This is a genomic window from Comamonas sp. JUb58 (assembly GCF_004364775.1).
Taxonomy (GTDB): Bacteria; Pseudomonadota; Gammaproteobacteria; order Burkholderiales; family Burkholderiaceae_C; genus Comamonas.
In genome coordinates this window covers 1-54838 of sequence record NZ_SOAL01000017.1, presented here as the reverse complement: position 1 = coordinate 54838, position 54838 = coordinate 1, and the positions used below count along the sequence as shown (strand labels likewise).

Below are 54838 nucleotides of genomic sequence, written 5' to 3'. Positions count from 1 at the left end.
AGGCCATCCCGGACGGCGGCAAGGCACCCTGCGACGTGGTGAGCATCGCCCTGCAGTTGATCGCTGCCGCGCGCTGGGTCGGCCAGCATGCACACGCCCGCAATCAGCCCGAGGCCCGCGCGCTGGCCAAGGCCATCCTGAAGCTCACCAGCCCGATCATTGAAGAGTACGCCGTCAACCGGGGGGGCCCGCCGGGCGACTCCGTTCTGGTCACAGTGCCCGCAGAAGCGGGCATTTTCTTTTCTGAGGCCGAAATCCTTGAAGTCATGGCCGCTGGCCCCTCGGGCGCGGTGCACCACAAGCGGCGCTCAGCAGACGAGATTGCCCAGGACACAGCCGACCAGGTCCACGACACCAACGCCCAGGACGCCCAGCGCCTGCGAGCGTTTGCAGAGGCGGCGCACTTCAACGACGAAACATTCCAGCGAGCCATGGGCGCATTCGGCGGCCGTGGCCAGCACTACGAGTCGGCGCTCGACCACCTGCGCGCCGTCCTCGATTCAGCAATAGAAGCAACCCGTGAACGGGAAGAAACATGACCAGCCAACATCCCATCCTCGCCCAGGTACAACCTAACAATGACCTGTCTGCTGCTGGTGCAGCAGCACTCGATGAGTATCTGACCACCTGCAGGACGAATGCAATCGTGCCCGATGTGGGCGGCGCATGGGCCAGCGCATTCCGCGCCGGCGCGGACTACGCCGCCCTGGCGGTGGCCACACAAGCGGGCCCAGCCACCTGGGACCTGATCGAACAGCTGGTGCAGCTGGAGTGCAGCAGAGAGCGGCTGCACATGGAGTACATGGGCAAGGCCATGCCGGCCGATGTGTACCTGCGCTTCCAGAAGCTGCGCGACGAGCGTATCCCGGCACTGCAGGCCCAGCTGCGCGGTGTACTGGCCGCAGCGTCGACAGTTTGCGATTCGGTGCACACCGCTGATTCCCGCAAACTGGCTTCTACCACAGCACCCAAGGCCCAGACCGCTGACGCGCTGGATGCGGAAACGATCAAGAAGGCGGCGCGGTACGAATGGCTGCGCGACATCAGCGTACCGCCGCACAACTTCTATCTCAGCGTGCCGGAAGAGTTCGGCGGCGTGAAATATGCACCGGCCGAAGTGGATGCGGAAATCGACGCAGCCATTGCCGCCATGGCTACAGCCCAGGAGAAACGATGATCGAACACGCAGTTTCCTTGGCGGCAGACCTGGGCGCTGCAGTCAGCACGGAAAGCACCGTTCCACTGGTGAAGTCATTCAATCGCGCGTACAGCGTAGGTGCGCGCGATGCGCTATCCAACCTGTGCCTCTGGGGGTTCTTCCACACTGATTGCATCTTCGAGTCTGCAGCCGCATTGGTGAGCCTCCACCACACCAAAGTCGGCGCATACCGTGCGATGAACCGGCATCAGTGGCTGGAATGGGACGAGATTCAGCGTGGTCAACGTCCCCAACGCGCGCCAGGCCTTGGCCGCGAGCGCGGGCGCAAGGCCTATGTTTATGAGGCATCGCACATTGGGCCATTGGAAGTACAACCATGACAAACAAAACAGAAGCGGCGATAGCCACGCTTGAAAACCTCGGCTATACCCATACGGGCGGGATGCTCTGGAAACCACCACTGGGGCAAGCTCCCGACTTCAACATGCTCGATAGTTTGCGCGCCCGCGCCGACTCTCTTGAGGATCAACTCATCGCACAAGCGAATCGCGCGGTGATAGCCGAGCAGCAAGTAACCGCCCTCACCCAGCGCCTGGACATGGCCAATCGGCTGAACACCGATGCGCGCGAGCAGCTGGCCCAGCTATCAGGACGGCAGGCTGTGCCCGAGCGGATGCCGATGAGCAATGAGGCCGCCCGAAAGCTGGTTTGGTCTGCAAGTACCTGGAGCCGCTCCGAGGGGGTCAGTGAGGATGACGTGCTTGAAGTCATCGCAGCAGTTGAGCGTGAACAGGGAATAGGCGCCACCAATGACAACCTCTGACCATCATCGCATAAGCCCTGAAGGCCGCATGCTGGGCGCCCAGCTGGTGCGCCTTGTGGAGCCCGTCATCAAGGCGCTTGAGGCCCAGGGCGAACCCGACGAGCGCTGCAAATCCTGCGCATTCCGCGCCGGCACCGTGCCCAACGGTTGCATGCAGACCATGGCCGATGCAGTCAAGGCCACCTTGGAGCAGACGCCATTTCTCTGCCATGTGGATCGGCTGGCGGACGGATCGCACAAAGCTTGCTCCGGCTGGCTGGCCGCCATTTGGGCCACCGGCGATAAGCCACCCAGGCAATGCCCATGGGAATTCTCACCGCCTGACGAGGCATCCCAACCAGAGCATGTTCCCGAACGGGAATAAATCGCCGAGTCAGGACGGCAAATACCCAACATCTACCTGATCGGGAACAATGAAACCCAAGCTCTCACCTGCCCAGCGCACCATGCTGCACAACGCCGTCAGCGGCCGGCCCCTGTTGCTCGGGCTGACCCGCAACAGCTTTAGCCACCGCACGCACAGCACAGTGCAGGCCCTGCACCGTGCCGGAATGCTGCAAGGCACCGACCACCAACCAACAGCCGCAGGGCTGGCCTACTTCAAGACCAACTAGGCCAAACCCAACCAAGCAAACGCCCGCTCATAGCGGGCGTTGTTATTTCCAGACAAAGTTATCACCATGACCACACCCACCGTCAACATCGTCGGCGCCTCGGAAATCCTGATGGTTCACCCTCAGACAGTGCGCGACCTCATCAATGCCGGCAAGCTGCCGGCCGCCAAAGTCGGCTCGGCCTATGTGCTGCTGACCAAGCATGTGCTGGACTATGCCGAAAAGGCCATCATGGCGCAGACTGCGGACCGGATCCGCACGCCACGCAAACCCCGCTCACCAAAGCGCATCGGCAAGGTCGGTGCCCCGCAAGTTGGCGTAGCGCATTAACATGCGCTGCGATTTATGCCCGGTGATCTTCATAATCTGCGTATCGTTGAGTTTCGTGCGCTCAAATAATCGGCTTGTGGCTTCATGCCGCAAGTCGTGGAATCGCAGGCCAGGGCATTGGGCCTGTTCAAAAATATCGGTAAATTCACTCGACAGCTTGTCAGACACCGCGTTCAAGCTGCTCTCCCTCCCATCCCACCACGGGAAAATTTGCGCACCAGGTGCAAGCGTTCCAACCTCATCGAGGTACGCTTGCAGCTCCCCTCGCGCCACACTAGACAACGGCACTTGACGCTTGCTGCCGTTCTTCGTCTTCTCCAAAAAAACCGTCTTCCTTCCCAAGTCCACCTGCTCGACAGTCAAGGTGAACATTTCTCTCAGCCGCATCGCGGTTTCAACAGCCAGGACAAACAGGCAGCGATAGGCGACCTTTGGCTTCAACGCAAAGGGTCTTTGCGCGCGGTCAAGAAAGCCCTTTTCGATCTTGGCCATCACCAACTCATATTCACCGCGCTCAAGCCGGCGGTCGCGCTCAATGTCTTCGCGCTTCACCCCGGCGATGGCACTATCTGCGCTGGTGTACTGGGCATAGCCATCCGGGAGCGAGCGCAACGCGTGGTCCGGCATGGTCAAAAATCCTTTGCGCATGCCCCAATCGGTGCACCTGGCCAAAGCGCCTACCTTTGCTCGGATGGTCGCCGGTGCCAACTTCTCAATGCGCTTCATTTCCGTAATCCAGGCATCTACCCATGCAGCGTTGATGTCCGTCAACGGCATTTGACCGTGTTTTTCCAGGATGGTGCCGAAGCAGCCTCGGTCCTTTGGTGATGGGTGCGCGTCTCGCTCGTACTCGCGCACAAGCTCGGCGATGTTCAATACCCGGTCCGAAGTCTGGTGCTCGGCCGGCACGATCCCACGGGACAGCAGTGCATCGAGGCGGGCCGCATGGATGTCGCCCTCCTCCTCCGTGTTGAACGTCAGATAGATCGGCTTATCCAGCACTCCCTTTTTCTTGAATGTGTACTGCCAAGTCCCGTTCGGAAACTGCTTCTTTCCTGCCATACCTGTGTGCCAATCTGCTCAATCTAATGGCCGCGAGTCTACGCCTAGGCAAGTTGGTAAGCAATCAAAATCGGCTGGTATGGGCTGATCTGGGCTGACCCTTTGGAGGGTGTTTACGCAAAGAAAAAACCCCTTAGATCACTCTAAGGGGTTGATTTTCTTGGTTATTCTTTGGTGGGTGCTGACGGGGTCGAACCGCCGACCTACGCCTTGTAAGGGCGCCGCTCTACCAACTGAGCTAAGCACCCCACCTGATAACCGAAATTAGTTCAATGCATCTTTCAATGCTTTGCCTGGACGGAACTTAGGCACCTTGGCTGCCTTGATCTTGATCGCAGCGCCGGTACGTGGGTTACGGCCGGTACGCGCAGCGCGCTTACCAACAGCGAAGGTACCAAAACCTACCAGAGAGACTGTACCACCTTTTTTCAAGGTTTTCTTCACTGCGTCAATGGTGGACTCCAGCGCACGAGCCGCAGCAGCCTTGGAGATATCAGCATTGTTAGCAATGTGCTCAATGAGTTCAGTTTTATTCACAAGCAGCCTCTATTAATCAAGAGAGTTAAGGAAGTGTATGTTTCATCCCATTATGAGCAGTTTGTACGCCGTACAACTGTCACAGATTCAAAAACAACACCACTGGCACGAAATTTTCATCTCGACCCCAGCGCCTCTGGAATGAGATGAATTCTAGACGGAATTTCTGGGTACTCAGGCAAAAAATCACTTTTTTTCGCTGACCAGCGCCCGGTTTGCCTTGCAAAAGCCAAGCATCACGGGCCCTGTAGCCTGAATTCCTTGTGCAGGCGAGATGCAGTCTACGCCCAAACCTCTGGCGGTCGACTAAGAATCAACCCTAGCCCGGATCTCCGGCAAAGCCTTTTGCAGGTAGTAAACCATCGACCAGACGGTAAGCACCGCTGCGCCCCAGATCAGCCAGGTGCCCCAGACACCGGTATCGATGCCAGCCACCTTGCCGTCGTAGAGCAAAAAGGGGATGGCCACCATCTGCACGGTGGTCTTGAGCTTGCCCACCATGTGCACGGCCACACTCTTGCTGGCGCCAATGCGCGCCATCCATTCACGCAGGGCCGAGATGGCGATCTCGCGGCCAATGATGATAAGCGCGACAAACACATCGGCACGCTGCAGATAGACCAGGATCAGCAGTGAAGCGCAGACCAGGAACTTATCGGCCACCGGATCCAGAAAGGCGCCGAAGGACGAGGTCTGGTTGAGCTTGCGTGCCAAAAAGCCGTCGAGCCAATCGGTGAACGCGAACACCACAAACATGACGGTGGCCCACAGGTTCTTGGTGGCCATATCAAGAGGCGAGTAATACACGCCGATGATGAGCGGGATCGCGACAATGCGCGTCCAGGTCATGATGGTGGGGATCGTGAAGAACATGCGGCTATTGTGGCACGCTACGGTGCAAATTCAGTGAACGATATGGCGTTTAGCACCGATGGCAGGCCAGCCTGTGCAAGCTGTTGCCAAGCCGCACAGGCCGCCCATCAATGCAGGGCCTTGTAGATGTCCTCAGCCAGGGCTGCCGAGATGCCATCCACCGTCATCAGGTCATCGACACCGGCTTCCTCCACCCCACGCACGCCACCAAAGCGCTGCAGCAGGCGCGCGCGCTTCTTGGGGCCCACACCGGGGATGTCTTCCAGGCGGCTGCCGCCCACCCGCACCTTGGCACGCGCGGCGCGCATGCCGGTGATTGCAAAGCGGTGCGCCTCGTCGCGGATCTGCGCCACCAGCATCAGCGCGGCCGAGTCGCGGCCCAGATAGACCTTGTCGCGCCCGTCGCAGAACACCAGTTCTTCCAAGCCCACCTTGCGGCCCTCGCCTTTCTCGACACCGACGATGCGCGACAGGTCCAGACCCAGCTCGGTAAACACCTCGCGTGCCACGCCGACCTGGCCCTTGCCGCCATCGATCAGCACGATGTCGGGCAAGCGGGCAGCGCCCTTGCCCAGTTCGGCACCGCCGGCGTCGCGTTGGGCCTCGGCCACCTTGCTGTAGCGGCGCGTCAGCACCTGGCGCATGGCGGCATAGTCGTCGCCGCCGGTGATGCCCTCGATCTTGTAGCGCCGGTATTCGCTGCTTTGCATCTTGTGGTGGTGGAACACCACGCAAGAGGCCTGGGTGTTCTCACCCGATGTGTGCGAGATGTCAAAACACTCGATGGTCAGCTGGTCGATATCGTCCTGCGGCAAATCCAGTGCTTCGACCAAGGCACGCGTGCGGGCCTGCTGCGAGCCCTCTTCGGCCAGCAAGCGGGCCAGCTGCAGCTGGGCATTCTTTTGCGCCATCTCCAGCCAGACCCGGCGTTCCTCGCGCGGCTGCGACACCGCCGCAATGCGCGTGCCGGTCTGCTGGGACAAGGCCTCCAGCAGCGCGGGCTCCAGCGCCACGCTGACCACCAGCACCGGCGGCGGTGCCACCTGCAGATAGTGTTGGGCCACAAAGGCCTCCAGCACGCGCTGCTCCACGGTCTTGGCGGGCGGGGCCACACGCGTCTGGCCGCCCGCCTGGTCCTCGGCTTCTTCGGCCTCTTCCATGCTGGCGATGGCAGCACTGTCCTCGACATGCACCGGAAAATAGGCGCGGTCACCCAGATGCCGGCCGCCGCGCACCATGGCCAGGTTCACGCAGGCCTTGCCGCCCTGCACCTGCACCGCGAGCATGTCCACATCGCGGTCGTCGATGGTCTCGATGCTCTGCTGGTGCAGCATGCTGGCCAGCGCCTTGATCTGGTTGCGGATGTCGGCCGCCTGCTCAAACTCCAGCTTGTCCGAGTGCGCCATCATGCGCGCCTCCAGCGTCTTGAGCAGGGTGTCGGTCTCGCCGCGCAGCATGGCTTCGGCATGGGCCACATCGGCGGCATAGTCCTCGGGGCTGATGTGGTCCACGCAGGGGGCACTGCAGCGCTTGATTTGGTACAGCAGGCAAGGCCGGGTGCGGTTGCTGAAGATGCTGTCCTCGCAGGTGCGCAGGCGGAACACCTTTTGCAGCAGCAGGATGGTCTCTTTGACTGCCCAGGCATTCGGGTAGGGTCCGAAATAGCGCTGGCGCTTGTCGGTCGCACCCCGGTAGTAGGCAACGCGCGGATAGCACTGGCTGGGGGGCGTGCGCATGTCGCCATCGTGGATGGCCATGCCCGTGATCTTCAGGTAGGGATAGCTCTTGTCATCCCGAAAAAGAATGTTGTATTTCGGGTGCTGGGTCTTGATGAGGTTATTTTCCAGCAGCAGCGCTTCGGCCTCGGAGCGCACCACCGTGGTCTCCATGCGCACAATCTTGCCCACCATGTGACCGATGCGCGTGCCGCCATGGTCCTTCTGGAAATAGCTCGATACCCGGCGCTTGAGGTTGATGGCCTTGCCCACATACAACAGGGCATCGCTGGCGTCGAAATAGCGGTAGACCCCGGGCATGGCTGGCAAGCCAGCCACCTGGGCAAGAAGTTCGGGAGAGTGCACGTGGGTGGGCATGGCGCTATTGTCTTATGCCCTGGCCCGGCCCGCAGCGAACAGGCCCTTCAGCCGTGCGCGCTCACTGCACAATGCCGCGCTCACGCAGCGCCGCAATCTGCGCGGCGCTCAGGCCCAGGCCCTGCAGCACCGCATCGGTGTCATCGCCCAGATGGGGCGCGCTGCTGCGGATCGTGCCCGGCGTGACGGACAGCTTGGGCACGATGCCCGGCACCTCCACCGTGTGGCCATCGCGCGTGGTCTGCGGCAGGATCATCTGGCGCGCCCGGTAGTGCGGGTCTTCGCTGATGTCCTTGGCGGTGTACACCTTGCCAGCCGGCACCCGTGCGGCCGCCAAGGCGTCCATCACCTGCGCAATGGCGCGCGGCTGCGTCCAGGCGCTGATGGCTGCATCGATCTCTTCAATGCGTGCCACCCGGCCCGCATTGCTGGCCAGGTCAGGGGCCTGGCCCAGGTCCGTCCGGCCAATGGTGTCCATCAGCCGCTTGAAGATGCTGTCGCCATTGCCGGCCACCAGCACCCAGCCATCCTGGCAGGCATAGGCGTTCGACGGCGCAATGCCCGGCAGGGCGCTGCCCGCCGCCTCGCGCACCGTGCCGAAGGCGCTGTACTCGGGGATCAGGCTTTCCATCACATTGAAGACCGCCTCATGCAAGGCCACATCGATCACCTGGCCGCTGCCGCCATTCACCTTGCGGTGGTAGAGCGCCATCATCACGCCGATGACGCCATGCAACGCCGCCAAGGTGTCGCCAATCGACACACCCACGCGCACGGGCACCCGCCCGGGCTCGGCCGTCAGGTGGCGCAGGCCGCCCATGGCCTCGCCAATCACGCCAAAACCTGGCAGATCGCGGTAGGGGCCGGTTTGCCCGTAGCCGGAGATGCGCAGCATCACCAGGCCCGGGTTGATCGCATGCAGCTCCTCGGGCGACATGCCCCAGCCCTCCAGCGTGCCGGGGCGGAAGTTCTCCACCAGCACATCGGCCTCGGCAATCAGCTGGCGGGCAATGTCCTGCGCCTCTTTTTGGCGCAAATCCAGCGCCAGTGATTGCTTGTTGCGCGACTGCACCTGCCACCAGACGGAGGTGCCATCCTGCAGCAGGCGCCAGTTGCGCAGCGGGTCGCCCGCGCCCGTCGCCTCGATCTTCACGACCTCGGCGCCAAACTCACCCAGGGTCTTGCCGCAAAAGGGGCCGGCAATCAGCTGGCCCATCTCGACCACCTTGACGCCTTGCAAAGCCATGGGCCCGGGGGTTGCAGTGTGGGGGTGCATGTCTGTCTCCATCATTTATCGACTGAGGGCTATTGTGGCCCAGGCGGCAGCGCCTGGGATCCTCTGCATAACCCTCGTCAAGTGGAATGGGCGCGGATCGGGATGAGCCGCAAGGCGTCTTTTGCAGTCAATAGCGGGCTATTGACAAGGAAGACAACGCAGCGGATCGCCCAAGCCCGCGTTCAGACCACGACAGGGAGTTGTGCAGAGGATCCCACAACAGTGACGCCCGGGACTGCACTATCATCGCCCCGTCATGCCCAACGCTCCCACCCCGCCCTCCGCCACGCCCATTCCATTGCCACAGGTCTGGGACATCTTTTGCCAGGTGATCGACAACTTTGGCGACATCGGCGTGTGCTGGCGCCTGGCCGCCGACCTGGCCCAGCGCGGCTGCCAGGTGCGCCTGTGGGTGGACGATGGCAGCGCACTGGCCTGGATGGCGCCGCAGGGCGCAGCCGGCGTAACGGTGCGGCCCTGGCCCGATGCGGTGCCGGCCAGCGGCGTTGCCGATGTGGTGCTGGAGGCCTTTGGCTGCGAGATTCCGTCCGCCTTCCAGCAGGCGCTGGCGGCGCGTGCGCAGTCGACAACACAGCGGCCCAGCGTCTGGATCAACCTGGAATACCTGTCTGCCGAAGACTATGTGGAGCGCTGCCACCGCCTGCCTTCACGGCTGATGAGCGGCCCCGCCGCCGGCCTTACGCGCTGGTTCTTCTACCCCGGCTTCAGCGCCGGCACCGGCGGCCTGCTGCGCGAGGCTGACCTGGCCCAGCGCCAGGCAGGTTTTGACCGCAGCGCCTGGCGCGCCCGGCATGGCCTGCAAGATGCTGACCTGGTGTTTTCGCTGTTCTGCTATGAGCCGCCCGCTTTTTTGCAGGCTTTTGCCAGCGCTGGCACGGCCACGCAATGGCTGGTCACCCCCGGCCGCGCTACGGCGCTGGTGCAGCAGCAACTGCCGCAGCCCCTGCCCCGCCAGGTGCAGCTGCTGCAGCCCTGCAGCCAGCCAGAATTCGACGACATGCTCTGGTCCTGCGACCTCAACTTTGTGCGTGGCGAAGACTCGCTGGTGCGGGCGCTGTGGGCGGGCCAGCCCTTTGTCTGGCAGATCTACCCGCAGGACGACAACGCCCACCATGCCAAGCTGGAGGCCTTTCTGGACTGGCTGGACGCGCCGGGCAGCCTGCGCCAAGCCCATGCCGCCTGGAATGGCATCCCAGGCCCCGATGGCAGCCCCCCGGCCTGGCCTGCCACCACAGCCGCTGTGCTGGCGCAATGGGCGCAGTGCGTGCAGGCGGCGCGCAACAGTCTGCAGAGCCAGCCCAGCCTTGCCGAGCAGCTGATGGCATTTGTAGACGAAAAATGTTAGAATCGGAGTCTTTGCGCTTATCCGCGCACCCAGCGCCGCCAGGCAGCCGGGTTTGATGGATGCGCACAACGCCGCGGAACATGCTACGGCGCAGCACAGCCCGTCCAACGACACTTGCGCGCCGCCCGTAGAAGTTTGAGCGGCCCAACACAGGCACCTATTGCTATGAAAATCGCTCAAGAAATCCGCGCTGGTAACGTGATCATGTTCGGTAAGGACCCGATGATCGTTCTGAAGACCGAATACGCACGTGGCGGCCGTGGCGCTGCAACCGTGCGCATGAAGCTCAAGAGCCTGATCGGCAACTTCGGCACGGAAAACGTGTTCAAGGCCGACGACAAGATCGACAACGTGATCCTGGAAAAGAAGGACTGCACGTACTCCTACTTTGCAGACCCCATGTACGTCTGGATGGACCCTGAGTTCAACCAGTACGAAGTGGAAGCCGAAAACATGGCTGACGCCCTGAACTACCTCGAAGACGGCATGACCGCTGAAGTGGTATTCTATGACGGCAAGGCCATCTCGGTCGAACTGCCCACCACCATCGTGCGCGAAATCACCTGGACCGAGCCAGCCGTCAAGGGCGACACCTCCGGCAAGGTGCTCAAGCCTGCCAAGATCGCTACCGGTTTTGAAATCGCCGTGCCACTGTTTGTGAGCCAGGAAGACAAGATCGAAATCGACACCCGCACTGCTGAATACCGCAAGCGCGTGTAATGCCTGGGCCAACAGGCCCTCGCCAAAATAACCTCCATGCCCCGCGCTGGAGGTTTTTTTTCGCCCCTGCGTCGCTCCCTAGACGATCTGGAGCCAGCTGCAACAGGCCATCTGCAGCTCTACGCATCCAGATACATATTTTTACCCATTAAAAATAGCCAAATATTTTAGCCCCGGTAAAATGACTGGCTTAGCAAGAACAAAGAAAGAACAAGTGGCCATGACGACCGAGACATTGACCAGCCGGCTGACTATTTTCCAGGGCCACCAGCGCCTGCTCCAAGCCGACCGCCTGACGGTGCTGCGCTACCTGCAAAACCATGATGAACTGCACCCCGGCGGCAGCCTCACGCCTTTGTGGGTGTTTGATGACCTCTCCGGCCTGCGCCTGGATTTGAACTGGCGCTCGGAACTGGCACCGGCCCTGCAGCCTGCAGCCCTGCTGGATGATGCAGCCCCTGCAACCGCTGCCCCAGCTGCGGCAGCCGTTGAAGCAACTCCCCACAGCCGCACTGCACGTGCCGTAGGCCGCCCCAAGCTGGGCGTGGTCTCGCGTGAGGTGACCTTGCTGCCCCGCCACTGGGACTGGCTCAACCGCCAGCCCGGTGGCGCCTCTGCCGCCTTGCGCCGCCTGATCGACGACGCCCGCAATGCCCATGCGCAGCAGGATTCGCAGCGCGCCGCAACCGAGGCCACCTACCAGTTCATGCAGGCCATGGCCGGCGATCTGCCCGGTTTTGACGAAGCCTGCCGCGCGCTGTTTGCCCACAAGCAGTCGGCGTTCCTGCTGCAGACCCAGGCCTGGCCTGACGATGTACAAGCGTATCTGCACCAGCTCAGCCGCCCCATCTGGCCGGTTTGAGCACCTACCCGCACCCTCCGATTTCTCACCTTCCCATGTCCTCGTCCATCCCTTCACCCCAGGCCGTGCCGCCCGCCCCGCCTGTGCGCCCCTTGTGGCAAGTCTTCATGGTGTTTCTGGGCCCCATGCTGCTGTCCAACATCCTGCAGTCACTCTCGGGCACGCTCAACAGCATGTTCCTGGGCCAGATGATGGGGGTCAAGGCCCTCGCTGCCGTCGCGGCCTTCTTCCCGGTCATGTTTGTCTTTATCGCCTTTGTCATCGGCCTGGGGGCTGGCGCCTCGGTGTTGATTGGCCAGGCCTGGGGCGCGGGCCAACCCGACAAGGTGCGCGCCATCGCCGGCACCACCTTGCTGACCGGGCTGGCCATGGGCGCCGCCGTGGCGCTGTTTGGCGGACTGTTTACCCAACCCATCATGCGCATGCTGGGCACGCCGGCCGACATTCTGGAACAGGCCACCATCTACTCGCGCATCGTGCTGCTGGGCATGCCGGGGCTGTTCATCTTTTTGCTGTTTACCTCGCTGCTGCGCGGTGTGGGCGACACGCTCACGCCCATGTGGTCGCTGATCGTGTCCACCGGCATCGGCCTGGTCAGCACGCCGGCGCTGATCTCCGGCTGGGGCGGCCTGCCGCGCCTGGGCGTGGCCAGCGCCGGGGTATCGATGATTCTGGGCTTTAGCGTAGCCCTTGTCTGGCTGGCCATACAGCTGCGCCGCAAGCGCAGTGTGCTGGCACCCAACCGGGCGCTGCTGCGCGCCATGCGCCTGGACTGGACTTTGCTGCGCGCCGTGCTGCGCGTGGGCATCCCCACCGGTGTGCTGATGATTGCCACCTCGCTGGCCGGCCTCGTCGTGCTGTCGCTGATCAATGGCTTTGGCTCGGATGCCACCGCAGCCTACGGCGCCGTCAACCAGATCAATGCCTTTGCGCAGTTTCCGCTGATCTCGGTCGCCATCACCGCGTCCATCCTGGCCGCCCAATCGATTGGCGCCGGCCGCAGCGAGCGCCTGCCCGCCATTGCCCGCACCGCCATGCAGATCAACATGGCCATCGGTGGCGCCACGGCCTTGCTGGGCAGCATTTTTGCGCGGCCCCTGCTCTCCATCTTTATCACCGATCAGGAGGTGCTGCATGTGGCCGTGGAGCTGCTGCGCATTGTGCTGTGGAGCGGCCTGCTGTTTGGCGCCTTTGCCTCGCTTGCAGCGCTGATGCGTGCCAGTGGCGATGTGCTGATCCCCACCGTCATCACCATTGGCGTGATCGCCACCTTGGAGCTGCCGCTGGCCTGGCTGTTCAGCCGCCACTTTGGTCTGGTGGGCATCTGGATGGCCTTCCCCGTCTCCTACGGCATCACCCTGGCGCTGCAGACCTGGTACTACCAGGCTGTCTGGAAAAAGCGCCCCATCCGCAAGATGGTCTAGGCCCCGCTGGATAGCTTGCCGGGGCCATGAATACCCTTGCCGGCTTGGCGCCCCAGGTGACAAGCCCGCTAAAAGCTGAAATCATGGCCCGTTGCTCCCCATTTGCCCCTTTGCCCGCTTCACCGTTTTGCCCTTTATGCCCAATCCCCAGAACTACCGCGTGCCCGTCAAGGGCGCAGTCCATCTGAAAGACTACGACCCGGCCGCCACGCCATTCGCACACGGTACCGTCAAGGCCCAGGAAAAAGACCTGAAGATGCTCAACAAGCAGCTGGCCCAGCTGATGCGGCCGCTGCAGGGCGAGAACAAGCGCTCGGTGCTGCTGGTGCTGCAAGGCATGGACACCAGTGGCAAGGATGGCACCGTGCGCGGTGTCTTCAAGACCACGGGTCCGCAGGGCCTGCGCATGGCCACCTTCAAAAGCCCGAGCAAGGAAGAGCTCTCGCACGACTACCTCTGGCGCTGCCACGCAGTAGCGCCCGCCAAGGGCGAAATCGGCATCTGGAACCGCAGCCACTACGAAGATGTGCTGGTGCCCCTGGTCAACGGCTGGATCACGCGCCAGGTCGCCAAGCAGCGCTATGCGCAAATCAACGACTTTGAGCGCCTGCTGGCCGAGAACGGCACCACCGTCCTCAAATGCATGCTGCACATCAGCAAGGACGAGCAGCGCACGCGGCTGCAGGAGCGCATCGATGTGCCGGAAAAACGCTGGAAGTTCAGCCTCGATGACCTGACGGTGCGCAAGCAGTGGGACGCCTACCAGCAAGCCTATGAAGACCTGCTGGAAGCCACATCCACCGCCCATGCGCCCTGGTATGTGGTGCCGGCCGACAACAAGCTGCACCGCAACCTAATGGTCAATACCCTGCTCAACCACTGCCTGCTGGATATGCAACCGCAGTACCCGGTGGACTATCCGGAGCTCGTGGGTCTGCAGGTGGAATAAGCACAAGCACCCACAGCGCAACGACCAAGCAAAAGGGGCCTGCTGCAACAGCAAGGCCCCTTTGCTTTATTGGCGATCCAGTGTTTAAACCGGCACGCCCACCAGGTCATGGCCCTGGCTGCGCACAATGCGCACCTTGATCAGCTCGCCCACCTTGTAGGTCTTGCTGAGCTTCTCGGGCGGCAGCAGGTGCACGACACCGTCGATCTCGGGCGCATCGGCATAGGTACGGGCAATGCCGCCCTTCTTGCCCAGGCCGATGGCCTTGTCGACCAGCACCTGCATGGTCTGGCCCACACGGCGCTCCAGGCGCTTGGCGGAGACCTCTTCGGCCACTTCCATAAAGCGGGCACGGCGCGCCTCGCGCACTTCGGGTGGCAGCATGCCGGGCAGCTCATTGGCGGTAGCGCCTTCCACGGGGCTATAGGCAAAGCAGCCTGCGCGATCAATCTCGGCCTCGCGGATAAAGTCCAGCAGGTGCTCGAACTCTTCTTCGGTCTCGCCAGGGAAACCGGCAATAAAGGTCGAACGGATCACCAACTCGGGGCAGATCGCACGCCATTCGCGGATGCGCTCCAGATTGCGCTCGCCGCTGGCCGGTCGCTTCATGCGCTTGAGCACATCGGGGTGGCTGTGCTGCAAGGGCACATCCAGGTAAGGCAGCACCAGGCCTTGGGCCATCAGCGGCAAAATCGCATCCACCGTCGGGTAGGGGTAGACATAGTGCAGGCGCACCCAGGCGCCGTGCGGCTTGGCCAGCTCGCCCAGCGCTTCCACCAGCTCCAGCATGCGCGTCTTCACCGGCTTGCCGTCCCAGAAACCGGTGCGGTATTTCACATCCACGCCATAGGCGGAGGTGTCCTGGCTGATCACCAGCAGCTCCTTGACGCCGCCGGCAAACAGCGCCTTGGCTTCCTTGAGCACATCACCAATCGGGCGGCTGACCAGGTCACCGCGCATCGAGGGGATGATGCAGAAGGTGCAGCGGTGGTTGCAGCCTTCGGAAATCTTCAAATAGGCATAGTGCTTGGGCGTGAGCTTGATGCCCGCCTCGCCAAAGCTGCCAGGCACCAGGTCGATGAAGGGGTCATGCGGCTTGGGCAGGTTGGTGTGGACCGCGTCCATCACCTCTTGCGTGGCGTGGGGGCCCGTCACCGCCAGCACGCTGGGGTGCATCTGCTTGACCATATTGCCGCCGTCGGCACCCGTCTTGGCACCCAGGCAACCGGTCACGATCACCTTGCCGTTCTCGGCCAAGGCCTCGCCAATCGTGTCCAGGCTTTCGCGCACGGCATCGTCAATAAAGCCGCAGGTGTTGACGATCACCAGATCGGCACCTTCAAAAGTCTTGGAGGTCTGGTACCCCTCGGCGCTCAACTGCGTCAGGATCAGCTCGCTGTCGGTAAGGGCTTTGGGGCAGCCCAAACTGACGAACCCCACCTTGGGGGTTCGGTTGGCGTCGAGCGTCGCAGTGGCAGCGTGGGTATCGGTATTCATTTTTCTTGCAGGGGAACCTGGCAACTAATCTGGGCGGTATTTTAAAGCAGGCGCCCTGACAGGCTCCGCCCCTGGGGTATAGACCCGCAGGCGGGGGCCTGGAGGACCTGCATTCGGGTGGGAGATAGGCGGAAAAGCGTGGGGAAGGCTTCAGCGCCAGCGCAGAAAACAACACAAGCTGTCCACAGCGGGCCGGTTTGTGTTGCGGCGACTGCCAAGGCCGCCAACGCCCCCTTCGCCTCAGGGTTGCTCAATGCGCAGCGCATGGGCTTCCGTCTCGGTGGGCAGCTCCCAGCGGTTCAGCAGCGACAGCAGCGCCTTGTTGGACAGGGTCGAGTCCCGGCGGCTGTTACGCCGCAGCAACTCGGCACGGGGTTGCTCCAGGTAGACCAACTCCACTTCGGCACCATAGGCGAACAGCAGATCGAGCGTGCGCGTTCGCATCTGCAGACTCAGATGCGTGGCGCTCCAGACAAAAGGCGCCTTCTTGCGGAGCAGTTCCCGGGCCTTGTCATGGGCAAAGTGCGCAGCAGCGCCCTCGTTCTCGCCATGCTTCAGGTCCAGCGCTTCTCTTGCATCGTCAAAAGACACCACGGGCAAGCCGCGCCGGTGCTGCGCCAGCCAGCTGTCCTTTCCCGACGCGGGCAGGCCACACATCACGGTCACGCGCGATCCAGGTTCCTGAAAGAGCGCATAGTCCGGGTGGACGTCCGCGCCCCGGAAGTAGCTCAACCTGGTGTGGGCATCCGCAAAGTGCCGAGGACTCCCGTAGCAACGCTCTTCCCGCGCCAGTTCCCGAAAGAGCTCGATGTTGTCCAGCACCGCCTGCTGGTCCACACAGACACGTCCGCGCATATCCGCTTCGGCCAGAGCCGCCAAGTGGACCAGATTCACCTGCCAGGATCCCTCTCGCACAATGTGCTCCGGCGTCTTGCCAGAACGAGAGCCGGCCAACGCGAAAAATGGCACTTGGTGCACGGCAATCAGGCGGCAGACCGCTTCCCGCAGGTCCAGTGGCGCACCAGCATCCCAGAGCAACACACGGGCCTCCACCGCTCCTTTGCGGGAATGGCCAGGCTGGCCGATGGCCCCGGTCTGTGGGTCGATGACTGTGGTCCGGTATTTTGCGACATCGTGCAGCAAAGCCGCGAGGAACAAAACCGTGCGGTCAGGCGGGCTGGCCTGCAGGTAGTCCGGCAGCGCCAGCAGCTCGCGCACCACCATTTGGGTATGCGTCCAGACATCCCCTTCAGCATGGAAACGGGGGTCCTGCACCGTCGTCTTGGCCCGCTCCAGCACGGGGAAGGCCGCAAGACAGGCCTCAAAATCCGGGGCGGCGCCCGGCGCAGGCACCAGGCCCGCAATCGTTGACCAGTTCATACACAATCCATTCCGGAAAAGCTTCTTCCCCATGCTCGGCCAGCGCCATTCGACCTGGCAGCCCGCTTGTCTCTTGCCAAAGCTTTCAATGCATCCAGCGAGCGAATGGTTCGCAAGGACAGGTCCTCCCAGCGGACCGAAGGCTGCGGCGCATAGAGGTCCACGCCTGGCGCCAGGCCATTGGCAATCATGGGCCGCTGGCTGTGGTGTGAGCCGCTGTCCAGAATCGTCTGGAGAAAGTCGTGCCGGACGAACTTGTAGCGCGCCACCACCTGGCCATCCGCTTCTACCTTCAGGTACAGGCCTTCTGCCAGGTCCGAGTTATTCGTCTGTTGCCAGCACAGCTGGGGCGGTAGGCCCTCTCGTTGGACGACAAGGTCAAACGACTGGCGCCAGGCGCGGCTCTTGGCCAGGGAGGGCTGCACCAGCGCCCACAGCAAGGCAGGGTCCGTAGGCATCGGACCTTCATACAGCACCGGCACGGACAGCAGCGGTGAGCCCTGCAGCAAGGCATGGCGGCGCGGGGTCGATAGAAATTGACCCGTCTCCCGGTCCAACATGTCGAACTCATGGAAGTGGTGCGGCAACTGGTCGTAGAAAACCGAGTGCTTGGCATAGGTCCACTCCCCATAGACGACAAAGCGGTCCTCCAAGCGTTCGAGCAAGGCCGCTTCGTGGGCAGCGGCCCAGACTTTGAAGAGATTGAACTGGCGCTCGCTGCCACCGCCCACCAGGTAGTGGCCTCGGGATTGCAGCAGCTGCTCGCCGGCGCCGCTAAAGGAAATGCCGGCGTTGGCGCCATCGAGTTTTTCCTCAATGACGACGTGTTGGCCAGCCAGGGCTTTGAGGGGCACCTGGTCACTGGCATCGTCGCCCGCTTGCAGGCGCGATCCTTCCAGGTGCGGCGTGCGCGGGTATTTGAATATCGAAAGGGTGTGGGGATTCATGTTCGTTGCAGCGAGAAGCGTCTCGCTGTCCAGCAGGACAGGGAAAGCCAACGAACGTGAGGCGCAGGTCGACCGCTCTTGCCCAGAAAAGGAAAGAGGTCGTCGCGCAGGGGAAGCGGGGGATTCAGCGCTCCCGCGGCCTCATGGCAGGCGTAGGAAGCTCGGAGCCAGTACCGCAGCCAGCTGTGGCGCAGACTTGCGCCGCACGAGGCTGCAAATGCAGTCGTCGGCGATTAGCAGGTGACGAACAGGCGGGACATGAGGGGCTCCGAAAAAGGCAGGAAGATGAAAAGAGCTGGGTTTATAGCACGTGCAGTCGCCGCGTTCAAGACATGGCCGCATGCTGCGTTGCCGTCTGGCGTCAGCCCAGCCAGGGCGCGGCATGCAGACCAACAGGCCAAGAACGCGCAAGATGGCCTGGCCCCTGCAGCGGGCACCAAGCCATTCCCTGCATCAAGGCCGCTTGATCCCAAAAGCCGTCAGCATCTGCTCCGTCTGCTTTTGCATCTGTTCCTGCATTTGCTGGAAGAACTGCTGCGACTGGGCCTGGTAGTTGCCCGCATCGGGCATGCCTGGCACGCCGGGCATCGGCATGCCCAGGAAGTTGCGCCACATCTCGGGCGTGGCACCCTTCATCTGGTCGGCAAAGCGGCCTTGCATCTCCGTGAACAGCTGCACATTGCGCTCCAGGTAGGAGCCCATGAAGCCCTGCATCGCATGGCCGTAGAAGCGGATGATGTTGACCAGCATGGCCTCGGTGAACATCGGTGCGCCGCCCGCCTCCTCATCCAGAATGATCTGGAGCAGAATGCTGCGCGTCAGGTCCTCGCCGGTCTTGGCGTCCTTGACGACGATAGGCTCGTTTTGCATGACCAGGGCCTTGACCTCGGCCAGGGTGATGTAGGCAGAGGTCTGGGTGTCGTACAGACGGCGGTTGGGGTACTTCTTGACGACGCGCTCGGACGCGGTGGCAGTTCCTGGGGTGTTTTCCGGCACGCGGATCTCCTGTGTCTCTCGCCAACGGCGGGCGTTATGGGAATACCGTCCATCCTAGTCTCTGGGACGGCGGTTTTTACCTCTAAGGCAATTTTTAGATTGTAGTGACGGCGGAGGCCTGTTGCGCTGCAGCACTTACCCTAAGATGCGCCCGCCCGGCCCTTGAGCCAACTGCCAAAGGCCTGCAGCGCGGGCTGAGCGGGCATGGGTTCGGTCGCCTGCGGGGTCATCCAGTAATAGGCGCGGCTTCCTTTCAAAGGCTGCTCGCAGGCAACCACCAGCTCGCCCCGGGCCAGCTCATCCTCGATCAGCATCGGCGGGATCAGCGCCACGCCCATGCCGGCGGCAGCGGCCACGGCCAGCATCGAGAACAGCTCATAGCGCGGGCCATCGAGCGCATGGGGGGCCGGCACGCCAGCGGCGTCAAACCATTTGCGCCAGCCATCGGGCCGGGTGCTTTGCTGCAGCAGTGGCAGCTGGGCCAGCACCTGGGGCGATACGGTCAGGTAGGCGCGGCCGCGCCCGCGCTGGGTGGCGCCCTCCAGCAGGCGTGGGCTGCAGACCGGCACGATCAGCTCGTCCATCAACCAGGTGGCCTGCGTGCCCGGCCACTGGCGCGCCTGTTCGGCCGTGCCGGCATAGATGGCGGCATCGACCAGGCGCTCGGCAAAGGCAAAGGGCCGGGTCTGCACATCGATATGCACCACCACCCCCGGGTGCTGCTGCAAGAACTGCGGCAGGCGCGGCAGCAGCCAGCGGGTGGCAAAGGTGGGCACCGCCGCAATGCTGATGGCGCCGCCGGCGCCCTGGTGGGCCATGATGTCCAAGGTGCCACGCTCAATGCCCTGCAGCCACTGCGCCACCTGCTGGCTGTACTGGTGGCCTGCAGGCGTCAGCACCATGCCGTGGCGCGAGCGCTTGAACAGCTGCACGCCCAGTTGCTCTTCCAGCGCAATGATCTGGCGCGAGACGGCGCTTTGCGTCAGCGCCAGTTCCTGGGCGGCGCGGGTATAGCTTTCGTGGCGGGCGGCGGCCTCAAAACAGGCCAGCGCCTGGGTGGAAGGAATCATTCGACGCATATCTTGTCTCCGAGGTGACGCATCCAATCGCCTAGCTATTCTCTAGGACTGCACAGGACAAACGTCTTTATAAATGCGTAGTTCGCATATCTGGATGATAAACAATCGTTTGCCGCCCTGCGACCGCAGGCCTACCATGGCGGCTGTTTTGGCAGGCCCGCGCTTCTGCGCCCGGCCCCGCCTTCCGATACGCGAACACCGATCCAAGGAGCAGACATGGCGCAATTCACCTGGGAAGATCCCTTCCACCTCGACGAGCAACTGACCGAAGACGAGCGCATGATCCGCGACGCGGCCCGTGCCTACTGCCGCGACAAGCTGGCACCGCGCGTGCAGGAAATGTTCCGCAAGGAATCGGTGGACACCAGCATCTTCCGTGAGATGGGCGAGCTGGGCCTGCTGGGCCCCACCATCCCGACCGAATACGGTGGCGCTGGTCTCAACTATGTGAGCTACGGTCTGGTGGCGCGCGAGATCGAATACATCGACTCGGGCTACCGCTCGATGGCCTCGGTGCAGTCCTCGCTGGTGATGGTGCCGATCAACGAGTTCGGCACCGAAGCGCAAAAGCAAAAGTACCTGCCCAAGCTGGCATCGGGCGAGTTCATCGGCTGCTTTGGCCTGACCGAGCCTGACCACGGCTCCGACCCTGGCAGCATGGCCACCCGCGCCTACAAGGTGGACGGCGGCTACAAGCTCAAGGGCAGCAAGATGTGGATCACCAACAGCCCCATCGCCGATGTATTCGTGGTCTGGGCCAAGGAAGTCTCCGAAGGCGGTGCCGTCGGCCAGATCCGTGGCTTTGTGCTGGAAAAGGGCATGAAGGGCCTGTCGGCTCCTGCGATCCACGGCAAGGTGGGCCTGCGTGCCTCGATCACCGGCGAAATCGTCATGGACGATGTGTTTGTGCCCGAAGAAAACGCCTTCCCCGAAGTGCGTGGCTTGAAGGGCCCCTTCACCTGCCTGAACAGCGCCCGCTTTGGCATTGCCTGGGGTGCGATGGGTGCGGCCGAGTTCTGCTGGCACACCGCCCGCCAGTACACGATGGACCGCAAGCAGTTTGGCCGCCCGCTGGCCGCCAACCAGCTGATCCAGAAAAAGCTGGCCGACATGCAGACCGAAATCACCCTGGGCCTGCAAGCCGCACTGCGCGTGGGCCGCATGAAGGACGAGCACCAGAACGTGATCGAGATCACCTCGCTGATCAAGCGCAACAACTGCGGCAAGTCGCTGGACATTGCCCGCCTGGCCCGCGACATGATGGGCGGCAACGGCATCAGCGACGAGTTCGGTGTGGCCCGCCACCTGGTCAACCTGGAAGTGGTGAACACCTACGAAGGCACGCACGATGTGCACGCGCTGATCCTGGGCCGCGCCCAGACCGGCATCGCCGCGTTCGCCAACTAAGAACGGCCTGAGCCCCCTTGCATGCAGCCCCGCTGCATGCCCGCCCACAACCCACTTCACCGCAGGCGCTGCGTGGGTGGGTTGTGGTGTTTTGTGATCGCTTAACCACCCCCTTGCCGGATGCGAATGGCGCCGCCCTGAGGCCGCACGTACCATCGGCGAGTTTTGCAGAAATTTCTTGCTGCAATGCCTACTGCACATGCATGGGCAGCTATCAAATTTGGAGACACCATGACCGCAAGCATCGCGCCGCTGGACGGCATCAAAGTTCTGGATCTGTCGCGGGTGCTGGCCGGCCCCTGGTGCGCGCAGATGCTGGGCGACCTGGGCGCCGAGGTGATCAAGGTCGAGCGCCCCGAAGCCGGCGACGACACGCGCCACTGGGGCCCTCCCTACCTGCACACCGATGACGGCGCCAAAACCGAGCAAGCCAGCTACTACACCTGCTGCAACCGCAACAAGCGCAGCATCACAATCGACATGGCTTCGCCCCAGGGCCAGGCGCTGATCATCGAGCTGGCCAAGGATGCCGACATCCTGGTCGAGAACTTCAAGGTCGGCGGCCTCAAGGGCTATGGCCTGGACTATGAAAGCCTGCGCAAGATCAACCCACGCCTGATCTACTGCTCGGTCACCGGCTTTGGCCAGACCGGCCCCTATGCCCCACGCGCCGGCTACGACCTGATGGTGCAGGCGATGAGCGGCATGATGAGCATCACCGGCCACCCCGATGGCGAACCCGGTGGCGGCCCGCTCAAGGTGGGCGTTGCGGTCACCGATGTGTTCACCGGCATTTATTCCTGCTGCTCCATCCTGGCCGCGCTGCAGGCACGCCACCAGACCGGCGAAGGCCAGCACATCGACATGGCGCTGCTGGATGTGGGCATGGCCGTGCTGGCCAACCAGGCCGTGGGCTACCTGAATGCGGACGATATTCCGCAGCGCGCAGGCAATATCCACCCCAGCGTGGGCCCTTACCAGGACTTCCCCAGCAAGGACGGCAATGTGCTGCTGGCCATTGGCAACGATGGCCAGTTCGCCCGCTTTTGCGCTGCCACCGGCAACGAGGCCTGGGCACAGGACACGCGCTTTACCCGCAACTCGGGCCGCATCATCCACCGCAAGGATTTGCAGGAACTGATGTACCCGCTGATGAAGACCCGCACCACCGCCGAATGGATTGCGCTGCTCGAAGACAAGGCCGTCCCCTGCGGCCCCATCAACAACATCGCCCAGGCCTTTGAGGATGAGCAGGTGATTGCACGCGGCCTGCATGTGCAGATCCCGCGCGATGCCGGCGACCAGATCGGCACCATCAGCACCGTCGCCAGCCCCATGCGGCTGACTGCTACGCCGCCTGTGGTGCGCCGCCCACCACCCGCGATGGGCCAGCACACTGATGAGATCCTGGCCGAGCTGGGCCGCTCGCCCGCGCAGATTGCGCAGCTGCACAGCGAGGGCGTCGTCTGACGCTGGGCGCGTCACCGCCATGCACCAAGGGCCGCAACGCGGCCCTTTTTTCATCCATGGAGAGGCTCAGTCAAACAGACCCAGGCTGATGCCATCGCCCAGCGCTGCGCCCTCCCACTCCAGCATTTGCAATTTGGTGCGCGTGCCGCCATTGGCCGAGAAGCCGCCGCGCGCGCCATGCGCCGCCAAGATGCGGTGGCAGGGCACCACGGGTGCAAAGGGGTTGGCCCCCAGCGCCTGGCCTACCGCACGGGCCATCCCCTTGCCACCCAAGTCGTCGGCAAGCTCACCATAGCTGCGCGTCTGCCCCGGCTCAATGGCCAACGCCAGCTGGTAGACCGCACGCGAAAAATCCGGCACCCCATGCCAATCGAGCACCACATCATCGAGCAACGGCAAACCGCTGCGCGCGGACCAGCGGTTCAAGGTCAGCAAGCTGCGCAGGTCGCCCAGCACGGGGGCAGGTGCATCCGGCCAGCGCGCGCTGCCCTCCGGTTCACTGGTCTCCTGGCGCCCGGCCAGCAGCCACTGCACGCCGGCCACCGCCTGCAAAGCCTGGGCACTCAGATCACCGGGCGCCTGGGCCTGTGGCCACAAGCCCTCGCGGCGCTGGCGGGCATGCTCCAGCAGGCGCGACTGTGTCGCCTCCAGGCTGGGCTCGGGCAGCCGCAGCGCGACAACGGCTTGCGCACCCCAGGCAATGCCACAAACACCCAGGCGGGTGCGAAACAAGGCATGGCCCGTTTGCGCAGCATCCCAGGCATCGCGGGGCGGGGAGCGGGAAGAAAGCGGCTCAGTGTTCATGCCCCGCATCTTGCCCCCACCATGCCGACCCCGCAAGCCGCAGTGCCACTGTCAGCCTTTGCTGCCCAAGCCGCGCGGCTCTTCGGGCTGACAGGACAATCAAGCCCGTGTTCCCCGATAAGAAGATCCCCATGACCGACACCCTGCAAGCCCAGCACGCCGCCATCATGCGCGAGGTGCTGGCCAGCGCTCACCGCAACCGCCATCTGCAAAAAGGCCGCCCCTTTGCCGCAGCAATTGCCGATGATGCGGGCCATATTCTGGGCCGAGGTGTCAACACCATCAGCCAGACCCAGGACATGACGGGCCACGCCGAGATGGAAGCCATCCGCGACTGCTGCCACCAGCGCCAGCTGCCGCATCTGCAGGGGCTGACGGTTTATGCCTCCGGCCACCCCTGCCCGATGTGCCTGGCGGCGATTGTGGCGGGCCAGGCCAAGCAGGTGTTTTTTGCGTTTGACAATGCCGATGCGGCGCCCTACGGGCTGTCGAGCGAAGGCGTTTACCAGCGCCTGGGCCTGCAGTTGCAACCACCACCCCTGCCCATCAAGCGGCTGGATCTGGGCATCAGCGCAGCGCAGCTCTATGGCGATGCGCCCTGGCCCAGCGCGGACTAAAAATCACCTCCAACTGCCTTCGCGCTTTGCGTTGGCTTTACGTCTGCCCCTTATGATCGGGCAGCTTTTTTGGCGGCCACGCCGCCCTTCCCTCTGCCTGCATGACCCCGCCTTCTCCCCCGTCCCCTGCCCTTGATCGCCAAGCACTGCGCTGGATTGCTGTGCTGTTTGTGCTGGTCATGGCCAGCCGCCTGCTGGCCTCGCACGGGGTGTCCTGGGACCAGAACGAGCAACTGGTCTGGTCGCAGCAACTGGCACTGGGCTATGGGCCCCAGCCGCCGCTCTACACCTGGCTGCAATGGGCCCTGGTGGGGGTGCTGGGCCCCAGCACCTTGGCGGTGGTGCTGCTGAAAAACAGCCTGATCGCACTGAGCTTTTTCTTTATGCTGCTGGCCGCTCGCCAGGTGCTGCCCGCGCGCCAGACCTGGCTGGCCGCTGCCGGCATGACCTGGCTTCCCGGCATTGCCTGGCAGTTGCTGCGTGACCAGACGCATACGGTGATGCTGACCTGCGCCATCTGCGCAACCTGGTGGTTGCTGCTTCGCCAGTTGCGCCATCCGCGCCCGCTGGGTTTTGTCTACCTGGGCCTGGTGGTCGCCTGGGGCATGCTGTCCAAGTACAGCTACCTGCTGGTCGCCGTCACCATGCTGCTGGCCTGCCTGAGCATGGCCAGCACGCGCCGCGCGCTGCTGTCGCGCGGCTGGTGGATCACGCCGCTGATCAGCATTGCGCTGGTCGCCCCGCATGCTTGGTGGGTGCTGGAGCACTGGCAAGCGGCCAGCGGCGCGACGCTGGACAAACTGCACCCGGCGGAGACCAGCTCCTACCTCAGTGGCCTGGCCCACGGCTTGCGCGATCTGCTGGCCTTTTTGCTGGTGGCCGTGCTGCCCTGGCTGCTGATGGCGCGTTGGACCAGTGGGCGCTTTTGGCAGCAGCCCGCTGCAGCCAGCGGCGCCGAAAATAACAGCCCTACCCCTGACTGGCTGGTGCCGCTGCTGGGCCGCTATATGGCGCTGGTGGCGGGCTCGCTGGCGCTGATGGCGCTGGCCGGCGCGGCCAAGTTCGATGGCCGCTGGATCCAGCCGCTGCTGCTGGTTTTTCCGCTCTACATACTGGCCCGCTGGCCGGCGCTGGCCCAGTCGGACACAAGCCGCCGGCGCTATCTGCTGGCCTGCCTGGGCATGCTGGTGCTGGTGTGGTCGCTGGCCTTGCTGGCGCCGCTGCGCGATGCCAAGCGTGGCAAGGGTGACCGCCTCAACTGGCAGCTGGACCTGATCGCCAGCACTTTGCGCCAGGCCGGCTACCAAGGCCAGGGCATGGTGCTGGCCGAGCACCACACCACCGGCGGCGTGATGCGCATTCTGTTCCCCCAGGCCAAGATCGTGGTCTGCGATGCGGACGAGCCGGGTTTCCATATGGACTGCGCCTGGCAGGCCGCCGAAAGCGCGCGCCGCCAGCACCTGCCCTGGCTGCAAATCTCCACCGAGGACCCGGCCCCCGATGCCTGGTGGTGGGCCGCCTGGCCCGTCGATGCGATGCTGCAGGTGCAAGAAGTCGAGCTGCCCTACCGCTGGACCGACCCGGCGATCGAGCAGATGCAGATGAACTTTGTGGTGTCTCCGGCGGGCAGATAAACACCGCCCAGCGCTACTAAGATGCGGTCATTTCCCTCGCCGCCGAGACCATGACTGACACCGCCGCCATCGCCCAAGAACACTGGATCAGCCTGCCCCAACAGGGCCGGCTGTACGCCAAAACCTGGACCCCGCGCACCGCACACCAAGCGCCGCTGGTGCTGTTGCATGACTCGCTGGGGTCGGTAGCGCTGTGGAGGGATCTGCCGGCGCAGCTGGCCCAGGCCACGGGCCGGCAGGTGATCGCCTATGACCGCCTGGGCTTTGGCCAATCGGATGCGCGCACAGACCTGCTGTCCACGCAGTTTGTGGGCGAAGAAGCGGAGTTGTACTTCCCCGTCGTGCGCCAGCATCTGGGTCTGGGCCGCTTTGCCTTGCTCGGCCACAGCGTGGGCGGCGGCATGGGCATTGCGATTGCGGCCGGTGCCGGCCAGCACTGTACGGCGCTGGTGACCATCGCCGCCCAGGCCTTTGTCGAAGACCGCACACGGGCGGGCATTGTCGAGGCCCGCGCACTGTTCCAGGACGCTGCGCAGCTGGAGCGCCTGGCCAAATACCACGGCAGCAAGGCACGCTGGGTGGTGGATGCCTGGACGGAGACCTGGCTCAGCCCCGCGTTTAGCGATTGGACCGTGGACGCCTGGTTGCCCCGCCTGCAATGCCCCCTGCTCGCTATTCATGGCGAGCTGGATGAATACGGCAGCACCGCGCACCCAGAGTGCATTGCCGGCCAGGCCGGTGCCGGAGGCCAGACCGAGATCATCGCCGGTGCCCACCATGTGCCGCACCGCGAAATGGCCGAGCAAGTGCTCGGCCGGGTGCAGACGTTTCTGGCGCAGGCCGACTAAGCCTGGGACTTTCTTTAGTACGCCACCGTGAAGCGTGCCTTGCTGTGCAGATGCCGCTCCAGCGCATCGACCAGGGCCACGGCCAGATCTGCTGCCGAGATATCGCCAGGGCTGCCATCGGCTTGCCACAGCGGCTCATCCTTGCCAGTGCGGTATTGGCCGGTACGGCCCTGGCTTTGCGCAGCCGATCCGCCATGGAAGCCCACGGGTGGGCTGAGCAGGGTCCAGTCCAGGGCGCTCTCTTTTTGCAGCGCGGTGTACATGTCGCGGGCTGCACTGGCGCCGGGCTTGATGGCGGCAGGGAACTCGGGCGAATCCACCAGCTGCTGGCCGTTCACATACAGGCTGCCAGCGCCACCCACCACCAGGTAGCGGGCCACACCGGCTGCGCGGGTGCCGGCCTCGATGGCCTTCGAGCCTTTGAGGAAGTCCTCGTAAATATTCGGGTTGGTCCAGCCTGCGTTGTAGGCCGACAGCACGGCATCGCTGCCGGTGGCCGCCTTTTGCACCACAGCCGCATCCATCACATCACCTTGCAGCACTTGCAGATGCGGGCGGGGCGCCAGCTTGGCGGGGTCGCGCACCAGGGCCACTACGTCGTGGCCACGCTGCAGCAATTCATCAAGCAGTGCAGCGCCTACAAAACCGGTCGATCCAATCAGTGTGACTTTCATCCTATTTCCTTCGCATGGACAAAGGCGGGCAGCCTCTGCGCCACGCCATGACCACACTGTATGCCGGTCGAGCGGCATTGATAATCCCTTCATTCCAAGCATTTCTTTGAAGCTGTGCTTCATAATCAGCCGATGGAAGACCTCAAGCGCATGGCTATTTTTGCGACCGTGGTCGAGCAAGGCTCGATGACGGCGGCCGCGCGCCTGCTGGGCATGAGCGCCTCGGCCGTTAGCCAGCAGGTGCGACATCTGGAGGCCCAGGCGGGCCTGCCGCTGATGCACCGCACCACGCGCAGGCTCAGCCTGTCCGATGCCGGGCAGCGCTTTTATGCACAGTGCGCAGTGATGCTGCAGGCCGCGCGCCAGGCCCGCGCCGAGCTGGATGCCGAGCGCGACGAGCCCGTGGGCGAGCTGCGCATTGCCGCGGTGCTGGGCCTGGCCGCACCGCTGGGCCGGGCGCTGGCCCCCTTGCTGCATGCCCATCCGCAGTTGCGGCTGCAGTTGCTGCTCGATGACTCGCACAGCGACCTGGTAGCAGAGCGGGTGGACATTGCCATCCGCCTGGGCGAGCTGCCCGACTCCCACTGGGTGGCCCGCCCGCTGGGCACCCTGCCCTGGTGGATATGCGCCGCGCCCGCGCTGGCCCAAGGCAGGCCGGTGCCGCAACACCCACAGGCCTTGCAGGCCTGGCCCTGGATCGCACGCAATATCGGCAAAACCACCAGCGCCAGCATGCAGCTGCAGCACCGCCAGAGCGGCGAGGTGGTCATGCTGCACACAACGCCACGCATCATCAGCAACCAGCAGTACGCACTGCAGCAGCTGTGCAGCGAGGGACTGGGCTTGGCGCGGCTGTTTTCGCTCGAAGTGGCCGACCAGGTGCGCAGCGGCCAGCTGCTGCGCCTGCTGCCCGACTGGGACTGCGGCAGCCTGCGCATCTCCGCCCTCACCCCCGAACGCCAGGCGCTGCCCGCGCGGGTGCGGCTGGCGCTGGCCACCTTGCAAGCCCACTTCGCGCCGCTGGCACTGTCCTGAAGCGCCTTGCCCGGTCACCCTAAGTAGGCGCTTGCACCCCGTTGTTGCCCAAAAAGAACGTGAGGGGCAGCGGTGGTTTTGGCAAATACGCAAGAATCCACCCTTGGTGGTCGGTGTACTGCCTTGGTCCTGAGAACGTATTACGGCTCTCTTTGCAGAGAATTCGTGACACGTTTCTATCGCTGCGCGTGACCCGCGCGGCCTATTAAACCGCCGTGTATCCGGACGGCGGTGGCTTAACGAACGGAAGACTTATGACCCACTCTACCGCTCGCCGCTCGGCGCTGCGTGGCCTGTCGCTGGCCGCGCTGACCCTCGCCAGCCTGGCAACTTTCAACGCCCATGCAGACACCCCTGCCGTGCTGCGTGTATCGGCCATTCCCGATGAGGCACCGACGGAGCTGCAGCGCAAGTTCAAGCCGCTGGGCGAGTACCTGTCGCAGGCGACGGGCATGAAGGTGGTGTTCACGCCGGTGTCCGACTATGCGGCGGTGGTCGAATCCTTGGCCACCAAGAAGCTGGACCTGGCCTGGCTGGGTGGATTTACCTATGTGCAGGCAAAGATCCGCACCAATGGCACGGCCATCCCGATCGTGCAGCGCGCCGAAGACGCGGTCTTCACCAGCAAGTTCATCACGGCCGACCCCAGCATCCAGACCCTGGCTGACCTCAAGGGCAAGACCTTTGCGTTTGGCGCGCCTTCGTCCACTTCGGGCAGCCTGATGCCACGCTACTTTCTGCTGCAAGACGGCCTGAACCCGGAAAAGGATTTCAAGACCGTGGCCTACTCGGGCGCGCATGATGCCACCGTGGCCTTTGTGGCGGCCGGCAAGGCCGAAGCCGGTGTGCTCAATACATCGGTATGGGACAAGCTGGTCGAGACCAAGAAGGTGGACACCAGCAAGGTGCGCGTGTTTGCCACCACCCCCACCTATTTCGACTACAACTGGACCGTGCGCGGCGACCTGGACCCGGCCGTCATCAAGAAGCTGACGGATGCCTTCCTGGCCTTGGACCCGTCCAAGCCCGAGCACAAGGCCATCATGGATTTGCAGCGCGCCTCCAAGTTCATCCCGACCAAGCCCGAGAACTACGCCGGCACCGAAGCGGCCGCCAAGTCCGCCGGCCTGCTCAAGTAAGAGGCCACCGGGGCATGGGGGCTGTTGGAGCGCCCATGCTGCCTGCCTCTGCTGCACTTTTCCAGCATTTGATCCATGAGCTTTGTGCTTGACGATGTGGGCCTGACCCACGCCAATGGTTTTGTCGCACTCGCGGGCATTCGCCTGTCGGCGGCCCAGGGCGAGAGCATTGCGCTGATCGGGCCTTCCGGCGCTGGCAAGACCTCGCTGCTGACGGCCATTGGCACCTCCCATCTGCCCAGCAGCGGCCGCATGCAGGTGCTGGGCCAGGCCTTGCCGACGGCGCCCTCCGCACGCCAGCTCAAGGCGCTGCGCAGCCTCATCGGCACGGTGCACCAGAGCGCACCGATTGCGCTGAGCCAGCGCGTGGTCACCGCCGTGCTGGCGGGCCGCCTGGGCCAGTGGCCGCTGTGGAAGGCGCTGGCATCGCTGGCCTATCCGCAAGATATTGCTGGCGCCCGCGAGGCGCTGGCCCGTGTGCAGCTGGAGGACAAGCTCTTTGCGCGCTGCGACCAGCTCTCCGGCGGCCAGCTGCAACGTGTGGGCATTGCCCGGGTGCTCTACCAGCAGGCCCGGCTGATTCTGGCCGATGAGCCGGTCTCCGCGCTCGACCCGGCGCTGTCGCTGGCCACCGTGCAGCTGCTGGTGCAAGAGGCCGCCGTACGCCAGGCCACTCTGGTGGCCAGCCTGCATGCGGTGGACCTGGCCCTCAGCTGCTTTGCACGCATTGTCGGCATCCGCGATGGCCGCATTGCCTTTGACCTGCCCGCTGCACAGGTGAGCCAGGCGCAGCTCCAGGCCTTGTACGCCCATGCCGATGGCAGCGCTGCTGCCTTGCCTACCCTGGGCAGCATGGGCAGCATGGGCAGCGCCGCGCCGCAGCTGCTGCCCGCCCCGGCAGCTGAAGTGATCACATGCCGCTGATGCGAGCTTCTGCCACGGGCACTCAGCGCCGCGACCCTGCCGCCCGTGGCCGGCTCATTGCGCTGCTGCTGGCGCTGGTGGTGCTGTGGCCGATGCTGCAGACCTCGGGCTTCTCGCTGGCGCCGTTTTTTGACAGCAACAACCTCAAAGTCGTCGGCGGCTTTCTGGCCCAGTTTCTGCCGCCCGAGAGCAGCCAGGAGTTTCTGGGCTACCTGGGCCAGGCCAGCCTGGAGACCTTGGCCATTGCCACTGCCGGCATGGCGCTGGCGCTGCTTTTGGCGCTGCCGCTGTCCTACCTGGCCAGCGGCGCGGCGCGCGAGAAGGTCAGCCTCAACCCCATCACCCGCGGCGTGCTGACCATTTTGCGCGGCGTGCCCGAGCTGGTCTGGGCGCTGGTGTTTGTGCGGGTGTTTGGCCTGGGCCCCGCCGCCGGCGTGCTGGCCCTGGGCCTGACCTATGGCGGCATGCTGGCCAAGGTCTATGCCGAGATTCTGGAATCCACCGACCCGGCCCCCGCCCGCGCCTTGCGCGCCAGTGGCGCGGGCCGCTTGCAGGCCCTGCTCTACGGCAGCTTGCCGCAAGCTGCGCGTGAGCTGACCTCGTACACCGTCTACCGCTGGGAATGCGCAATCCGCGCCTCGGTGGTGATGGGCTTTGTCGGCGCGGGCGGCCTGGGCCAGCTGATGGACCAGGCGATGAAGATGCTCAACGGCGGCGAAGTCGCCAGCATCTTGCTGGCCTTTATGCTGCTGGTGGCGCTGGCCGATCTGCTGTCCTGGTGGCTGCGCCGCGCGCTGGATACACCGCCAGCAGCCCGTGCCTTGCCCTTTGGCTGGCGCAGCGCCGCCATGCTGCTGCTGGGCGGCATCGGCCTCTGGGCCAGCTTTGGCTTGCTCGGTATCGACTGGTCCGCACTGTTCAGCCGCGATGCGCTGCAATCCATGGGCAGCTTTGTGGCCGGCTTTTTCTCGCCCGACCTGAGCGCCGCCTGGCTACGCAAGGTGGCCCAGGGCGTATGGGAGACCTTGGCTATCTCCATCATCGGCAGCCTGCTGGCGGCGATGGCTGGGCTGCTGCTGGCCCTGCCGCGCTGGCGCACGCCCTGGAATGCACTGCTCAACCTGTTGCGCTCGGTGCCCGAGCTGGTCTGGGCAACCATCACTGTGCTGGCCGTGGGCCTGGGCCCGTTTGCTGGCGCGCTGGCGCTGGCCTTGCACACGGCCGGGGTGCTGGGCCGGCTCTATGCCGAGGCCTTGCAGAACACGCCCGCAGCCCCCGCCCGGGCGCTGCGCCTGGCCGGCAGCAGCCGCCTGCTGGCCTTTTGCTACGGCACCCTGCCTGCGGCCGCGCCGCAGTTGCTGGCCTACACCCTGTACCGCTGGGAGATGAACATCCGCATGGCGGCCATCCTCGGCTTTGTCGGCGCTGGCGGCCTGGGCCAGCTGCTGTATTTCGAACTCTCGCTGTTCCACTACGCGCAGGCCAGCACCGTCATCATCGCCATGCTGCTGCTGAGCATGGCGGTGGACTGGAGCAGTGCCGCGCTGCGCCGCGCAATGCGCTAACCACGATCCTCATGTCTCCCACCTCCCGCAAAACCTGGCAGCTGCTGATCCGCAGACTGCATCTCTACATCGGCCTGCTGGTCGCGCCCTTCATCGTGGTGGCCGCCGCGACCGGCCTGCTGTATGCGCTGACGCCCCAGCTGGAAAACCAGCTCTACCGCAGCGCGCTGCAAACAGAGCCGACGCCTGGCGCCCAGGCCCAGCCGCTGTCGGCCCAGGTGCAAGCGGCCTTGCAGGCCCTGCCCACTCCGGCTGCCGTGGTCGCTGTGCGCCCGGCACCCGATAGCCGCAGCAGTACCCGTGTGATGGTGGCCGATGCAGCGCTGGGCCCCTCGGAGTACCGCAGCCTCTTTGTGAACCCTTACAGCCTGGCGCTGCAGGGCGATTTGACGGTCTATGGCACCAGCGGCGTGCTGCCGCTGCGCAAGCAGCTTGATCTGCTGCACCGCCAGCTGCTGATGGGCGAATGGGGCCGTACCTACAGCGAACTGGCGGCATCCTGGCTGTGGGTGGCTGCGTTGGGCGGTGTAGCCCTGTGGTGGCTGTCGGGCCCACAGCGGGCCGGCGCCCCCGCAAACCATGCTCCGCTGCGCCGCTGGCACCATGGCTTGGGCCTGTGGTTGCTGGTGGGCTTGCTGTTTCTGTCGGCCACGGGCCTGACCTGGTCGCGCTGGGCCGGCGGCCATTTTGGCCAGGCGCTGCAGCACATGGGCTGGCAAACCCCGCGTTTGAACACCAGCCTGGGCACGGATGCCAGCAGCGCCCATGCCCACCACCAGCCCGCCGACCCGCATGCGGACCATGCAGAACACCAGGCCACGCCCATGGCCATGGCTGGTATGGCCGGTATGGCAGGTATGGGCCCCATGCCGCAGGACTTTGACAGCGTGCTGGCAATCGCCCGCCAGCATGGCCTGGCATCCGCCAAGCTGGAGATCCGGCCGCCAGCTGCCGCCGGCAAGGCCTGGACGGTGACGGAGATCAACCGCTCCTGGCCGACCGAGGTCGATGCACTGGCCATTGACTTGGCGCAGGGCCAGGTGCTGGACCACAACCGCTTCAGCGACTACCCGCTGGCCTCCAAGCTGACGCGCTGGGGCATTGACCTGCACATGGGCAGCTGGGGTGTGCTGAACCAGGCCTTGCTGGTGCTGCTGGGCGCCGGCATTGTGGCGATGGTGCTGACTGGCTGGCTGCAGTGGCGCAAGCGCCCAGGCCGCAGCCGCGAATGGCTGCATGGCCAGCTGACCTTGATGCACCAATGGCGCCAGTTGCCGCGTGTTTCAGCGTTGGTTCTGTTGCTTGTGGCAGTCGCCTTGGGCTGGCTGCTGCCGGTGCTGGGCTGCAGCCTGTTGGCACTGCTGGCACTGGATGCCTGGATCTATCTGCGCCGATAGACCAAAAAAATGCCCGGCACAGAGGCGGTGCCGGGCAGGTGAATAGCGCTGACTTACTGGCGCTGACTTGCCGCTCAGTGCGGCACAATGCGCGCCTCGGCGCCTGCAGGGGCAAAGCTGCTGCGCCACTTCCAGCCCGCATAGGCACACCAGAGCACACCCAGCACGGCAATGCTGCCGCCGACCGGGCCGAGGTAGTGCAGGCCGGCATGCATGCCCACCTGGCTGCCCAGCAAGGCGCCTGCGCCAATGCCGATATTGAAGATGCCCGAGAACAGCGACATGCCCACATCGGTGGCATCCGAAGCCAGGCGCAGCACCTTGGCCTGCAGCGGCAGCACCATGCACAGCATGACCACACCCCAGACGGCGCAGACCAGGTACAGCGCAGGCGGCCAGCGCGTGCTGGGCAGCAGCAACCACAGGCAGGCGGTCAGCACGGCCATCGCGCCCAGCAAAAAGCCGCGCGGCCAGCGCATGCCAAAGCTGCTGAACAGGATGCTGCCGACAACACCCATGCCGCCGTACAGCAGCAGCACCCAGGTGGTGACCTGGTTGTTCAGCCCGGCCTCGCGCTGGATCAGTGGCTCGATATAGCTGTAGACGGTGAACTGGGCCGTCACCATCAGGATCAGCAAGGCATAGGTGGCCGACAGCGCCGGGCGCTTGAACAGCACCGGAATGCTGCGCAGCGAACCGGCATTCTCGCTGGGCAGCAAGGGCAGCATGCGCCACAGCACCAGCATGACGGCCAGCGCCAGCACGCCGATGATGCCAAAGGTGGTGCGCCAGCCCAGCGCCTCACCCACCATGCGGCCCAAAGGCACGCCCAGTACCATCGCCAAGGTGGTGCCAGTGGCCAGCAAGCCGAGCGCCTGCGGGCGCTTGTCCTGCGGCGCAATGCGCACCGCCAAGGATGCGGTGATCGACCAGAAGACCGCATGCGCCAGCGCAATGCCCATGCGGCTGATCAGCAAGGTGGCGTAGTTCCAGGCCACGGCCGACAGGCCATGGCTCACGATGAACAGCGCAAACACGCCCATCAACAGCTTGCGGCGCTCGACGTTCTTGGTCATCAGCATGCAGGGCAGCGAGGTGAGCGCAACGATCCAGGCGTAGATGGTCAGCATCAGGCCGACCTGCTCGGTGCCCATGCCAAAGCTGCCACCAATGTCGCTGAGCAGGCCCACCGGCACAAACTCGGTGGTGTTGAAAACAAAGGCGCCCATGGCCAGGGCGATCACGCCGAGCCAGGCCTGGCGGCGGGTCAAAGATGCGGAATCGGTCATTGCAATAAAAAAAGCCGCAACTCCAAAGCGGAGAGCGGCTCGCCAGTGTGCCAAAAAACAGCTACCTGCCCATGATGGCCAGGGAAAACCCTTTAGTTCACGCTGTTGGCAGCTATCAGGCTGCCAGGGTCTGCGGTTGCAGCTGCTGCAATTGCTGCTCTTCCAGCTTGCGGTGCAGTTGCACGGTAGTGGCGCAGGCGCGGGCCAGCTCGGCGCCCTTCTTCACAAAATGCTGGTGGAAGAAGTCATGGTGCTCTTGCGAGTCATGGAAGTCGCGCGGCGTCAGCACGGCCGAGAACACGGGCACGCCGGTGTCCAGCTGCACGCGCATCAAGCCATCGATCACCGCGGTGGTCACAAACTCATGGCGGTAGATGCCGCCGTTGACCACCAGGCCGCAGGCCATCAGACCGGCGTATTGGCCGCTTTGGGCCAGGCGCTTGAGCAGCAGCGGGATCTCGAAGGCGCCGGGCACATCATAGAGGTCGATCTGGTCGGCGCGCCAGCCTTGTTGCGCCAGCTCGGCGATCGCGGCATCGCGCGCCTGGTGCACGATGTCCGAATGCCATTGCGCGCTGACAATCGCCAGGCGTGCGGCCTTGTTGATGGAGTAAGAAATGCTGGAATGCTGATTCATGGTTTTGCTGTCCTTCAATGACCTGAATCAGGGCGCGCGCAAGCCCATGGCAGCACCCCGCGCACAGGCGCAGGAGACAGCAAAAAGCTTTGCGCGATTCTCTTTCATCCGGACTGTGACCGTCGGCTCTGGCATCGCACCAGATCTGCTGACCTTGCGCGGCCGTAGGCCTTGCAAGCGCTCGCGGGCTCCTGGCTGCTAGAGGCCAGATACCGCCGGTGGGGAATTGCACCCCGCCCTGAGAATAACGCTGAGCCGCTGCCGGCAAGGCCCTGAAGAGGCCCCGCCTGCTGCAGCTCGCCGGCCGATTGTAGAGGGACTGGGATACAAACACCGTCACCCAGGTTTTTGATGCGCAGGAAACTTGTTATGGATCTAGTGCTACAGATTTCTCTGCCCGCATTCAGTACAGCGCCAGCGCTCTACACTGCGGTAGGTACGCGCCCCACCTATCCCCCATCCCCACCATGGCCCCGCTGAACCTCTTGCTCTCCCACATCCCCAGCCCACAAGGCGGCATCCTGCTGCTCTGCGACGAGCAGCAGCGCCTGCGCGCGCTGGACTGGCAGGGCTATGAAGCGCGCATGGCCTTGCTGATGCGCCGCCAGTACCCGCGCGATGCCGTGCAAATGCACAGCAGCACGGCTATGCCAGCGCCAGTGGCGAACGCTCTGGCCGCGTATTTTGATGGCGAGCTGCAGGCGCTCGATGGCCTGGAACTGGCGCTGGGCGGCACCGATTTTCAGCGCCAGGTCTGGACGGCCTTGCGTGCCATCCCAGCAGGCAGCACGCGCAGCTATGCGAGCCTGGCCGCGCAGATCGGCCGACCGGCAGCGGTGCGTGCGCTGGGCATGGCCAATGGTGCCAACCCCATCAGCATCGTGCTGCCCTGCCACCGAGTGATCGGCAGCGATGCATCGCTTACCGGCTATGCCGGGGGCCTGGCGCGCAAGCAGTGGCTGCTGGCGCATGAGGCCCAGCACAGCAAAAAGCCCGCCTAGGCGGGCTTGGGGCTGGCAGTCAGCACCGGTTCGGCAGCTTACTCGCCGATCGGGGTCTTCTTGCCTTCAATGTAGTGGCTCAGCGTGTACAGAGGCACCTTCAGCTCGCCGTTTTCCTGGAAGGCAATCTTCGCGGTCACGCCGTTGTACTCGGACTTGCGCAGCTCGGGCAGGTACTTCTTGGGATCGGTGGAATCGGCACGCTTCATCGCGTCGACGATCAGCATGGTCGCGTCATAGAAGTACGGGCTGTAGACCTGGAACACGCCAGGGTTCTTGGCGTCGTAGCGCTTCTTCCATTCGGTACCGCCAGGCATCTTGGCCAGCGATGCACCGCCGTCGGCGCAGACCACATTGCCCAAGGTCTTGGTGCCGGTGGCCAGCTTGGCCAGCTCGGCCGTGCAGATACCGTCGCCACCGAAGAACTTCACATTGGTCATGCCCAGTTGCACCATCTGGCGCAGCATGGGGCCGGCTTGCGCGTCCATACCGCCGTAGAAGATCGCATCGGGCTTCTTGGCCTTGATGGAGGTCAGGATGGCCATGAAGTCGGTGGCCTTGTCGTTGGTGAACTCGGAAGCGACGATATTCACGCCCTTGGCGCCAGCGTCCTTCTTGAACACATTGGCCAGGCCTTGGCCGTAGGCGGTGCGGTCGTCGATCACGGCCACGTTCTTCAGCTTCAGGGTGTCGGCCGCATAGCCTGCCAGCGCAGCGCCCAGTGCGTTGTCGTTGGCGATGATGCGGAAGACGCCTGGGTAGCCAGGGCGGGTCAGCTCAGGGTTGGTGGCCGCGCCAGTGATGAAGGGCACACCGCAGTCGTTGAAGATCTTGGCCGAGGGAATCGCCACGCCCGAGTTCAGGATACCGGCGACCGCCGCCACCTTGTCATCGCAGAGCTTTTGCGCAGCAGCGGTGCCTTGCTTGGGGTCTGCCGCATCGTCTTCGGCCACCACTTCGAACTTGATCTTCTTGCCACCGATGGTCACGCCCTGGGTGTTGAGGTCTTCCACCGCAAAACGCACGCCCGTGACGTTGTCCTTGCCATAGTGCGCCTGAGGACCGGACAGCGGGCTCATCGTACCGATCTTCACCACCTCTTGTGCGCTTGCAGCCACGGCCATACCGGCCACCACCATGGCCACTGCAGCCTTGATACTTTTATCCATTGCGTCGTACTCCATCAAAAGCGTCTGTTAAGCGCCACCGGACCGGCATGTGCGGCCCTGCCCACTTGTAATGGAGGCCGCTCATCCGGTACATCATCGAACTCGATAGCGTGAGTGAGATTTTTTATCTACCCGGGCCTACGACGGTATTAGGACAAGTCCTGTAAAAATAGCGACACAGTGGGTTTGAAATCGCATATAAGCGCCAGCGCGCAACGCATTCCAGCGATTGCTGCATTGCATCAACCGGAACGCAATTACCCGGAATAGGTCTAACTTTCCGATACCGACCCATACGGACATGGACATCGAACAAAAGGCTGTCTCCTGCATACGACGCCTGCGAAGTCTGTAAAGATTGGAAAAACACAGCATGGCTGTGCTGCCGCCGTCAACCCCCAAGGCCGGAAAAACGTCTTTACATACATGGGGCCATGTATCCGGGATTTGAGGGAGTAACGGTTAGCATTGGGAAATCGTGATTGCTGGCCCCATGGCATCAGCGATGCCACCACACAACCAAAAAGGCTCGAATATGAATCATCGTCACCTGCTCAGCATTGCCACCATCGCGTTCAGCGCGTTGGCCACGACCGGCTGCGTTGCCACCGGCAGCGACGGCTACTACAGCGATTCGGGCTATGGCAGCTATGGCGGCGGTTATGGCTATGGTTACCAGCAGCCTTCGCAAACCATTTATGTGCAGGACCGCTACAACGACGACCGCTATTACCGCGACCGTGAACGTGACCGCGACCGTGCAGCCCGCGAGCGCGAAGCCCGTGAACGCGAGCGTGACCGTGACCGCGATCGCCAGGCCCGTGAACGCGACCGCGACCAGCGCGCCCGGGACGAAGACCGCCGCCGCGCACTGGAGCGCCAGGCACAAGACCGCGAACGCCAAAACCGCGAGCGCGACCGCAACCGCTTTGGCGAAAGCCGCCACCAGCAGGAATGCGCAGCGGCTGCGCGCCAGAACGCAGCCGGCAGCGACAATGTGCTGACCCCCAGCCGCCCCTGCCGCTAATGGGCTGACCAGCCCGCGTGCCCAGCGCGCGGGCGTTTCCAACAAGGAGTTTTCACCATGCGTACCATTCGTCTCGGCACGATGGCCATCGCCGCGGCCAGCGCCCTGCTCTTGGGCGGCTGCGTGGTCGCACCGGCAGACGGCGTGTACTACGGCGATGCCTATTCGACCTATTCCACCCCCAGCTATGGCTACGGCTATGGGGGTTACGGCTATGGCTACAACAGCTACCCCTACTACGGCAGCAGCTCGCTGGTGATCCAGAGTTCTCCGACCTATGTGTACGGCGGTGGCCGGCCCTATTACCGCCCGGGTGGCGGCTACTACCGCCCCGGCGGTGGCTATAACCGCCCCGGCCATGGCGGCAGCAGCCGCCCACCACCATCGCGCCCACAGCAACTGTCGCCCGGCACCGGTTCCAACTTTGGCCGTCCCTACAACTCGGGCCCACGCCCAGCGGCCCCTGCCTCGCGCCCTAATGGCGGCCGCTTTGGCGGCCAGTTCCAACGCTAAGCGCTAGGTCACACCACTCCAGCAGCCATTACCATGCGCGCCATGCCACGCTCCCATCTGCCCAGCCTCCGCTATGCCGCTTGGCTGGGTTTTTGCTGTGCTTGCGCGCTGGCGGCGCCCATGGCGCAGGCCCAGGTCACCCGCTGTGTGGATCCGGGCACCGGCAAGGTCACCTACACCGACGGCGCCTGCGCCAGCGGTGCCAGCGCAACCGAGATCGAGCGCCGCAAAACCGACGAGGAACTGGCCCAGGACCGTGCCCGCGAGCAGGAAGCGCTGCAAGCCAAGGCCGAGCGGCGCCAGCAGGAGCTGAGCCAGCGCAGGCTACAGGCCGATGAACGCGCCGAGGATTTGGCGCAACGGGCCGCCAACCGCCCCGCGCGCAGCAACCCTGCCCAGTCAGCTGCCTGCCAGCAATCGCGTGAGCGCTACAGCGCCGCATCCGATGCCGCCGCCGACAAAACCATGGGCAGCAACGCCCGACTCGATGCGGCCAAACGCCAGATGGAGCTCGACTGCATGGGCCCGGAGGCCTATAGCCGCCTGGAGGCCAGCCGCCCCGCCCCGACTGCGGTACTGCCCGCCGATCCCTATTGGGACCGCTACCCCTATGGTCGCCCGCCACCCCGCCCTCCGGTGGTGACGCCACCAGCCCCCGCACCCAGCATCAGCCGCTGCGATGTGTTCAAGTGCGTGGATACGCAAGGCTATTCGCACCCCCGTGGCCAGATTGGAGAAACCGCAAGGCCACCCAGCCCCGGCGCCAATCCGCGCGGCTGCCGCAGCCAGGGCGGCACGGCGCCCTGCTAGCCGGCCTTCGGCTGAGGATCAAGCGTCCGGGCTCGTCGCAGTGCCCGGCCCCACCAGATACACCGCCGCCTGCAGACCGTGGTGCACCGTCTGGTAGCGCAGCACCAGGCCCAGCTCCTGCCGCATACGCGTATTGCTCAAGCGCCGCGACTCGCGCATGAAACTCAGCAAGGTGGGGCTCAGTTGCTGCTCGGCCTCGGCCAGGCTGATGCGCGCGGGATGCGGCAGGCGCCACAAATCAGCAGCCAGGTCAAAATAATCGCCCATCGGCATGGCTGAGTCATCGGCCACATTGGTGATGCGCTGGGGCATGCCACGCCACAGCGCCCGCAACACGGCGCGCGCCAGGTCGTCGGCATGGATGTGGCTGGTGTAGACATCGTCCTCGCGCCGCAGCAGTGGCGTGCCACGCTGCAGCCGCCCCAGCGGGGTGCCGCCCTCGCGGTCACCCGCATAGATGCCGGGGATGCGCAGCACATGCACGGCAGCGCCGCTGGCCACAAAGCGCCGTGCCCAGGCGCGCAGCTGGCGCTCGGCATCGACCCGGCGCAAGGCCCGGGCCGTGCTGGCGCGCAGCGGATGGGTCTCCGTGACCCAGGCACCGTCCCAGTTGCCATAGACACCGCTGGTGGAGCCGTAGACCAGCTGTGGTGCCTGGCCCGCGCGGCAAACCAGCGCTTGCAGCAGGTGGCGTGTGCGCAGATCACGCGAGGCCAGCGCTGGCGGCGTGCCCGCAGCGGGCTGCGCAGGCGGCGCCAGATGCACCACGCGCTGGGCCAGGCCCGCCAGCCGGCGCAGGCTGCGCGGCTCGTCAAGATTGCCCAGCAAGGGTGTAGCGCCCAAGGCGCGCAGGCTGTCAAAGCGCTGCGGCGATGAGCTGAGCGCCCGCACCAGCGGGCCGCGCGCCGCATGCGCGTCCTGGCCCGGGCGCTGCCACAGCCGCAGCACCCGCTGGCCGACATCGCCGCAACCCACAATCAGCACCCGTTGGCGCCGAAAACGCGCTGGCAAGGCCTGGCCAGCTGCCATGGCGCAGCGCTGTCGGGGCCCGCTTCGCGGGCTTTGGTTTAAAGGCACAATAAGCTTTCGTGGTTCACATCGGCGGGGCAGACACTGCAGTCTAGCGTCTCATGCGGCTTGCAAATGGCCGCTCGCCCCCCATTTATGCAAGCCCAGGCGCCGATGAGCGCCATTGTTTTGTGTCGATAAGGAATTTTGGTGCAATGAGCTCTTCGTCCAGCGCGTTTCAAATCTCGGTCCTGCCCAGCGGACGCGCATTTGCCACCCAGGCCTCGGAAGCCATCCTCACCGCGGCCATCCGCAGCGGCGTGGGCCTGCCCTATGGTTGCAAGGATGGCGCCTGCAGCTCCTGCAAATGCAAGAAGCTCAGCGGCACGGTCGTGCATGGCCCCCACAGCGAACGCGCACTGAGCCCCCAGGAAGAGGCCGACGGCATGATCCTGCCGTGCTGCGCCGTGCCGACCAGCGATGTGGTGATCGAGTCGCGCCATGTCACCGATGAAAGCGCCTTTCCGATCAAGAAAATGCCGGTGCGCGTGCAAACCGTCGAGCGCCTCTCGCCCGATGTGGTCAAGCTGCGCCTGCAGTTGCCGGCGGCCGACAGCTTTCGCTACCATGCCGGCCAGTACATTGAGTTCCTGCTGGCTGGCGGCGTGCGCCGCGCCTATTCGATGGCCGTCGCGCCGCACCACCAGGAAACCGCGCCCGGTCTGGAGTTGCATATCCGCCACACACCCGGCGGTCTTTTTACCGACCACGTATTTGGTGCCATGAAGGAGCGCGAGATCCTGCGCATTGAAGGCCCGTTCGGCAGCTTCTACCTGCATGAGGGCGACAAGCCCATGGTCTTTCTGGCCTCGGGCACCGGCTTTGCGCCGATCAAGGCCCTTGTCGAACATCTGCAGCACCACGACATCCAGCGCCCGGTGGTGGTGTACTGGGGCGGCCGGCGCCCGCAAGACCTGTACATGCACGACTGGATGCTGGCGCGCAGCGCCGACATGCCCCAGCTGCGCTATGTGCCGGTGGTATCCGACGCTTTGGCAGAGGACGGCTGGCAAGGCCGCAGCGGCTTTGTGCACCAGGCGGTGCTCGATGATTTTGCCGACCTGTCGGGCCACGAGGTCTATGCCTGTGGCGCGCCGATTGTGGTCGATTCCGCCCGTGCCAGCTTCACCAGCCAGCGCGGCCTGCCGGAAGACGCCTTCTTTGCCGATGCCTTCGTGACCGAGGCCGATAAGCAAAACCAGATCGTATGAACGGCGGCACCATGCAAGGCCTGACATGGCGCAATCGCAGCCCTGTCCGACTGCCGCGTCACAGCAGCTACACGGCCCAGCCGCTACACTAGAAAGTTTGGAGCCGCGAACACATCCCTTGGTCGCTGGTTGCCCCGTCCTGGCCTACCTTTGTATGGCCCAGGGCTGGGTGCCCAGCCTCCATCGCAAACCTCTGGTTGGCAGGGCTGTGCTGGCGGCACTCAGGGGGTAGTGCCTGCACATCACGGGCGCTGCGTCGTTATTCACTCTCCTCAAGAAGATTCACAAGCATGCAACGCAGAAATATCCTGTTATCCACCCTCCTGGCGGCCACCGCCCTCGCAGCACCTGCCGCATTTGCAGAGCCTGTGATCCGCCTGGTAGTGCCCTATGCACCCGGTGGTCCACTGGATGTCACCTCGCGCATTCTGGCCGAGCGTGTCCGCGACCAGCTGGGCACCGTGGTGATCGACAACAAGGCAGGCGCTGGCGGCAACATCGGTGCCGACATCGTGGCCAAGGCCGCGCCGGACGGTCTGACCATCGGCCTGTCGGCGACGGCCACGCATGCCGTCAATCCCTGGCTCTACACCAAGATGCCTTTCAACGCCGCCACGGATTTCACCGCCATCACCCAGATGGTGCGCGTGCCCAATGTGCTGGTGATGAACACCGAGCGCGCCAAGGCGCTGCACATCAGCAATGTGCAGGAGCTGATCGCCTACGCCAAGAAGAACCCAGGCAAGCTCAATTTCGGCAGCGGCGGCAATGGCAGCTCCGGCCATCTGGCAGGAGAGATGATGAAGCGCCAGGCCGGCATTTTTGCCGTGCATGTGCCCTACCGTGGTGCCAACCCGGCCCAGCTGGCCCTGCTGTCGGGCGAGGTGGACTTCAACATCGACAACCTGGCGGCCGCCTCGGCCAACATCCACAGCGGCAAGCTCACCGCACTGGCCGTCACCAGCCTGCACGCCAGCCCCATGCTGCCAGGCGTGCCACCACTGGCTGACACGCTCAAGGGCTTTGAGATCGACACCTGGTGGGGCCTGGTGGCACCCGCCAACACGCCGCCTGATGTGATCAACCGCCTCAACAAGGCCTTCACCGATGCGCTGAAGGACCCTACCACCAAGACCCGCTTTGCCAGCCTGATGGCCGAGCCCGTACCCACCACGCCGGCCGAGTTTGACAAGTTCATGACCGCTGAGCGCAACAAGTACGAATCGGTGGTCAAGATCTCCGGCGCCAAGGTCGACTAAGCGCCGCACTGCGCATCCGTAGCGCTCAGCAAAAAGCCCCGCCAGCGTGCAGCTGCGGGGCTTTGTTCTTGTGGGCTGCGATATCTTTCTCGCCCGCTCAGCGCCACCAGTCCGGTCCTTGGCTGCGCTGCACACCTTGCGCCAAAAGCGGCTGCAGCTGCGCATCGCTGACCCAAGCTGGCGCCAGCTCTTGCAGCGGCGCCAGCACAAAGGCGCGCTGCCACATGCGCGGATGGGGCACCTGCAGATCGGGCATCGCAATCGAGGTATCGATGTCCGCATAGAGCAGCACATCCAGGTCCAGGGTGCGCGGGGCATTGCGGTAGGGGCGCTCGCGGCCTGCGGCCAGCTCCAGTTGCTGCAGCAAGTGCAACAGCTGCTGTGCCGACAGCGATGTGCGCAGCTCGGCCACGGCATTCAGGTAGTTGGGCCCGCTGGAATCCACCGGCCGGCTGCTGTACAGCGAGGAAACCGCTTGCACGGCCACACCCGCGCTGCCCGCCAACTGCTGCAAGGCCTCCGCCATCGCAGCACCCCGGTCGCCCAAATTGGCACCCAGGCCTATCCAGGCACGCAAGCTCTGCCCGGCGGGCGGTGCGGCATCACCATTGGCCAGGCGCTCGGCCTGGCCCAGTGCTTCAGTCGCCATGGGCGGCTGCATCGGCACCGCCGCCGCCAGCTGCGGCACCGCCAGCATCACCCGAACCGGGTTTGCGGCGGCGACGGCGGCGCTTCTTGGCTGGCGCATCTGCATGGGCTTCGCTGTCGCTGTCCATCGCCTGCTGGGCCACCTGGTCCAGGCTGGAGCCCTCTTGTGCCTCCGTGGCAGCGGGCTTTCTAGGCGCGCGCTTGGGCTTGGGTGCGCCAGCCTTGGGCTTGGCGCGTTGCTCTTCGCGCACCTGGGCGATCAGGTCTTCGCGGCGGGCCTCATCGGCCTGCTGGAACTCTTGCCACCAGTTGGCCAGCGCTTCGTCCACCTCGCCCACATCGGCGCGCAAACGCAGAAAATCGAAGCCGGCACGGAAGCGTGCCTGCGCGATCATGCCAAACGGCGTGCTGCCGGTGCGCTTTTCAAAGCGCGGCTGCATGACCCAGATCTCGCGCATGTCGGCGGCCAGCTTGCCCCGGCCGGAGACATCACCAATGCGGTGGTTGAAGACATCGTCGATCGCATCCTGCAGAGCCGGGTGCGGGTGCTCGCCCTTGAGCATGCGCTTGTCCCAGCCGGCCTTGACGTCCTGCCACAGCACGCAGGCGAGCAAAAAGCTCGGCGCCACGCTCTTGCCTTCGGCTACGCGGCGGTCGGTGTCCATCAACGCGGCCTGCACAAAGGGCAGGTCGGCGCGGTCCACCACCACATCCAGCAGCGGATAAATGCCCTTGGCCAGGCCCAGCAGACGCAACTGCTCGATCGAGGCCAGCGAATGGCCTGTCTGCAAGAGCTTGAGCATCTCATCAAACATGCGGCTTTGCGGCACCTCCTGCAGCAGCTGGGCGCATTCGACCAGGGGCTTGGCGGTCTTGGGGTCGAGCGTGAAACCCTTCTTGCTGAGCTTGGCGGCAAAACGCACGGCGCGGATGATGCGCACCGGGTCTTCGCGGTAGCGCGTGGCCGGGTCGCCAATCATGCGCAGCACATGCTTTTGCGAGTCGCGGATGCCCTTGTGGTAGTCCACCACGATCTGGGTCTGCGGGTCGTAGTACATGGCGTTGACGGTGAAGTCGCGCCGCGCCGCATCCTCGTTCTGGGGGCCCCAGACGTTGTCGCGCAGCACGCGGCCGCTTTCGTCCACCGCCAGCTTCATGCCGGCCAGTGCGGCCTTGCTGGTTTTCTCGTTGCCCTGCACCTGCTCGGCCTTGGAGCTGTCCAGGAAAGCGCGGAAGGTGGTGACTTCGATGACCTCGTTCTCGCGGCCACGGCCATAGACCACGTGCACGATGCGAAAGCGCCGGCCGATGATGAAGGCGCGGCGGAACAGGCTCTTGACTTGCTCAGGCGTGGCATTGGTGGCTACGTCGAAATCCTTGGGGCGCAGGCCCAGCAGCAGGTCGCGCACCGCGCCGCCGACGATATAGGCCTCGAAGCCCGCTTCCTTCAAGGTGCTGCAGACATCCAGTGCCCGGCGGTCCACCAGCTTGGGATCGATGTTGTGCACATCAACGCCCACTTCCTCGCGCTTGCCAAAGGGGTTCTTGGTTTTGCTGGCGGCAGTCGCCTTGCCCAGCAATTTATCGATGATGGTCTTGATCATGCGTGTGGCTCCAGCAGGTCCAGGATGCGCCAGCCGCGTTCGGTGGCCAGTTGGCGCAGGCGCGCGTCGGGGTTGGTGGCCACGGCAGTATCCACCTTTTCCAGCAGCGGCACGTCGTTCATCGAGTCGCTGTAGAAGATGCTGTCCACGCTGTCCCAGCTCAGGCCGCGCTCGGCCATCCAGGCCTCCATGCGGGTGACTTTGCCGGCGCGCATGGTGGGCACACCATCGATCTCGCCGGTGATCCAGCCCGAGGCATCGCGCGCCAGGTTGACGGCCAGCAGGTGGTCCACACCCAAGGCCTTGGCAATCGGGCGGGTCACGAATTCATTGGTGGCGGTGACGATCACGATGGTGTCGCCCGCATCGCGGTGCTGCTGCAGCAGAGCCAGCGCGGCAGGCTGGATATGCGGCGTGATGACTTCCTGCATGAACACGCGGTGCGCCTCATCAGCGGCCTGCGGGCCCAGCTTGCGAATGGCCTCGGTGGCAAAACGCACATAGGCATGGATATCGAGCGTGCCTTTTTGGTAATCGGCAAAAAAGGCCGCATTGCGGCTGCCAAACTCCTGCTTGTCGCACCAGCCCTTGCGCAAGGTGAACTCCCCCCATTCGTAATCCGAATCGAGCGGTAGCAACGTGTGGTCCAGGTCAAAAAGCGCAAGCCTTGTGCTTGTGCCAGCAGAGTTATTCATTCAAAAAATCTCGGTTGTTGCTGCAAGACCATTCACTCCGTCTCCAGCATGTCCTTGAGCAAGGGGATCGTCAGGCCCCTTTTATTGCGCAAGGCAAAATTGTCCAGGTGGTCCAACAGCTGCATCAGGCTGCCCAAATCGCGCGAAAAACGCTTGAGCATGTAATCCATCACATCGTCGGTCAATACCAGGCCACGTCGTTTGGCTTCATCCTTGAGCACATCCCTGCGCTGCGCTTCGCTGAGCAGGTGCAGCTGGTAGATCTCGCCCCAGCCCAGCCGGGTGCGCAAGTCGTCGCGCAGTTTCAGGTCCGAAGGCGGCACGTCGCCCGCCGCCAGCACCCAGCGCCGCGCACCCGTGGCCGGGCTGGTGGCGTTGACAAACCAGTTGAAGGCCGCGGCCTGCTGCACCGGGTTGTAGAACTGCACCTCGTCCAGGATCACGGCCGACCAGCGCTCGTTGAAGGCACTGGGAAAGCGGGTGCTCGCATCGAGCCAGCCCACCGGCGCGCCCTGCTCACGCAGAGCTTCGGCCACCGCGCGCAGCAAATAGGTCTTGCCGCAGCCCATCTCACCCCAGAGGTAAGTCGGCACGGTGGAGCGCGGCGTGTCCCAGGCCTCATTGACCTGGGCATGCAGATGCGCGAGTGCTGCCTGGTTGGAGCCCGCAAAAAACCGGTTCAGGCTTGGCGCTGGCGCCAAACCCAGGTCCAAAGCCATTTGCTTCATGCGCCAACTCCTATCCGCGCCCAGGCCCGCCGTGCATGAGGCACTGCGTTGTCGGACATCAGATAAAAGGAAATCTCACGCATGGCTGCGTTCAATACAAGAAAGCGTTCGGTCTGGTTGGCGCGATGCGCGCCAACTTGGGGCGCCCCTGCTCGTCATGCAGTGACCAGGGCCCTACATGCAAACCCATTGATTTTAGTCGGTAGTAACGGCTGTGTGACACAAAAGGCCCCTGCGCCGCATTTATGCATGAAATCGGCCACAAAGCAGGCCGCAAATGCGCGCTCTGGCGGTAACAGTGCACACCGGACGGGCATTCTGCCCCCTCGGGTATGGCTTGCGACATAAAATCGACGTTTCTGGCCCCCTTTGGGTCAGCTTGTCAGCTTTATTGCCTTTGTAGTCCCTCATGAGCTCTTCCAATTCCTCCACCCCCCTTTCGTACAAAGACGCTGGCGTTGATATTGACGCAGGCGACGCGCTGGTCGAGCGCATCAAGCCCCTGGCCAAGAAAACCATGCGCGAAGGCGTGATGGCGGGTATCGGTGGTTTTGGCGCGCTGTTTGAAGTGCCCAAGCGCTACAAGGAGCCCGTGCTGGTGTCCGGCACGGACGGCGTGGGCACCAAGCTGCGCCTAGCTTTTGAGTGGAATATGCATGACACCGTGGGCATCGACCTGGTGGCCATGAGCGTCAACGACGTGCTGGTGCAAGGCGCCGAGCCCCTGTTCTTCCTCGACTACTTTGCCTGCGGCAAGCTGGATGTGGACACGGCAGCGGCCGTGGTTGGCGGTATCGCCAAGGGCTGCGAGCTGTCGGGCTGCGCACTGATTGGTGGTGAAACCGCCGAGATGCCCGGCATGTACCCAGACGGCGAATACGACCTGGCCGGCTTTGCAGTTGGCGCGGTCGAGAAAAGCAAGATCCTGACCGGCCAGAACGTGCAAGCCGGCGACGTGGTGCTGGGCCTGGCCTCGCACGGCGTGCATTCCAATGGCTTCTCGCTGGTGCGCAAGTGCATCGAGCGCGCGGAAAGCCAAGGCGGCCTGCCAGAAACCCTGGACGGCAAGCCCTTCAAGAGCGCCATCATGGAGCCCACCCGCCTCTATGTGCTCAACGTGCTGAAGGTGCTGGCTTCGCAGCCCATCAAGGCGCTGGCCCACATCACCGGTGGCGGCCTGCTGGAGAACATCCCCCGCGTGCTGCCTGAAGGCCTGGGCGCACACCTGGTCAAGGGCAGCTGGCCCCAGACCGAGCTGTTTGCCTGGCTGCAAAAGACCGCTGGCATCGACGACATCGAGATGAACCGCACGTTCAACAACGGTATCGGCATGGTGGTGGTGGTTCCAGCCGAGAGCGAACAGGCCGTCAAGGACGCCTTCTCCGCACTGGGTGAACAAGTGTGGACGATTGGCAGCATCGCCCCCCGTGGCGCAGAGGCTGCAGTCACGGTACGCTAAGCTTACCCGTCGGGCAGGCGTGCATCGCGCCGTCTGCCCAGCGCGCAGCAAGGGCCAGCTCCTGGCCCTCCGACTCGCTCAGATGGATGGCCTACCATGCAACCGGATTCCGCAAAGCCCTCGTCCAACAGCCCCGCAGCCGGCCAGCCGGCCAGCGGCGCTGCGGACCTGCCGCATGTTTGGCGGCCGCCGCCTGCGCATTGGGGCGTCAGAGTGGCATCCTATGTGCTGATGGCTGCGGGCTTGCTGCTGATCATGCTCAATGGCCTGCTGGTGGGCCTGCTGGCCGCCTGCGCCGGCTACACCTTCACCTTGTTTCTGGTGCACAAGATCCGCGAGTTGAGCCGCCTGCCGACCTCGCTGAACACGCCACCACCACTGTGGATGGAATACCTGTCCGTCACCATCGTGCTGGTGGTTCCGGTGGTGCTGGTCACCATTGGCCTGATCCATTCCCAGGGCTATCTGCTCAACGCGCCGCAGCAGTACCGCGAGATGCTGGTCTCGATGGCCAAGACCTTGCTGGACCTGCGCAGCAAGCTGCCGCCCGAGCTGGCCAATGTGCTTCCCGATGGCGCGCAAGACCTGCAGCAGCGCGCCGCTGAATACCTGGGCACCAAGGCCGGCGCCATTGCCAACATGGGCCGGCTCTGGCTCACCGGCCTGCTCTATGTGTTTGTGGGCCTGTTGATTGGCGCGCTGGCCGCCGTGCGCCACAGCCGCCATTCCCACGCCCCCCTGGCCTACCAGCTGCAACTGCGCGTGCAGCGCTTTGGCGATGCCTTCCGCCAGATTGTTGCCGCCCAGTTCTGGATCGCACTGTTCAACACGGTGCTGACCGCCATCTTCCTGCTGGGCATCCTGCCGCTGATCAATATGCGCCTGCCCTATAGCGGCGCGCTGATCATGCTGACCTTTTTTGGCGGCCTGATCCCCATCGTCGGCAACCTCGTCTGCAATGCCGTCATCACCACCGTCGGCCTGTCGGTCTCCCCGCTGACCGCCGTGGCCTGCCTGGCCTTTTTGGTGCTGATTCACAAGGCCGAGTACCTGATCAACGCCAAGGTTGTGGGTGCCAAGACGCATATGGGCGTCTGGGAGCTGCTGTCGGTGATGTTTGTAGCGGAAGCTATCTTTGGCCCTGCCGGGCTGGTGGCTGCGCCGCTCTTTTACGCCTATCTGAAAAAAGAGCTGTTTGCCGCGCGGCTGATCTGACACCCGCCTCTTTGGCGCTGCATCCTCAGGCGAGGTGCAGATGCCCATCACGCCGCCCTTTTTGCTCCAAGCACCGCACCATGCATCTTCAAGCGCCCTAAGCGCTAGAGAAGCAACTGAATCTGTACCCCTCCTCAACACAGCTTCGCAGCCTGCTGGCACCCTCCCGCCGCAAACGTGATCAGCACCGAGAGCAGGCCGGCTGGCCCACGGCCTGCGTTTGCTGTCGTATGGGCGCGTTGCTGCCAGCATCAGCACAATACAAGCGTAAAAAAAACCTCGGTGATGAAACCGAGGTTCTTTGTATTGAATGATCCGAAATCTTAATTAATAGACTTCCGGAACATACATGGAAGCAGGCACGGGCAGGCGGCTGTAGTCCGGATGACGGATCCGGTCGGGCAGCACCACATTCTCATGGTCCACATCGGTGTAAGGCACCTGGGCCAGGAAATGCGCGATGCAGTTCAGGCGCGCTTTCTTCTTGTCATCGGCATGCACCAGCCACCAGGGCGCCTCGGGGATGTGGGTGCGCTCCAGCATCACTTCCTTGGCCTTGGTGTACTCTTCCCAGCGGACACGGCTTTGCAGGTCCATTGGGGAGAGCTTCCACTGCTTGAGCGGGTCATGGATACGACCCAGGAAGCGCAGGTGCTGCTCTTCGTCGCTGATCGAGAACCAGTACTTGACCAGCAGGATGCCCGAGCGGACGAGCATCTTCTCGAAGTCAGGCACGGTGCGGAAGAATTCTTCGTACTGGTCATTGGTGCAAAAACCCATGACCTTCTCGACGCCAGCGCGGTTGTACCAGCTGCGGTCAAACAGCACGATCTCGCCAGCGGCGGGCAGGTGCGCCACATAGCGCTGGAAGTACCACTGCGTGCGTTCGCGGTCGTTGGGGGCCGGCAAGGCGGCAACGCGCACCACACGGGGGTTGAGACGCTGGGTAATGCGCTTGATCACACCGCCCTTGCCTGCGGCATCGCGCCCTTCGAACAGCACCACCACCTTCTGGCCGGTGTGCTGCACCCAGTCCTGCAGCTTGACCAGTTCACCCTGCAGCCTGAGCAGCTCGCGGAAGTACTGGTAGTCATGCTCCGTCATCCCGGCTGCGAACGGCGCGCCCAGCATGCCGTCCTCCATCTCGAGCTCCAGAGACTCGTCGTAATCATCCATCACGTCACGCGCGATCTTGTGCATGACGTCTTCTGGTGAAATTCCTAATCTGTCTTTCATAGTGGCGCATCCCTAGTGCCGCTATCTTGCCGAAGTTGTGTGACGACAGAATGACAAGAAAATGTCAAAACAACGTCAAACGTTACATTCGTTGCAAATCTAACAAAGCAGCACGGATAGTGGCCGCATCCTCTGGATTGCCGGTCTGGTTGAGGTAGGTTTGCAGGTCTTCCCGGGCCCGGTCATGCACGCCCAGCTCTGCATAGGCCAGGCCGCGGTCGCGCAATTCCGTCCATTCGCTGGGCAGCAGCACCAGCAGCCGGTTTTGCACTTCGATCAGCTTGGACCAGTTCTTGTCGCTGTGGTAGATCTCCTTGAGATTGGAGAGCATGCGCGCAATGATGTCGCGCGGGCTGGCGGCTTGCAGGTACAGACCCAGCGGCACATCGTCTTCATCGACGCGGTGAAACGCCTTTTGCATGGGCTCCAGCATCTCGGCGAGCATATTGCTGGAGAACGACTGGCCCGACAGTGGGTCGAGCACGATCTGCCCTTCGGCCACGCTCACCTTGAGCAAAAAATGGCCGGGAAAGCAGATGCCATGCGCGGGCAGTTGCAAGGCCGATGCCAGCTCCAGCCAGATGACTGCCAGCGACACTGGAATGCCGCGCCTGCGGTGCAGCACGGCATTGAGGCAGCTGTTGTCCAGCGCATAGAAGTCATTGGGATTGCCTTGAAAACCCCAATCGGCATAGAAACGGTGGTTGAGTGCCTTGAGCCGAGTCAGCGCGCTGCGGCTGCTGGCATCGCGGCTTTCCATCAGTTGGCCCAGCAGCTGGTCGACCTCGTTCAGAACCTGCTGGGTATCCAGCTGCGGGTATTCGATGCAGGCCACGGCAGCGGCGGCTTCGAGCAGCGGAAAACCATCATCGCTGCTGACCAGCGATTCGAAATGCTCCAACGGTGTGGGGATAGAAAAGCGGAAGTCCATACACATCCCAACTGCAGCGCCTTCGCATACATCGCTGGCACTCTCGGGCGCTGCCAGTGCCATGACGCCATGTATAGCACGAGACAGCCCCGAATGCAGGGCCTGTAGGACACAATTGTGCAAAAGCTGCGTAAATATGCTGGCCATCCCCAGGAATCTCCCTAGGAACTATTGCCGAGCTACCGCCACAACTGCGCCTGCAGTTAGCGCTCAAAAACGCTCAGCGGCGCAGCAGGTTGCGCAGCTTCATGCCCGACAAGGCCAGCACGCCAAAGTACAGCAGCGCAGCGCCGGCCATCCACAGCGCCAGCAGTCCCACGCGCTCCAGGCGGTGCGCCCCCATCGCCACCCAGTCGGTCATCTGCGCACCCCAGGCCAGGAATATGCTCAGCAGCGCCACCGCCAGCGACACCCGGGCCAGAAAGATCCACCAGCCCGGCTTGGGCTTGAAGCTGCCGCGCCGGATCAAGCCCACCAGCAGCCACAGCGCATTGATGACGGCACCCAGACCGATCGACAAGGCCAGGCCGGTATGGGCCATGGTTGGCACCAGCACCAGGTTCAGCAGCTGGGTCAGTACCAGCACACAGATGGCAATCTTCACCGGCGTGCGGATGTCCTGGCTGGCATAAAAGCCGGGCGCCAGCACCTTGATGGCGACCATGGCCAGCAGGCCCACGCCATAGCCTTGCAGCGCCAGCGCAATCTGGCCCACATCCGAGCCCTTGAGCGCGCCGTAGTGGAACAGCACCGCCACCAAGGGCTTGGCAAACAGCAGCAGGCCTGCCGCACAAGGCGCGGCCAGCAGCACCACAATACGCAGGCCCCAGTCCAGCATGGCGCCATAGCGCTCATCATCGCCCGCCGCCTTGGCCGACGACAGCTGCGGCGTCAGCACCACGCCCAGCGCCACGCCCAGCAAGGCAGTGGGGAACTCCATCAGCCGGTCGGCATAGAACAGCCAGGTCACACTGCCGGGTGCCAAATAGGAGGCAATCTGAGTGTTGATCATCAGCGAGATCTGGGCCACGCCCACACCCAGCAAGGCGGGCGCCATCAGCGACAGGATGCGGCGCACGCCGGCATCGGCCCAGGCCTGCTTGATGACCGAGGGCCGGCAGGAGATACGCGGCAGCATGCCAATGCGGCGCAGCGCAGGAAACTGCACCACCAGCTGCAGCACGCCGCCCGCCATCACACCAACAGCCATGCCATAGATAGGCTCCAGCCCATGGCTGCGCATCCAGGGCGTCAGCGCCAGCGCGGCCACAATCATGCTGACATTGAGCAGCACCGGCGTGAAGGCCGGCACGATAAAGCGCTTCCAGGTATTGAGCACGCCCGCCGCCAGCGCCACCAGCGACATAAAGCCAATGTAGGGAAACATCCAGCGCGTCATCAGCACGGCCGCGTCGTAGCTGTGTGGGTTCTGGCGCAGGCCGCTGGCCAGCAGCCAGACCAGCGCGGGCGCTGCCACCACACCCAGCACGCAGGTCAGCGTCAGAATCCAGAACAGCACCGTGGCCACGCTGTGCACCAGGGTGCGGGTGCGTTCTTCACCCTCCTTGGTCAAGGTGGTGGCCAGCACCGGCACAAAGGCCTGGCTGAACGCCCCTTCTGCAAACAAGCGCCTGAACAGGTTGGGAATGCGAAAGGCGACGTTGAACGCATCGGTCAACGCACTGGCACCAAACATGGTGGCCATCAGCAGATCGCGGGCAAGCCCTGTGATACGCGAGAGCAGCGTAAACAGGGAGACGGTGGAGGCAGCTTTGAACAGTGACACCCGGGCAGTGTAGCCGCGCCGCTGGCGGGAAATTGCGGGTTATCTGGATTTCTGAGTAAACAGCGGCTATAATGCCCGATTCACTGAAAACATCCGCAGACTCAAAGGACACTCATCATGGCATCTAAGCCAGTCAAAAAGAACCCCCGTTTGGCATCCGGCCGTAAGCGCGCCCGCCAAACCGTCAAGCTGAACGCCGCTAACACCTCGCTGCGTTCCAAGTACCGTACCGCTATCAAGAACGTGGAAAAGGCTGTTGCCGCTGGCGACAAGACCAAGGCCACCGAACTGTTTGCCAAGGCTCAATCCGTGCTGGACACGATTGCAGACAAGGGCATCTTCCACAAGAACAAGGCTGCTCGCGATAAGAGCCGCATTGCTGCCAAGGTCAAGGCCCTGGCACTGGCCGCCTAAGCCCATTAGGCAATCGCACGGGCAGGATCCCCTGCCCGCCGTTTGTAACGGGTGCGCTCTCAGTGAACTAAAAAGCCGTCGCAAGACGGCTTTTTTCGTTGTGTCTGACCCGTCCGTATTAGCGTTGACACCTTGGACTTACCCAAAGGGATAAGCAAGATGGAGTCTAGGACTAAGCGGACACAGAGCGATTACACGCTGGCTTTTAAGCTGGCCGTTGTCGAGCAGGTAGAAAAAGGCGAGCTGACGTACAAGCAGGCACAGCACAAGTACGGCATTCAGGGCAGATCAACCGTATTGGTGTGGTTGAGAAAGCACGGCAGACTTGGTTGGAGCGTTGGTGCATCATCTGCGGCTATGCCGATCAATAAAAAACCCCAGCCTCTGACACCTGAGCAACGCATCAAAGAGCTTGAAGTTCAGCTCAAGGAGTCGCAGCAAAAGGCGCAGCTGTTTGAAGCTGTGATCGACGTGCTGCGCAGAGACTATGGAGTGCGCGTCGTAAAAAAGCCTTTGGGCAAGTCTTGCAAGAGCGGCTCGTTCAAGGACTGAGCGTGAGCCAGGCTTGCCGATTCATGGGCACGAGCCGCCAAGCTCACTACCAAGGCTGCCAGCGCCAGGCCAGGCGGGTGGAGCA

General features: G+C 63.8%; 54 protein-coding genes, 1 tRNA gene, 1 pseudogene and 1 riboswitch (1 of these 57 cut by a window edge). Of the genes and pseudogenes, 32 read left to right on the top strand and 24 right to left on the bottom strand.

What is annotated here, in order from left to right:
- From EDF71_RS18040 to EDF71_RS18010, 7 genes are all read left to right on the top strand, one after another.
- A protein-coding gene (locus EDF71_RS18040; RefSeq protein ID WP_133857945.1) for a hypothetical protein crosses the window boundary here: on the top strand, positions 1-539 show its 3' portion. The gene continues 205 nt to the left of window position 1, outside the view; 539 of the gene's 744 nt are visible here — the last part of the coding sequence; its start codon lies beyond the left edge, outside the window; it ends in the stop codon at positions 537-539.
- Positions 536-1177, top strand: a complete 642-nt coding sequence (locus EDF71_RS18035) for a hypothetical protein (RefSeq protein ID WP_133857944.1) — start codon at positions 536-538, stop codon at positions 1175-1177. The genes EDF71_RS18040 and EDF71_RS18035 overlap by 4 nt, the downstream gene beginning before the upstream one ends.
- A complete protein-coding gene (locus tag EDF71_RS18030) occupies positions 1174-1539 on the top strand; it encodes a hypothetical protein (RefSeq protein WP_133857943.1) in 366 nt (121 codons plus the stop codon). The genes EDF71_RS18035 and EDF71_RS18030 overlap by 4 nt, the downstream gene beginning before the upstream one ends.
- The gene (locus EDF71_RS18025; RefSeq protein WP_133857942.1) at positions 1536-1982 is read left to right on the top strand and encodes a hypothetical protein; all 447 of its coding nucleotides are present in this window, start codon (positions 1536-1538) and stop codon (positions 1980-1982) included. Before EDF71_RS18030 ends, EDF71_RS18025 begins: the two co-directional genes overlap by 4 nt.
- Positions 1969-2346 carry a hypothetical protein gene (locus tag EDF71_RS18020; RefSeq protein ID WP_133857941.1) on the top strand — a complete coding sequence of 126 codons (378 nt, stop codon included), beginning with the start codon at positions 1969-1971 and terminating at the stop codon, positions 2344-2346. The genes EDF71_RS18025 and EDF71_RS18020 overlap by 14 nt, the downstream gene beginning before the upstream one ends.
- 49 nt (positions 2347-2395) lie before the next feature.
- The gene (locus EDF71_RS18015; RefSeq protein ID WP_133857940.1) at positions 2396-2596 is read left to right on the top strand and encodes a hypothetical protein; all 201 of its coding nucleotides are present in this window, start codon (positions 2396-2398) and stop codon (positions 2594-2596) included.
- Positions 2597-2662: 66 nt separating this feature from the next.
- A complete protein-coding gene (locus EDF71_RS18010; RefSeq protein WP_133857939.1) occupies positions 2663-2926 on the top strand; it encodes a helix-turn-helix domain-containing protein in 264 nt (87 codons plus the stop codon).
- On the opposite strand, the gene EDF71_RS18005 is transcribed toward EDF71_RS18010, so the two are convergent.
- The 6 genes from EDF71_RS18005 to EDF71_RS17980 all read right to left on the bottom strand — a co-directional run bounded on the left by EDF71_RS18005 (position 2873) and on the right by EDF71_RS17980 (position 8767).
- Complete coding sequence (locus EDF71_RS18005; protein WP_133857938.1) at positions 2873-3988, bottom strand: site-specific integrase; 1116 nt, start codon at positions 3986-3988, stop codon at positions 2873-2875. The genes EDF71_RS18010 and EDF71_RS18005 overlap by 54 nt on opposite strands.
- A gap of 172 nt (positions 3989-4160) precedes the next feature.
- Positions 4161-4236, bottom strand: a tRNA-Val gene (locus EDF71_RS18000).
- Positions 4237-4252: 16 nt separating this feature from the next.
- Positions 4253-4525, bottom strand: a complete 273-nt coding sequence (locus tag EDF71_RS17995; protein ID WP_021026954.1) for an HU family DNA-binding protein — start codon at positions 4523-4525, stop codon at positions 4253-4255.
- Between the two features lie 306 nt (positions 4526-4831).
- Positions 4832-5398 carry a CDP-diacylglycerol--glycerol-3-phosphate 3-phosphatidyltransferase gene (gene pgsA / locus EDF71_RS17990; RefSeq protein ID WP_021026955.1) on the bottom strand — a complete coding sequence of 189 codons (567 nt, stop codon included), beginning with the start codon at positions 5396-5398 and terminating at the stop codon, positions 4832-4834.
- A gap of 107 nt (positions 5399-5505) precedes the next feature.
- The gene (gene uvrC, locus EDF71_RS17985; RefSeq protein WP_133857937.1) at positions 5506-7491 is read right to left on the bottom strand and encodes an excinuclease ABC subunit UvrC; all 1986 of its coding nucleotides are present in this window, start codon (positions 7489-7491) and stop codon (positions 5506-5508) included.
- A 61-nt stretch (positions 7492-7552) separates the two neighbouring features.
- Entirely contained in the window at positions 7553-8767 is a 1215-nt protein-coding gene (locus EDF71_RS17980; RefSeq protein ID WP_208301082.1) for a CaiB/BaiF CoA-transferase family protein, read from the bottom strand.
- Between the two features lie 256 nt (positions 8768-9023).
- Here EDF71_RS17980 and earP point away from each other — a divergent pair, with 256 nt between their 5' ends.
- The 5 genes from earP to EDF71_RS17955 all read left to right on the top strand — a co-directional run bounded on the left by earP (position 9024) and on the right by EDF71_RS17955 (position 14088).
- Entirely contained in the window at positions 9024-10133 is a 1110-nt protein-coding gene (gene earP / locus EDF71_RS17975; RefSeq protein ID WP_133857935.1) for an elongation factor P maturation arginine rhamnosyltransferase EarP, read from the top strand.
- A 165-nt stretch (positions 10134-10298) separates the two neighbouring features.
- Positions 10299-10853 (top strand): elongation factor P, encoded by a 555-nt coding sequence (gene efp / locus EDF71_RS17970; RefSeq protein ID WP_021026959.1) that lies wholly within the window; start codon positions 10299-10301, stop codon positions 10851-10853.
- 220 nt (positions 10854-11073) lie between these two features.
- Positions 11074-11715 (top strand): DUF2239 family protein, encoded by a 642-nt coding sequence (locus EDF71_RS17965; protein WP_133857934.1) that lies wholly within the window; start codon positions 11074-11076, stop codon positions 11713-11715.
- A 35-nt stretch (positions 11716-11750) separates the two neighbouring features.
- Positions 11751-13139, top strand: a complete 1389-nt coding sequence (locus tag EDF71_RS17960) for an MATE family efflux transporter (protein ID WP_133857933.1) — start codon at positions 11751-11753, stop codon at positions 13137-13139.
- Between the two features lie 136 nt (positions 13140-13275).
- Positions 13276-14088: a PPK2 family polyphosphate kinase gene (locus tag EDF71_RS17955; protein ID WP_133857932.1), complete on the top strand. Its 813-nt coding sequence runs from the start codon at positions 13276-13278 to the stop codon at positions 14086-14088.
- 84 nt (positions 14089-14172) lie between these two features.
- Here the strand turns inward: EDF71_RS17955 and rimO are convergent, their stop codons facing one another.
- From rimO to EDF71_RS17930, 5 genes are all read right to left on the bottom strand, one after another.
- Positions 14173-15585 (bottom strand): 30S ribosomal protein S12 methylthiotransferase RimO, encoded by a 1413-nt coding sequence (gene rimO / locus EDF71_RS17950; protein ID WP_133857931.1) that lies wholly within the window; start codon positions 15583-15585, stop codon positions 14173-14175.
- Between the two features lie 240 nt (positions 15586-15825).
- Positions 15826-16965: an AAA family ATPase gene (locus EDF71_RS17945; protein ID WP_133857930.1), complete on the bottom strand. Its 1140-nt coding sequence runs from the start codon at positions 16963-16965 to the stop codon at positions 15826-15828.
- Positions 16962-17912, bottom strand: a complete 951-nt coding sequence (locus EDF71_RS17940; RefSeq protein ID WP_133857929.1) for an RNA ligase family protein — start codon at positions 17910-17912, stop codon at positions 16962-16964. Before EDF71_RS17940 ends, EDF71_RS17945 begins: the two co-directional genes overlap by 4 nt.
- Positions 17913-18365: 453 nt before the next feature.
- Complete coding sequence (gene phaR, locus EDF71_RS17935) at positions 18366-18908, bottom strand: polyhydroxyalkanoate synthesis repressor PhaR (RefSeq protein ID WP_133857928.1); 543 nt, start codon at positions 18906-18908, stop codon at positions 18366-18368.
- Positions 18909-19048: 140 nt separating this feature from the next.
- Entirely contained in the window at positions 19049-19987 is a 939-nt protein-coding gene (locus tag EDF71_RS17930; RefSeq protein WP_133857927.1) for a LysR substrate-binding domain-containing protein, read from the bottom strand.
- A gap of 216 nt (positions 19988-20203) precedes the next feature.
- On the opposite strand from EDF71_RS17930, the gene EDF71_RS17925 reads away from it, so the two are divergent.
- Both EDF71_RS17925 and EDF71_RS17920 read left to right on the top strand, forming a co-directional pair.
- Positions 20204-21394: an acyl-CoA dehydrogenase gene (locus tag EDF71_RS17925; protein ID WP_021026966.1), complete on the top strand. Its 1191-nt coding sequence runs from the start codon at positions 20204-20206 to the stop codon at positions 21392-21394.
- A gap of 231 nt (positions 21395-21625) precedes the next feature.
- Positions 21626-22864, top strand: a complete 1239-nt coding sequence (locus tag EDF71_RS17920) for a CaiB/BaiF CoA-transferase family protein (RefSeq protein WP_133857926.1) — start codon at positions 21626-21628, stop codon at positions 22862-22864.
- A gap of 66 nt (positions 22865-22930) precedes the next feature.
- Here the strand turns inward: EDF71_RS17920 and EDF71_RS17915 are convergent, their stop codons facing one another.
- Positions 22931-23668 (bottom strand): MGMT family protein, encoded by a 738-nt coding sequence (locus tag EDF71_RS17915; RefSeq protein ID WP_133857925.1) that lies wholly within the window; start codon positions 23666-23668, stop codon positions 22931-22933.
- Positions 23669-23799: 131 nt separating this feature from the next.
- Between EDF71_RS17915 and EDF71_RS17910 the strand changes: the two genes are divergently transcribed.
- The 3 genes from EDF71_RS17910 to EDF71_RS17900 all read left to right on the top strand — a co-directional run bounded on the left by EDF71_RS17910 (position 23800) and on the right by EDF71_RS17900 (position 26767).
- Positions 23800-24285, top strand: coding sequence for a nucleoside deaminase (locus EDF71_RS17910; protein ID WP_243854350.1), 486 nt, complete (start codon positions 23800-23802; stop codon positions 24283-24285).
- A 101-nt stretch (positions 24286-24386) separates the two neighbouring features.
- Positions 24387-25919 (top strand): glycosyltransferase family 39 protein, encoded by a 1533-nt coding sequence (locus EDF71_RS17905; RefSeq protein ID WP_133857924.1) that lies wholly within the window; start codon positions 24387-24389, stop codon positions 25917-25919.
- A gap of 50 nt (positions 25920-25969) precedes the next feature.
- Positions 25970-26767, top strand: coding sequence for an alpha/beta fold hydrolase (locus EDF71_RS17900; RefSeq protein WP_133857923.1), 798 nt, complete (start codon positions 25970-25972; stop codon positions 26765-26767).
- 14 nt (positions 26768-26781) lie between these two features.
- Here the strand turns inward: EDF71_RS17900 and EDF71_RS17895 are convergent, their stop codons facing one another.
- Complete coding sequence (locus EDF71_RS17895) at positions 26782-27441, bottom strand: NAD(P)H-binding protein (protein ID WP_133857922.1); 660 nt, start codon at positions 27439-27441, stop codon at positions 26782-26784.
- A gap of 150 nt (positions 27442-27591) precedes the next feature.
- On the opposite strand from EDF71_RS17895, the gene EDF71_RS17890 reads away from it, so the two are divergent.
- The 5 genes from EDF71_RS17890 to EDF71_RS17870 all read left to right on the top strand — a co-directional run bounded on the left by EDF71_RS17890 (position 27592) and on the right by EDF71_RS17870 (position 33501).
- Positions 27592-28476, top strand: a complete 885-nt coding sequence (locus tag EDF71_RS17890) for a LysR family transcriptional regulator (RefSeq protein ID WP_243854349.1) — start codon at positions 27592-27594, stop codon at positions 28474-28476.
- 254 nt (positions 28477-28730) lie between these two features.
- Positions 28731-29615, top strand: coding sequence for a putative selenate ABC transporter substrate-binding protein (locus EDF71_RS17885; RefSeq protein WP_133857920.1), 885 nt, complete (start codon positions 28731-28733; stop codon positions 29613-29615).
- A 75-nt stretch (positions 29616-29690) separates the two neighbouring features.
- Positions 29691-30539, top strand: coding sequence for an ATP-binding cassette domain-containing protein (locus EDF71_RS17880; RefSeq protein WP_133857919.1), 849 nt, complete (start codon positions 29691-29693; stop codon positions 30537-30539).
- On the top strand, positions 30539-32104 hold the full coding sequence (gene phnE, locus EDF71_RS17875) for a phosphonate ABC transporter, permease protein PhnE (RefSeq protein ID WP_133857918.1): 1566 nt from the start codon (positions 30539-30541) through the stop codon (positions 32102-32104). The genes EDF71_RS17880 and phnE overlap by 1 nt, the downstream gene beginning before the upstream one ends.
- An 11-nt stretch (positions 32105-32115) precedes the next feature.
- Positions 32116-33501, top strand: coding sequence for a PepSY-associated TM helix domain-containing protein (locus EDF71_RS17870; RefSeq protein ID WP_133857917.1), 1386 nt, complete (start codon positions 32116-32118; stop codon positions 33499-33501).
- A 74-nt stretch (positions 33502-33575) separates the two neighbouring features.
- Here the strand turns inward: EDF71_RS17870 and EDF71_RS17865 are convergent, their stop codons facing one another.
- Positions 33576-34772, bottom strand: a complete 1197-nt coding sequence (locus EDF71_RS17865) for a sugar transporter (RefSeq protein ID WP_243854348.1) — start codon at positions 34770-34772, stop codon at positions 33576-33578.
- A 133-nt stretch (positions 34773-34905) separates the two neighbouring features.
- The gene (locus EDF71_RS17860) at positions 34906-35427 is read right to left on the bottom strand and encodes a 6,7-dimethyl-8-ribityllumazine synthase (protein ID WP_133857915.1); all 522 of its coding nucleotides are present in this window, start codon (positions 35425-35427) and stop codon (positions 34906-34908) included.
- Positions 35428-35519: 92 nt separating this feature from the next.
- A riboswitch (FMN riboswitch) is annotated at positions 35520-35677 on the bottom strand.
- 217 nt (positions 35678-35894) lie between these two features.
- On the opposite strand from EDF71_RS17860, the gene EDF71_RS17855 reads away from it, so the two are divergent.
- Positions 35895-36428 (top strand): methylated-DNA--[protein]-cysteine S-methyltransferase, encoded by a 534-nt coding sequence (locus tag EDF71_RS17855; protein ID WP_133857914.1) that lies wholly within the window; start codon positions 35895-35897, stop codon positions 36426-36428.
- A 38-nt stretch (positions 36429-36466) separates the two neighbouring features.
- Here EDF71_RS17855 and EDF71_RS17850 read toward each other — a convergent pair whose 3' ends face one another.
- On the bottom strand, positions 36467-37597 hold the full coding sequence (locus EDF71_RS17850; protein WP_133857913.1) for a branched-chain amino acid ABC transporter substrate-binding protein: 1131 nt from the start codon (positions 37595-37597) through the stop codon (positions 36467-36469).
- 535 nt (positions 37598-38132) lie between these two features.
- On the opposite strand from EDF71_RS17850, the gene EDF71_RS17845 reads away from it, so the two are divergent.
- Genes EDF71_RS17845 through EDF71_RS17835 form a run of 3 tightly spaced genes read left to right on the top strand, consistent with a single transcriptional unit; the run spans position 38133 to position 39947 of the window.
- Positions 38133-38624, top strand: a complete 492-nt coding sequence (locus EDF71_RS17845; protein WP_133857912.1) for a hypothetical protein — start codon at positions 38133-38135, stop codon at positions 38622-38624.
- A gap of 57 nt (positions 38625-38681) precedes the next feature.
- Positions 38682-39137, top strand: a complete 456-nt coding sequence (locus tag EDF71_RS17840) for a hypothetical protein (RefSeq protein ID WP_133857911.1) — start codon at positions 38682-38684, stop codon at positions 39135-39137.
- Positions 39138-39179: 42 nt separating this feature from the next.
- Entirely contained in the window at positions 39180-39947 is a 768-nt protein-coding gene (locus EDF71_RS17835; protein ID WP_133857910.1) for a DUF4124 domain-containing protein, read from the top strand.
- An 18-nt stretch (positions 39948-39965) separates the two neighbouring features.
- Here EDF71_RS17835 and EDF71_RS17830 read toward each other — a convergent pair whose 3' ends face one another.
- A complete protein-coding gene (locus tag EDF71_RS17830; protein ID WP_133857909.1) occupies positions 39966-40976 on the bottom strand; it encodes an NAD-dependent epimerase/dehydratase family protein in 1011 nt (336 codons plus the stop codon).
- Positions 40977-41170: 194 nt separating this feature from the next.
- Between EDF71_RS17830 and EDF71_RS17825 the strand changes: the two genes are divergently transcribed.
- Positions 41171-42226: a CDP-6-deoxy-delta-3,4-glucoseen reductase gene (locus EDF71_RS17825; protein ID WP_133857908.1), complete on the top strand. Its 1056-nt coding sequence runs from the start codon at positions 41171-41173 to the stop codon at positions 42224-42226.
- 290 nt (positions 42227-42516) lie between these two features.
- Positions 42517-43485, top strand: coding sequence for a tripartite tricarboxylate transporter substrate binding protein (locus tag EDF71_RS17820; RefSeq protein ID WP_133857907.1), 969 nt, complete (start codon positions 42517-42519; stop codon positions 43483-43485).
- Between the two features lie 97 nt (positions 43486-43582).
- Here the strand turns inward: EDF71_RS17820 and folK are convergent, their stop codons facing one another.
- Genes folK through hda form a run of 4 tightly spaced genes read right to left on the bottom strand, consistent with a single transcriptional unit; the run spans position 43583 to position 47160 of the window.
- Positions 43583-44134 (bottom strand): 2-amino-4-hydroxy-6-hydroxymethyldihydropteridine diphosphokinase, encoded by a 552-nt coding sequence (gene folK, locus EDF71_RS17815; protein WP_279586296.1) that lies wholly within the window; start codon positions 44132-44134, stop codon positions 43583-43585.
- Positions 44124-45737, bottom strand: a complete 1614-nt coding sequence (gene pcnB, locus EDF71_RS17810; RefSeq protein WP_133857905.1) for a polynucleotide adenylyltransferase PcnB — start codon at positions 45735-45737, stop codon at positions 44124-44126. The genes folK and pcnB overlap by 11 nt, the downstream gene beginning before the upstream one ends.
- Positions 45734-46432: an HAD family phosphatase gene (locus EDF71_RS17805; protein ID WP_133857904.1), complete on the bottom strand. Its 699-nt coding sequence runs from the start codon at positions 46430-46432 to the stop codon at positions 45734-45736. The genes pcnB and EDF71_RS17805 overlap by 4 nt, the downstream gene beginning before the upstream one ends.
- A gap of 32 nt (positions 46433-46464) precedes the next feature.
- Complete coding sequence (hda, locus tag EDF71_RS17800; RefSeq protein ID WP_133857903.1) at positions 46465-47160, bottom strand: DnaA regulatory inactivator Hda; 696 nt, start codon at positions 47158-47160, stop codon at positions 46465-46467.
- 409 nt (positions 47161-47569) lie between these two features.
- Here hda and purM point away from each other — a divergent pair, with 409 nt between their 5' ends.
- Positions 47570-48619, top strand: coding sequence for a phosphoribosylformylglycinamidine cyclo-ligase (gene purM / locus EDF71_RS17795; protein WP_133857902.1), 1050 nt, complete (start codon positions 47570-47572; stop codon positions 48617-48619).
- A gap of 96 nt (positions 48620-48715) precedes the next feature.
- Positions 48716-49834, top strand: coding sequence for an AI-2E family transporter (locus EDF71_RS17790; RefSeq protein ID WP_133857901.1), 1119 nt, complete (start codon positions 48716-48718; stop codon positions 49832-49834).
- Positions 49835-50161: 327 nt separating this feature from the next.
- Here EDF71_RS17790 and ppk2 read toward each other — a convergent pair whose 3' ends face one another.
- The 3 genes from ppk2 to murJ all read right to left on the bottom strand — a co-directional run bounded on the left by ppk2 (position 50162) and on the right by murJ (position 53787).
- Positions 50162-51034: a polyphosphate kinase 2 gene (ppk2, locus tag EDF71_RS17785; protein ID WP_243854347.1), complete on the bottom strand. Its 873-nt coding sequence runs from the start codon at positions 51032-51034 to the stop codon at positions 50162-50164.
- A gap of 118 nt (positions 51035-51152) precedes the next feature.
- Positions 51153-52001: a tetratricopeptide repeat protein gene (locus EDF71_RS17780; RefSeq protein ID WP_243854346.1), complete on the bottom strand. Its 849-nt coding sequence runs from the start codon at positions 51999-52001 to the stop codon at positions 51153-51155.
- Between the two features lie 220 nt (positions 52002-52221).
- Complete coding sequence (gene murJ / locus EDF71_RS17775) at positions 52222-53787, bottom strand: murein biosynthesis integral membrane protein MurJ (RefSeq protein ID WP_133857898.1); 1566 nt, start codon at positions 53785-53787, stop codon at positions 52222-52224.
- A 114-nt stretch (positions 53788-53901) separates the two neighbouring features.
- Between murJ and rpsT the strand changes: the two genes are divergently transcribed.
- A complete protein-coding gene (rpsT, locus tag EDF71_RS17770; RefSeq protein WP_133857897.1) occupies positions 53902-54201 on the top strand; it encodes a 30S ribosomal protein S20 in 300 nt (99 codons plus the stop codon).
- 159 nt (positions 54202-54360) lie between these two features.
- Positions 54361-54838, top strand: a pseudogene (locus tag EDF71_RS17765) (helix-turn-helix domain-containing protein); the annotation flags it as partial.

What these genes read in the sequence shown, in the direction of transcription:
- EDF71_RS18035 (WP_133857944.1), top strand. Translation starts at nt 536, where the DNA reads ATGACCAGCCAACATCCCATCCTCGCCCAGGTACAACCTAACAATGAC.
- EDF71_RS18030 (WP_133857943.1), top strand. Translation starts at nt 1,174, where the DNA reads ATGATCGAACACGCAGTTTCCTTGGCGGCAGACCTGGGCGCTGCAGTC.
- EDF71_RS18025 (WP_133857942.1), top strand. Translation starts at nt 1,536, where the DNA reads ATGACAAACAAAACAGAAGCGGCGATAGCCACGCTTGAAAACCTCGGC.
- EDF71_RS18020 (WP_133857941.1), top strand. Translation starts at nt 1,969, where the DNA reads ATGACAACCTCTGACCATCATCGCATAAGCCCTGAAGGCCGCATGCTG.
- EDF71_RS18015 (WP_133857940.1), top strand. Translation starts at nt 2,396, where the DNA reads ATGAAACCCAAGCTCTCACCTGCCCAGCGCACCATGCTGCACAACGCC.
- EDF71_RS18010 (WP_133857939.1), top strand. Translation starts at nt 2,663, where the DNA reads ATGACCACACCCACCGTCAACATCGTCGGCGCCTCGGAAATCCTGATG.
- EDF71_RS18005 (WP_133857938.1), bottom strand. Translation starts at nt 3,988, where the DNA reads ATGGCAGGAAAGAAGCAGTTTCCGAACGGGACTTGGCAGTACACATTC.
- pgsA (WP_021026955.1), bottom strand. Translation starts at nt 5,398, where the DNA reads ATGTTCTTCACGATCCCCACCATCATGACCTGGACGCGCATTGTCGCG.
- uvrC (WP_133857937.1), bottom strand. Translation starts at nt 7,491, where the DNA reads ATGCCCACCCACGTGCACTCTCCCGAACTTCTTGCCCAGGTGGCTGGC.
- EDF71_RS17980 (WP_208301082.1), bottom strand. Translation starts at nt 8,767, where the DNA reads ATGCACCCCCACACTGCAACCCCCGGGCCCATGGCTTTGCAAGGCGTC.
- earP (WP_133857935.1), top strand. Translation starts at nt 9,024, where the DNA reads ATGCCCAACGCTCCCACCCCGCCCTCCGCCACGCCCATTCCATTGCCA.
- efp (WP_021026959.1), top strand. Translation starts at nt 10,299, where the DNA reads ATGAAAATCGCTCAAGAAATCCGCGCTGGTAACGTGATCATGTTCGGT.
- EDF71_RS17965 (WP_133857934.1), top strand. Translation starts at nt 11,074, where the DNA reads ATGACGACCGAGACATTGACCAGCCGGCTGACTATTTTCCAGGGCCAC.
- EDF71_RS17960 (WP_133857933.1), top strand. Translation starts at nt 11,751, where the DNA reads ATGTCCTCGTCCATCCCTTCACCCCAGGCCGTGCCGCCCGCCCCGCCT.
- EDF71_RS17955 (WP_133857932.1), top strand. Translation starts at nt 13,276, where the DNA reads ATGCCCAATCCCCAGAACTACCGCGTGCCCGTCAAGGGCGCAGTCCAT.
- rimO (WP_133857931.1), bottom strand. Translation starts at nt 15,585, where the DNA reads ATGAATACCGATACCCACGCTGCCACTGCGACGCTCGACGCCAACCGA.
- EDF71_RS17945 (WP_133857930.1), bottom strand. Translation starts at nt 16,965, where the DNA reads ATGAACTGGTCAACGATTGCGGGCCTGGTGCCTGCGCCGGGCGCCGCC.
- EDF71_RS17940 (WP_133857929.1), bottom strand. Translation starts at nt 17,912, where the DNA reads ATGAATCCCCACACCCTTTCGATATTCAAATACCCGCGCACGCCGCAC.
- EDF71_RS17930 (WP_133857927.1), bottom strand. Translation starts at nt 19,987, where the DNA reads ATGCGTCGAATGATTCCTTCCACCCAGGCGCTGGCCTGTTTTGAGGCC.
- EDF71_RS17925 (WP_021026966.1), top strand. Translation starts at nt 20,204, where the DNA reads ATGGCGCAATTCACCTGGGAAGATCCCTTCCACCTCGACGAGCAACTG.
- EDF71_RS17920 (WP_133857926.1), top strand. Translation starts at nt 21,626, where the DNA reads ATGACCGCAAGCATCGCGCCGCTGGACGGCATCAAAGTTCTGGATCTG.
- EDF71_RS17915 (WP_133857925.1), bottom strand. Translation starts at nt 23,668, where the DNA reads ATGAACACTGAGCCGCTTTCTTCCCGCTCCCCGCCCCGCGATGCCTGG.
- EDF71_RS17910 (WP_243854350.1), top strand. Translation starts at nt 23,800, where the DNA reads ATGACCGACACCCTGCAAGCCCAGCACGCCGCCATCATGCGCGAGGTG.
- EDF71_RS17905 (WP_133857924.1), top strand. Translation starts at nt 24,387, where the DNA reads ATGACCCCGCCTTCTCCCCCGTCCCCTGCCCTTGATCGCCAAGCACTG.
- EDF71_RS17900 (WP_133857923.1), top strand. Translation starts at nt 25,970, where the DNA reads ATGACTGACACCGCCGCCATCGCCCAAGAACACTGGATCAGCCTGCCC.
- EDF71_RS17895 (WP_133857922.1), bottom strand. Translation starts at nt 27,441, where the DNA reads ATGAAAGTCACACTGATTGGATCGACCGGTTTTGTAGGCGCTGCACTG.
- EDF71_RS17890 (WP_243854349.1), top strand. Translation starts at nt 27,592, where the DNA reads ATGGCTATTTTTGCGACCGTGGTCGAGCAAGGCTCGATGACGGCGGCC.
- EDF71_RS17885 (WP_133857920.1), top strand. Translation starts at nt 28,731, where the DNA reads ATGACCCACTCTACCGCTCGCCGCTCGGCGCTGCGTGGCCTGTCGCTG.
- EDF71_RS17880 (WP_133857919.1), top strand. Translation starts at nt 29,691, where the DNA reads ATGAGCTTTGTGCTTGACGATGTGGGCCTGACCCACGCCAATGGTTTT.
- phnE (WP_133857918.1), top strand. Translation starts at nt 30,539, where the DNA reads ATGCGAGCTTCTGCCACGGGCACTCAGCGCCGCGACCCTGCCGCCCGT.
- EDF71_RS17870 (WP_133857917.1), top strand. Translation starts at nt 32,116, where the DNA reads ATGTCTCCCACCTCCCGCAAAACCTGGCAGCTGCTGATCCGCAGACTG.
- EDF71_RS17860 (WP_133857915.1), bottom strand. Translation starts at nt 35,427, where the DNA reads ATGAATCAGCATTCCAGCATTTCTTACTCCATCAACAAGGCCGCACGC.
- EDF71_RS17855 (WP_133857914.1), top strand. Translation starts at nt 35,895, where the DNA reads ATGGCCCCGCTGAACCTCTTGCTCTCCCACATCCCCAGCCCACAAGGC.
- EDF71_RS17850 (WP_133857913.1), bottom strand. Translation starts at nt 37,597, where the DNA reads ATGGATAAAAGTATCAAGGCTGCAGTGGCCATGGTGGTGGCCGGTATG.
- EDF71_RS17845 (WP_133857912.1), top strand. Translation starts at nt 38,133, where the DNA reads ATGAATCATCGTCACCTGCTCAGCATTGCCACCATCGCGTTCAGCGCG.
- EDF71_RS17840 (WP_133857911.1), top strand. Translation starts at nt 38,682, where the DNA reads ATGCGTACCATTCGTCTCGGCACGATGGCCATCGCCGCGGCCAGCGCC.
- EDF71_RS17835 (WP_133857910.1), top strand. Translation starts at nt 39,180, where the DNA reads ATGCCACGCTCCCATCTGCCCAGCCTCCGCTATGCCGCTTGGCTGGGT.
- EDF71_RS17830 (WP_133857909.1), bottom strand. Translation starts at nt 40,976, where the DNA reads ATGGCAGCTGGCCAGGCCTTGCCAGCGCGTTTTCGGCGCCAACGGGTG.
- EDF71_RS17825 (WP_133857908.1), top strand. Translation starts at nt 41,171, where the DNA reads ATGAGCTCTTCGTCCAGCGCGTTTCAAATCTCGGTCCTGCCCAGCGGA.
- EDF71_RS17820 (WP_133857907.1), top strand. Translation starts at nt 42,517, where the DNA reads ATGCAACGCAGAAATATCCTGTTATCCACCCTCCTGGCGGCCACCGCC.
- folK (WP_279586296.1), bottom strand. Translation starts at nt 44,134, where the DNA reads ATGGCGACTGAAGCACTGGGCCAGGCCGAGCGCCTGGCCAATGGTGAT.
- pcnB (WP_133857905.1), bottom strand. Translation starts at nt 45,737, where the DNA reads ATGATCAAGACCATCATCGATAAATTGCTGGGCAAGGCGACTGCCGCC.
- EDF71_RS17805 (WP_133857904.1), bottom strand. Translation starts at nt 46,432, where the DNA reads ATGAATAACTCTGCTGGCACAAGCACAAGGCTTGCGCTTTTTGACCTG.
- hda (WP_133857903.1), bottom strand. Translation starts at nt 47,160, where the DNA reads ATGAAGCAAATGGCTTTGGACCTGGGTTTGGCGCCAGCGCCAAGCCTG.
- purM (WP_133857902.1), top strand. Translation starts at nt 47,570, where the DNA reads ATGAGCTCTTCCAATTCCTCCACCCCCCTTTCGTACAAAGACGCTGGC.
- EDF71_RS17790 (WP_133857901.1), top strand. Translation starts at nt 48,716, where the DNA reads ATGCAACCGGATTCCGCAAAGCCCTCGTCCAACAGCCCCGCAGCCGGC.
- ppk2 (WP_243854347.1), bottom strand. Translation starts at nt 51,034, where the DNA reads ATGCACAAGATCGCGCGTGACGTGATGGATGATTACGACGAGTCTCTG.
- EDF71_RS17780 (WP_243854346.1), bottom strand. Translation starts at nt 52,001, where the DNA reads ATGGACTTCCGCTTTTCTATCCCCACACCGTTGGAGCATTTCGAATCG.